This is a genomic window from Microbulbifer halophilus (genome assembly GCF_026183675.1).
In the GTDB taxonomy this organism is placed as follows: Bacteria; Pseudomonadota; Gammaproteobacteria; order Pseudomonadales; family Cellvibrionaceae; genus Microbulbifer; species Microbulbifer halophilus.
Map to the genome: position 1 here is coordinate 1 of NZ_JAPIVK010000018.1, position 57,671 is coordinate 57,671.

A 57,671-nucleotide genomic window follows, 5' to 3' on the forward strand; every position below is an offset into this window, starting at 1 on the left:
CGAGTCCCGAGTCCCGAGTCCCGAGTCCCGAGTCCCGAGTCCCCAGTCCCCAGTCCCCAGTCCCCAGTCCCCAGTCCCTAGTCCCCAGTCCCCAGTCCCCAGTCCCCAGTCCCCAGTCCCCAAATCTATGGTAGAATCGCCCGCTTATCCGGGCCGGGTACTAAAGGCCTGCGTTATAAAAAGGAACGCCGTACAGCTATGGGCGAAATAGCCAAAGAAATCTCTCCGATCAACATCGAGGAAGAGCTCAAGCAGTCCTATCTCGACTATGCGATGAGTGTGATTGTGGGCCGGGCGCTGCCGGATGTGCGCGATGGCCTGAAGCCGGTACACCGGCGCGTGCTCTTCGCAATGTATGAACTGAAAAACGACTGGAACAAGCCGTACAAGAAATCGGCTCGTGTCGTCGGTGATGTAATCGGTAAGTATCACCCGCACGGTGATTCGGCGGTGTACGACACCATCGTGCGCATGGCGCAGCCGTTTTCCATGCGCTATACGCTGGTGGACGGCCAGGGCAACTTCGGTTCCATCGACGGTGACAACCCGGCGGCCATGCGTTACACCGAGATCCGCATGGACAAGCTGGCCCACGAGCTGCTGTCGGATATCGACAAGGAAACCGTCAACTACGTCGACAACTACGATGGTTCCGAGCAGATGCCGGAAGTGCTGCCGTCGCGGGTGCCCAACCTGCTGGTCAACGGCTCCTCCGGTATCGCCGTGGGCATGGCCACCAATATCCCGCCGCACAATATGAGCGAGGTGGTGAAGGCCTGCCTGGCGCTGATCGAGAACCCGGACCTGTCCATCGACGAGCTGATGGAGTATGTGCCGGGGCCGGATTTCCCCACCGGGGCCACCATCAACGGCCGCGCCGGTATCCTGATGGCCTACCGCACCGGCCGCGGCCGCATCTATGTGCGCGCCAAGGCGGACGTGGTGCGCGATGACAAGGCCAACAAAGAAACCATCATCGTCACCGAGATTCCCTATCAGCTGAACAAGGCGCGCCTGATCGAGCGCATCGCCGAGCTGGTCAAGGAAAAGAAGATCGAGGGCATCTCCGAGCTGCGCGACGAATCCGACAAGGAAGGCCTGCGCGTGGTGATCGAGCTCAAGCGCGGCGAGCTGGGCGAAGTGGTGCTGAACAACCTCTACTCGCAGACGCAGCTGGAGAGCGTCTTCGGTATCAATATGGTGGCGCTGGTGGACGGCCAGCCCAAGTTGCTGAACCTGAAGCAGCTGCTCGAGTATTTTGTCCGCCACCGCCAGGAAGTGGTCACCCGGCGCACGGTTTACCTGCTGCGCAAGGCGCGCGAGCGCGGCCATATCCTGGAAGGGCTGGCGATTGCCATTTCCAATATCGACCCGGTGATCGAGCTGATCAAGTCCTCACCGTCGCCGGCGGAGGCCCGCGAGGCCCTGCTGGCCAAGGGCTGGCCGGTGGGCGAGGTGCAGCAGTTCCTGGATCGCGCCGGCGCCGACGCCTGTCGCCCGGACGACCTGCCGGAGGAGTACGGCCTGCGCGACGACGGCGCCTACTACCTGTCGCCGGCCCAGGCCCAGGCGATCCTGGAGCTGCGTCTGCACCGCCTGACCGGCATGGAGCACGACAAGCTGCTGGCGGAGTACAGCGAGCGCCTGGAGCAGATCGCCGAGTACCTGCATATCCTCGGCAGCTTCGATCGCCTGATGGAGGTGATCCGCGAAGAGCTGGAGACACTCGACAAGGAGTTCGGTGACAAGCGCCGCTCCGATATCGTCGCCTCCCGCCAGGACCTGACAGTCGAGGACCTGATTGCCCCGGAAGACAAGGTGGTGACCATCTCCCACGGTGGCTACGCCAAGAGCCAGCCGCTGGCGGACTACCAGGCCCAGCGCCGCGGCGGAATGGGCAAGTCGGCCACCCAGGTGAAGGACGAGGACTTCGTCGAGCACCTGCTGATCGCCAACTCCCACGACACCATCCTTTGCTTTTCCAACAAGGGCAAGGTGTACTGGCTCAAGGTCTACGAAGTGCCCACCGCCGGGCGCGCCTCCCGCGGCCGGCCGATGGTCAACATGCTGCCGCTGGAGGAGGACGAGCGCATCAGCAGCATGATGCCGGTGTCCGAGTACGACGAGAACTACTTCATTTTCTTCGCTACCGCCAATGGCACCGTGAAGAAGACCCCGCTGACGGCGTTTTCACGCCCCCGCAGCGTCGGCCTGCGCGCCATCGCGCTGGAGGATGGCGACCGCCTGGTGGCCACCGCCATAACAGACGGCGAGCGGGATGTGATGCTGTTTACCAGCGCCGGCAAGGCCGTGCGCTTCTCCGAGGGCAATGTGCGCTCCATGGGCCGCGTGTCCCGCGGTGTGCGCGGTATCCGCATGGCCGAGGGCAAGCAGGTCATCGCCATGGTGATCCCGCAGGAGGGCGGTGCCGTATTGACTGCCACCGAGCACGGGTACGGCAAGCGCACCGCCATCGAGGAGTTCCCCACCAAGGGCCGCGGCACCCAGGGCGTGATCGCCATGGCCGAGAGCGAGCGCAACGGCGAGCTGGTGGGGGCCTGCCAGGTATTGCCGGGCGAGGAGATCATGCTGATCTCCGACCAGGGCACCCTGGTGCGCACCCGCGTCGACGAGGTCTCCCTGCTGAGCCGCAATACCCAGGGCGTGCGGGTGATCCGCCTGAAGGAGGGCGAGCACCTGGTTGGCCTGGCGCGCATCGAGGAGACGGAAGACGAAGAGCCGGAAGAGGGCGGGGAAGAGTGATTCCCGTCACCGCTCACAGAAAAGGCTGCGATTTTCGCGGCCTTTTTTGTGTACTGCGGGCCTAAAAACGCGCAAAGGGATGATGGTCCTTTTCCATTTCCGGGCTTTTTAGTCGATTTATCTACTCAGGTTTCGGGGTTCGAAATGCTTTTCGATGCCACAAGCCGGGACGGGGAGCGCCTTTCTGGGACTGTCTGCGAGAGGGACCTCGCGGACAAGCCTACAGGGATGTATACGGGGGGGCGCCTAGCCCGTGTCCCAGAAAGGCGCTCCCCGTCCCGGCTGCCGAAACTAAACCCCCGAAACTTGAGTTACCTAGAACCAGTTTTCGCAGGATGGGCAGAGCGCAGCGGGCCCATCGACCGACACTGATGGGCACGCTGCGCTTTGCCCATCCTACAGGCGACTATTTTCGATGAGGAAGTACAATTTCTGCTCGGGCCCGGCGGCGCTGCCGGAAGCGGTTTTGCGCAGGGCCCAGGAAGAACTGCTGGACTGGGGCGGCCGGGGCTGCTCGGTCATGGAAGTGAGTCACCGCTCGGCAGATTTTGTGGCGGTGGCCGAGCGGGCCGAACAGGACCTGCGCGATCTCCTCTCCATTCCCGACAACTACAAGGTGCTTTTTCTGCAGGGCGGCGCCACCGGCCAGTTCAGTGCCGTGCCCTGGAACCTGTTGGGAGCCGGCTCCAGGAAGATCGACATTATCCACTCCGGCCAGTGGGCCAGGAAAGCGATTGCCGAGGCCGGCCGCTACGGCGAGGTCAACCTGGTCGCCTCCGCCGAGGACCGCAACTTCAGCTATGCGCCGGGGCCGGATGCCTGGCAACAGAGTGCCGATGCGGCCTATTTTCACTATGTGCCCAACGAGACCATCGGCGGGGTGGAGTTCAACTATGTTCCGGAGGTGAGCTGCCCGCTGGTGGCGGACATGTCCTCGAGCATCCTGTCGCGACCGGTGGACGTGGAAAAGTTCGGCGTGATCTTCGCCGGTGCCCAGAAGAATATCGGCCCCTCCGGAATCGCCGTGGCCATAGTGCGTGAGGATCTGCTGGAGCGTGCCCTGCCGGATATTCCCCGCAGCCTGCACTGGAAGATCGCCGCCGACGCCGGCTCCATGGACAATACGCCCCCGACCTTCGCCTGGTATCTCTCCGGTCTGGTGTTCCAGTGGCTGAAAGAGCAGGGCGGTGTCGAGGCGATGGCAGAGCTGAGCCGGCGCAAATCGCAGCTGCTGTACGACTTTATCGACCGCAGCGATTTTTACTCCAATCCGGTGGCCCGGGACAGCCGTTCGCGTATGAATATCCCGTTTGTGCTGGCGGACGCGCGCCTGGACAAGCAGTTCCTGCGCGAGAGCGAGGCAGCCGGGCTGCTGAACCTGCCGGGCCACCGCTCCGTGGGTGGTATGCGCGCATCGCTCTACAATGCCGTGCCCGTGGAGGCCGTAGAGGCGCTGGTGGACTTTATGGCCGACTTTGAAGCACGCAACGGCTGAACATCAACACGGGATCTGATCCTGTGACTGTAGGAGCCTGCGAGCAGGTTCCTACAACGTATACCGGACCGAATGGAAAAACGGATGAGTAAAGAAACCAAAGGCAGCGATCCACAACTGCTGTCGCTGCGCGACCGCATCGACGAGATCGATGGGACCATTGCCCGCCTGATCAGCGAGCGCGCCGAGTGCGCCCTGAAGGTGGCGGAAGTGAAAAAAGCCACCGGCGAGGACGCCCTCTACTACCGCCCGGAGCGCGAGGCGCAGGTATTGCGCCGCGCCATGGACCGCAACCGGGGCCCGCTGACCGACGAGGAAATGGCGCGGCTGTTCCGCGAGATCATGTCCGCCTGCCTGGCCCTGGAAGAGCCGGTGAAAGTCGCCTACCTGGGCCCGGAGGGCACCTTCACCCAGCAGGCGGCGCTGAAGCATTTCGGCAACTCGGCGCAGAGCCGCCCGCTGGCCGCCATCGACGAGGTGTTTCGCGAAGTGGAGGCCGGTGCGGCCAACTACGGTGTGGTGCCGGTGGAGAATTCCACCGAGGGCGTGATCAATCACACCCTGGACAATTTCATACACTCCAACCTGCAGATCTGCGGCGAAGTGGAGCTGCGGATTCACCACCACCTGATGATCTCGGATATCACCCGCGCCGATTCCATCACGCGTATCTATTCCCACGCCCAGAGCCTGGCCCAGTGCCGCAAGTGGCTGGACTCCCACTACCCGAATGTGGAGCGGGTGGCGGTGGCCAGCAACGCCGAGGCGGCCAAGCGGGTCAAGGGCGAGTGGAATGCGGCGGCCATCGCCGGCGATATGGCCGCGGACCTCTACGGCCTGAAAATGCTGGCGGAGAAGATCGAGGATCGCCCGGACAACTCCACCCGCTTCCTGATTATCGGCGACCGGGCCGTGCCCGCCAGCGGCGACGACAAGACCTCGCTGATGGTGTCCATGCGCAACGAGCCGGGCGCCCTGCACGACCTGTTGGAGCCCTTCCGCCGCCACGGTGTGGACCTGACCCGCGTGGAAACGCGCCCGTCCCAGTCGGGCAACTGGACCTATGTGTTCTTTATCGACTTCCGGGGCCACCGGGACACGCCGGAAGTCGCCGAGGCACTGAACGAAGTGGGTGCCGGTGCTGCGGACATGAAAGTGCTGGGCTCCTACCCGCGCGGGGTGCTCTGATGGTCGAAACGACGGAGGCGCAACCTTCCATCGGCCGCCTGGTGGTGATCGGCATTGGCCTGATCGGCGGCAGCCTGGCGCTGGCGCTCAGGGCCGCCGGCGCCTGCCGCGAAGTGATCGGCGTCGCGCGCCGACAGAAGACCTGTGAGCAGGCGGTGGCGCTGGGCATTGTCGATCGCGCTGTTACCGGGCTGGGCGAAGTGTTGCCGGAGCTGGAAAGTGGCGATGTGATCTTTGTCGCCGTGCCCACGCTGGCGGTGGAGCAGGTGTTTGCCGATCTTCGCGATAAGCTGCCCGCCGGCGTGACCGTTACCGATGGCGCCAGCGTCAAGGGCAGCGTGATCGCCGCGGCGGAAAAGGTCTGGGGCAGGGTGCCGGAGTTCCTGGTGCCGGGCCACCCGATTGCCGGCTCGGAAAAAAGCGGCGTGACCGCGGCGCGGGACGATCTCTATATCGCCCACCGGATTATCGTAACCCCGGTGGAGGATACCGATGCAGGGCACCTGCAGCGTGTGGTACAGATGTGGCAGGCCACTGGCGCGGAAGTGCTGAACATGCCGGTGCGCGAGCACGACGAAGTGCTGGCCGCCACCAGCCACCTGCCCCATGTGATCGCCTTCGGACTGGTGGACACCCTGGCACACGATGCCGAGAACGAAAATATATTCCGCTACGCCGCCGGCGGCTTCCGCGACTTCACCCGTATCGCTTCCAGCGACCCGGTGATGTGGCGGGATATCATGCTGGCGAACCGCGATGCCATCCTCAAGTCGATCGATCTCTACAGCGCCAACCTGGATTCGCTGCGCGCGGCCATTGCCACCGGTGACAGCGACCGGCTGATGGGGGTCTTTACCCGGGCCAAGGCGGCGCGGGATCACTTTACAAAAATGTTGGCCAAGAAAGCGTATACAGAGCCTATGCAAGCACAGGAAGTTACTTTTATCGCGCAACCGGGGGAAAGCGTCAGCGGCGAGCTGCGGGTGCCCGGCGACAAATCCATGTCCCACCGCTCCATCATGCTGGGCTCGCTGGCCGAGGGCGTGACCGAGATCGAGGGCTTTCTCCAGGGAGAGGATGCCCTGGCGACGCTGCAGGCGTTCCGCGATATGGGAGTTGTGATCGAGGGGCCGGTGGACGGCCGCGTGACCGTGCACGGCGTCGGCCTGCACGGTCTGCAGGCGCCGCCGGGACCGCTGTACGTCGGCAATTCCGGCACCGCCATGCGCCTGTTTGCAGGCCTGCTCGCCGGCCAGGCGTTCGATGTGACCCTGACCGGGGACGAGTCCCTGTCCAAGCGACCCATGAACCGTGTCGCCGATCCGCTGCGGGAAATGGGTGCGGAAATCGAGACCGGGCCGGAAGGGCGTCCGCCACTGATGATCAAGGGCGGTGCCAGGCTGCACGGCATCGATTACAAACTGCCGATGGCCAGTGCCCAAGTGAAATCCTGTGTGCTGCTGGCTGGCCTCTACGCTGACGGCGAGACCAGTAGCACCGAACCGGCGCCGACCCGCGACCACACCGAGCGTATGCTCACCGGCTTCGGCTACGAAGTGCAGCGCGATGGCGCCCGCGCGACCCTGTGCGGTGGTGGCAGGTTGGCCGGCGGCAGGATCGACGTGCCCGCGGATATCTCTTCCGCTACCTTCTTTATGGTGGCCGCGGCCATCGCCCCGGGCTCCGACCTGTTGCTGGAGCATGTGGGTGTCAACCCGACCCGGGACGGTGCAATCAATATCCTGCGCCTGATGGGCGCCGATATCGAGCTGCTGAATCGCCGCGAGGTCGGCGGCGAACCGGTGGCGGATATCCGCGTGCGCCACGCGCCACTGAAAGGTATCCGTATCCCCGAGGAGCAGGTGCCGCTGGCCATCGACGAGTTCCCGGCGCTGTTTGTCGCCGCCGCCTGTGCGGAGGGCGAGACGGTGCTGACCGGCGCCGAAGAGCTGCGGGTCAAGGAGAGCGACCGCATCCGGGCCATGGCCGATGGCCTGGAAGTGCTGGGCGTCGACGCGGAGCCCACCCCGGACGGTATCGTGATCCGCGGCGCCGGCGAGGGCCCGGCCTTTGGTGGCGGCACCGTCGACAGCCTCGGCGACCACCGCATCGCCATGGCCTTCGCCGTGGCATCCCTGCGCGCCCGGGATACAATCCGTATACTGCACTGCGCCAATGTGGCCACGTCCTTCCCGAACTTCGCCGAGCTGGCGAACCGGGCGGGCCTGAAGCTGCAAGAGGTCTGAGCGAAGTGCTCCCCTCTCCCGGAGGGAGAAGGGACGGTTCAGTGGCTGAAGCGGGCTCCGGGGGCGGGTTAATCCCCGTTGCCGCTACAAAGCTCCCCTCTCCCACCGGGAGAGGGGCCGGGGGAGAGGGCATCGAACGGCACCCCCCTCTCCCTGACCCTCTCCCCGGGGAGAGGGAACTGATACGTGCCGGGACAGAACCCAATACTCCCAATATGACTGATACACAACATCGAGCTCCCGTCATCGCCATCGACGGCCCCAGCGGCTCCGGCAAGGGCACCATCGCCAAACTGCTGGCGGAACAACTGGGCTACTCCCTGCTGGACTCCGGCGCCCTCTACCGCCTGACGGCGCTGGCGGCGCTGGACCGAGATGCGGACCTGACCGACGAAGCGACCCTGACCGAGATCGCCGGCAACCTGGATATCCGCTTCGAGCTGCGCGACGGCGAAGTGGCGGCGCTGTTGGAAGGGCGGGATGTGACGCGGGATATCCGCATGGAACGGGTGAGCATGGCCGCCTCGAAAGTGGCCGCCATGCCCGGTGTGCGCGCGGCACTGCTGGAGTGCCAGCGGGACTTCCGGCGGGCCCCGGGCCTGGTCGCCGACGGGCGCGATATGGGCACCACGGTATTCCCCGACGCGCCGGTCAAAATCTTCCTGACCGCCAGCGCCGAAGAGCGCGCCCGGCGGCGTTTTGAGCAGTTGCGGGGCAAGGGGGTTTCTGTTAGCCTCCGCGACCTGCTGGAGGACATCCGCGCCCGGGACGCGCGGGATATGAACCGCGAAACCTCCCCCCTGGCTCCCGCCGAAGACGCAGTCGAGCTCGACAGCACCGGGGTGGATATCGACGGTGTCCTGCAGCGGGTACTGCGGCTGGTGCGCGACCGGATCGAGATTCGGGGCGCCTGAAGGCGGTACAGACACTACAATCAGTTTCTAACGACAGCGGCCGGGATCAGCCAGAATCGCCCGGCCGTTGTTGTAATCCGACCCGCGTGCTGGCAGCGCGGAGGGACTGCGACTGGCGGTTGACTGAATTCATTAGTCATCATCGGTCGGGTCCGACTATATAGGTAATGTAATGAGCGAGAGCTTTGCTGAACTATTTGAAGAGAGCCTGAAAAGCGTAGAAATGGCCCCCGGATCCATCGTGACCGGTGTGGTAATCGACGTGGACAAAGACTGGGTGACCGTACACGCGGGCCTCAAGTCCGAAGGCGTTATCCCCGCTTCCCAGTTCGCCGACGAAAACGGCGAAGTGACCCTGCAGCCGGGCGACGAAGTACAGGTTGCACTGGAAGCTGTAGAAGACGGTTTCGGTGAAACCCGTCTGTCCCGCGAGAAGGCCAAGCGCGCAGAAGCCTGGAAGATCCTCGACGCGGCCCACGCTGCCGACGAAGTGGTCAAGGGGGTTATCAGCGGCAAGGTCAAAGGTGGCTTTACTGTCGACGTTGCCAATATCCGCGCATTCCTGCCGGGCTCCCTGGTAGACGTACGCCCGGTGCGCGACACCGCACACCTGGAAGGCAAAGAACTCGAATTCAAGGTCATCAAGCTGGACGCCAAGCGCAACAACGTGGTGGTTTCCCGCCGCGCGGTGATGGAAGCGGCGACTTCCGAAGAGCGCGAAGCACTGCTGGCCAGCCTGCAGGAAGGCATGACCATCAAGGGTATCGTCAAGAACCTGACCGACTACGGTGCCTTCGTGGACCTGGGCGGTATCGACGGCCTGCTGCACATCACCGACATGGCCTGGAAGCGCATCAAGCACCCGAGCGAGATCGTCAACGTCGGCGACGAGATCGATGTCAAGGTGCTGAAGTTCGACCGCGAGCGCCAGCGCGTCTCCCTGGGCCTGAAGCAGCTGGGCGAAGATCCGTGGGTGTCCATCAAGTCCCGCTACCCGGAAAACAGCCGCGTGAAGGCGACTGTCACCAACCTCACCGACTACGGCTGCTTCGCCGAGCTGGAAGAGGGCGTCGAGGGTCTGGTGCACGTTTCCGAAATGGACTGGACCAACAAGAACATCCACCCGTCCAAGGTTGTCCAGGTGGGCGACGAGATCGAGGTGATGATCCTGGACATCGACGAAGAGCGCCGCCGTATCTCCCTGGGCATCAAGCAGTGCCAGGAGAATCCGTGGGATGCCTTCGCGCGCAAATACGCCAAGGGCGACAGGATCTCCGGCAAGATCAAGTCCATCACCGACTTCGGTATCTTCATTGGCCTGGACGGCAGCATCGACGGCCTGGTACACCTGTCCGATATCTCCTGGAACGAGTCCGGCGAAGAAGCCGTGCGCAAGTTCAAGAAGGGCGACGAGATCGAGACCGTTATCCTGGGCATCGACTCCGAGCGCGAGCGTATCTCCCTGGGTATCAAGCAGCTGGAGTCCGATCCGTTCAATGACTACGTGACTGCCAACGATCGCGGCACCATCGTCAAGGGCACCATCAAGGAAGTCGACGCCAAGCAGGCGGTCATCACCCTGGCGGATGAAGTCGAAGGCGTACTGCGCGCCTCCGAAATCAGCCGCGACAAGGTGGAAGACGCCCGCAACGTGCTGAAAGAAGGTGAGGAAATCGAAACCAAGATCACCAGCGTGGATCGCAAGAACCGCGTGATCAGCCTGTCCATCAAGGCCAAGGACCAGGACGACGAGAAGCAGGCGGTCAAGGAGCACGGCAAGAAGCAGGCCGAACAGGTTCAGCCGGCGACTATCGGCGACCTGATCAAGGCACAGATGAACAACAAGGAGTGATAACTTCTGGTTGTTGATCGTCCTGAACTGATTGTTCAGGGCAATACGAGAGCCGGACTGGGGTTGCCCAGTCCGGCTTTCTATTAGATGATTGCAAATCAATAACTTACAGAAGAATGCGGGGACGCATGACCAAGTCCGAACTGATCGAAAGGATTGCGTTGAGGTTGGACCAGCTGCCAGTCAAAGATGTGGAGCTGGCGGTGAAGGTAATGTTGGATTCCATGTCGGATGTGCTGTCCCGGGGGGAGCGCATCGAAATCCGCGGATTCGGCAGTTTTTCCCTCCACTACCGCGCACCGCGCACCGGGCGAAACCCCAAGACCGGGGATGCAGTAGAGCTGGCGGGCAAATACGTGCCCCATTTCAAGCCGGGCAAGGAGCTGCGCGACAGAGTCAACCGCCGCATGCACAAAGACACAGCGACCGAAGTATGATTATTCGGTCGGCGTCCCGACGGTCGGCGCTCCGACAGTCGGCGCCCCGCTTTGTGGCTCCGTTCGAGTTGCCGATTTAATTTCCTTCCGGAACGCGGAGGTTCCCTTGTCATTCTTGCGCTGGTTATTGCGTCTCTTCTACGGGCTGCTGGCATTGCTCTGTATTGCTGTCGGCGTTTATTTTGCCGTCGACAACCCCGATACCATCGCGCCCAACTTCGCCGGCCATGCAATGCCTCCCGGCAGTGTCGGTTTCTGGCTGATCGGGGCCCTGTTGGTGGGGTTACTGATCGGCTTTATCGTCAGCCTGCTGCCGTTCTACGCGGAGCGCCGGCGAGCGCGCGGGCTGGAGCGACAATTGCAGCGGCTTGAACGGGAACTGTACACAGTGCGTCGACAGGTGTCCGCGGACTAGCAATGGCCGATCTAACCTTTTTCTTTTTTCTGCTCGCGGCCATCGCCATCGGCTGGTTGCTGGGGCGCAGGAGCGTCCGGAAAAAAGCAAATCGTAACGACCACCAGCAGCAGACGCTGGCGCAGTCCTATGCCCAGGGGCTCAACTACCTGTTGAACGAGCGTCACGACGACGCCATCGACAAATTCATCGATGCGCTGGAGGTCAGCAGCGCCACCTTCGATACGCACCTGGCGCTCGGCAACCAGCTGCGCAAGCGCGGTGAACACGACCAGGCAATCCGCGTGCACCAGAATCTGCTCGCGCGCCCCAGTCTGGCCCGCGCCAGCCAACAGCGGGCCCAGTTGGAGCTGGCGCGGGACTATATTGCCGCGGGCTGGCTGGACCGGGCCGAGCGGCTACTGCAGGAACTGGTGGAGACATCGTCCGACTTGCGCAACACCAGTCTCGAGCACCTGGTGGAGGTCTACCGCGACGAGCGCGAGTGGGCCAAGGCGATTCACGCCGTCAACCTGCTGCACGGCCGCCGCTTCAAGCGCCTCTCCGTGGAGTGGGCGCCGGTGCAGGCGCACTTCTGCTGCGAGCTGGCGGAAGAGGCGATCAACTCCAAAGACTACCTGAGTGCGCGCAAACATATCGATGCCGCGCTGGGCTACGACCGCAACTCGGTGCGCGCCAACCTGCTCTGGGGGCGGCTCGAGCACCTGCTCAACCGGCCACGGGAAGCCATCAAGGTACTGCAGCGTATTCCCAAGCAGAGCCCGGACTATATCCCCGAGACCCTGGAGCTGCTGATCACCTGCCACGAAGCGATCGGCGACGAAAAGGGGCTGGACCGGTATCTGGAGTTACTGCTGCGGGAACACCCGTCCAACAGCGTGCTGATCGCGCTTACAGAACGCATCCACCAGCAGCAGAGCGAGGCGGCCGCGGCCGCCTTCATGGGCAAGCAGCTGGCGTTGCGCCCGTCGCTGCGCGGCCTGGGGCACTTCATCGACCTGCACATCGATAGCACCCAGGGGCGCGCGCGGGAAAACCTGTCGCTGCTGAAGACCCTGATCGACCAGTTGATCGCCAGCCGCCCCCACTACCGCTGCGGCAACTGCGGTTTCTCCGGCAACCAGCTCCACTGGCTCTGCCCCAGCTGCAAGCACTGGGACTCCGTTCGCTCGGTCAAGGGCGTGGAGGGAGAGTGAGAAGCGCGGCTGGCCAGTGATCAATAAATAATCGACCAAAATGCGGGGGGAGCGCTGCGGCGGGCAACCGCTTCGTGCGCTCCCTCCATGGCCGCCATCCGTGGCGGCCCCGCACCAGTAGAGAGGTATCCTTTTGCAAACCGAGATTTCTTCCCCGATTATCGTCGCCCTGGACTACGACAACACCGACGCCGCGCTGGCGATGGCCGACCAGTTGGATCCCGCTCTGTGCCGGGTCAAGGTGGGCAAGGAACTGTTTACCGCCGCGGGACCGGAGCTGGTCCGGGCGCTGGTGGCGCGGGGATTCGAGGTGTTTCTCGATCTCAAATTCCACGATATCCCCAATACCGTGGCCAGGGCCGTCGCGGCGGCCGCCGGGCTGGGTGTGTGGATGGTCAACGTACACGCCAGTGGCGGCGCGCGGATGATGGAGGCGGCGGCGCGGGCCCTGCAGCCCTACGGCGACGACAGGCCGCTGCTGATCGGCGTGACGGTACTCACCAGTACCGCGCCGGAAGAACTGGCGGCCACCGGCGTGAGTCGCTCCCTGGAAGAGCAGGTCGCTTTCCTGGCCGGCCAGGTAAAGGACTGCGGCCTGGACGGGGTGGTCTGCTCCGCGCGCGAGGCACCGATACTGCGTCGCCAGTGTGGTGCGGGTTTTTCCCTGGTAACCCCGGGTATCCGGCCCGCAGGGGCCGCGACCGATGACCAGCGCCGCATAGTGACGCCGGCCCAGGCGCTGGAGTGGGGAGCCGACTACCTGGTGATCGGGCGCCCGATCACCGCCGCCGGGGAGCCGATGAAGGCCCTGAATGATATTCTCGCTGAAATCCGGACCGGACGTAATAACACGTAATCAGATCGCGGCCAAAGTGGCCGGGTTGGTTGGTAAGGTAGTATGGGATGTAAAAGTGACCCCGAAGCGAAAATTACAATAATCGAACTGACTGAATTTTGAGCAAAACAAAGAAGATGGCGCGTTGGGTTGTAATAGGCGGCACTGGATTTATTGGCGAGGCCCTGTGCCGTCGCCTGCAACGGGATGGCCACCGGGTGCTGTCGGTATCGCGTTCGCCCTGTGGTCCGGAAAACTGTGACCACTTCCCCCTGACGCTGTGTGCCAATAGTGATTTTTCCCGCCTTTTCCGGCCCGGCGACCGGGTTGTCTACGCCGCGGGTCTCGCCGACCGCATCGACTGCGAGCGCCAGCCGGAACTGGCGCACTGGCTCAACAGCGACTGCCCGCTGGCACTGCTGCGAAACGCCGATGCCGCCGGTGCCGAATCTTTCGTCTACTTGTCCAGCGTCAAGGCGCTGTGTCCGCCGCGCGGGGTCGTTGCCGACGAGGTGACCGGCGCCCCGGCCGAGGATTGTTACGGTCGCAGCAAATGGCTGGGAGAGCGGCAGCTGCTGGCGGAGGAATCGCGCTGCCGGGTCAATGTCATTCGCCCGGCATCGGTCTACGGTCGCAGTGACAGCGCTGTTCCCCCCGCCGGCCGTGTACAGCGCTGGCGTCGACTGTTGTGCGCAGTGGGGCGAGCGGTTCCGCTGATGCCCGCCAGTGGTCGCCGCAGCTTTGTAGCGCTGGACGATCTGCTGCGGGCGATTCTGCTGGTGTCCGAAGCACCCTGCGAGCACCAGGTGTTCATCGCGGCGGAACCCCATTACTACGACCTGGCCAGTATCGTGTCGGCGCTGAGCGGCGCGAGGACGCGCCCCAGCAGTCTGTTGACCAGTCTGTTGTTGGCGCCTCTGAGACCGCTGCACCGGTTTGGGCCGGCGCGCGCACTGCTTGAGTTGGAGCAGAGCGAGCTCTATAGTGCCGCCCGCCTGCGCAATGCCCTGGCCTGGCGTCCGCAGGAGCGATTGGGTCAGTTTTTGCGGGAGGCGCCGTGACAGGTCTGGTGGGAGAGTGGTCGCTTCCGATACTGCTGGCCGCGGCGGTGAGCTACGGGACCATGGCGATGTTGCTGTCGCGCATGGGAGCTTTTGCGCTGGATCTGCCCAATCATCGTTCCATGCACGATACACCGGTGCCGCGTACCGGTGGCTGGGCCCTGGTGGCCGGCTGTACCGTGGCCCTGATCTTCAGTCCGGTAGCCCCGCCGGCCTCGCTGTTGCTGGGGTTTGCCCTGCTGCTGGGTGTCTCCGCCATCGACGATCTGCGCCATGTACCGGCCCGGATCCGTTTCCCGGTGCATATGCTGGCGGTGGCGCTGGTGCTGGGGGCGCTGCCACAACCCCTGGCCTGGTGGTGGTATCCGCTACTGCTGCTCGGCGGTGTGTGGATGATCAATCTGTACAACTTCATGGACGGTATGGATGGCCTGGCCGGCAGCATGAGTGCGGTCGGCTTTGCCACGCTGGGGCTGATCGGGGCCTGGCGGGGCGATGAAAACCTGGCCGGTCTCTGTGCCCTGCTGGTGGTGGGGGCGCTGGTGTTCCTGCGCTACAACTGGCCGTCGGCGAATCTCTTTCTCGGCGATGCCGGGTCCACCTCACTGGGGCTGGCCGCTGTGGCCATCGGTCTCCACGGCTGGCAGCGGGGGGCCTTCGGGCTGCTGGTGCCGATTGTCGTCTTCGCACCTTTCTGGCTGGATGCGTCGCTGACCCTGTCGCGCCGTATGCTGGGTGGCAAGCGCTGGTGGGAGGCGCATCGCGAGCACTTTTATCAGCGCAGCGCCATGCGCATCGGCGTAAAAAAAACACTCTATTGGGAACTTTCGGCCATACTGGCAACGTCGTTATTGGCATGGGTAATGGTAATATCCGGATTGGCCTGAACGGCTGTGATGCTCACGGTTGAAATGATGGGCATCCTGAGGGATTTGGGGGATATGTGAATCGCATCTCGCGGACAATACAGAAAAACTACAAACCGGCATTGATGTTGCTGTACGACCTCTTGATGCTGGCCGCCGCTTTTATGGTGGCCATGACGATCCGGATCAGTGAGCTGTCGCCGGCGCTGGAGCCGGCGATGCTGATCTGCCTGGGGCTCACCCTGGGATCCAGCAGTTTTATCTTCATGAGACTGGGGCTCTACAGGACGGTCATCCGCTATATGGGCCAGCAGGCCCTGGTGGCCGTATTGCAGGGGGTGACGGCCTCGGCGGTGGTGCTTGCGGTTGCCTCCTACCTGACTTACGCCGGCGTGCCGCGTTCGGTGCCGGTGATCTACTGGTGTTTTGCCCTGATCGCCGTGGGCGGCTCGCGCTGGCTGGTGCGCGTTTACTACCAGATGGCGATGGAAATCCACAAATCCCGCGTCGCCATCTATGGCGCCGGCACTGCCGGCCTGCAGATGTACAAGGCGCTGGTGCACGGCGAACTCTACAAACCGGTGGCTTTTTTCGACGACAACGCCTCCAAGCAGAACACCCTGATCGATGGCGTGCTGGTCTATAACCCGGCCAATATTCTCGATGTGGTGGCCGAGCGGGATATCTCCGAAATCCTGCTGGCGATGCCCGGCGTGCCGAAGCGCCGGCGCCGAGAAATTACCCGCGGTTTGCGGGACAGCGGCCTGGTAGTCAAGGTTATTCCCGGCGTGGAAGAACTGGTCGACGGGGCGGGGCGCGTCTCCGACGTGGCGCAGATCTATGAAAATATTCTCGGCCGCGCCCCGGTGGAGCCCGACAAAACCCTGATCGCCGAATCCATCAGCGGCAAGGTGGTGCTGGTAACCGGCGCCGGCGGCTCCATCGGTTCGGAACTCTGTCGCCAGATCGCCCAATGGGGCCCTGCGCACCTGGTGATGGTGGAGACTTCCGAATACGCCCTCTACCAGATCGAGCGCGAACTCTGCCAGCAGAGACAGGACGATGGCCTGGAGCTGCAGGTAACCCCGCTGCTGGGGGACGTGCGCGACCGCGCGCGCATGGCGGAGATCATCGAGAGTTTCGCCGTGCACACCATCTACCACGCGGCGGCCTACAAGCATGTACCGCTGGTGGAGCAGAATGTGGTACTCGGCGCCGACAACAATATCCTCGGTACCCTGTCTGTACTGGAGGCGGCCGAGGCCTTTGGTGTGGAGCAGTTCGTGTTGATTTCCACCGACAAGGCGGTGCGGCCGACCAATGTCATGGGGGCCACCAAGCGCTTCGCGGAGCTGGTCTGCCAGGATTTCGGGCGCCGCTTTGCGCGCACCCGGATCTGTATGGTGCGGTTCGGCAATGTGCTCGGTTCGTCCGGGTCGGTGATCCCGCTGTTTTCCGACCAGATCAACGCCGGCGGCCCGGTTACCGTGACGCACCCCAAGGTTACCCGTTACTTCATGACCATTCCGGAAGCCGCGCAGTTGGTCCTGCAGGCCGGCAGCATGGGGCGCAACGGCGAGGTGTTCGTGCTGGATATGGGCGAGCCGGTACGCATCTACGACCTGGCCCGCCGCCTGATCCAGATCATGGGGCACACGGTGCGGGACGAGGGCAATCCGGACGGGGATATCGAGATCCAGATTACCGGCCTGCGCCCCGGCGAGAAACTCTATGAAGAGCTGTTGCTCGGCGATAGCGTCGCCGGCACCGACCACCCGATGATCATGCGGGCGGAAGAGGAGAGGCTTGCCAGCGAGCAGTTGCAACTGCTTGTCGGCAGTCTGCGCGATGCCTGCGGCAGCCTCGATTGCGAGCGGGTACACGAAATCCTGCTGGAGGCGGTCAAGGATTACGCCCCCAGGCAGAGCCTGGTGGATGTGGTCTGGTCCCACCGCCGCGACCAGCGCCCGGCGCGCCCCACCGGCCAGGTGGAGCGGTTGCGCCTGCCCACTGACTCGGGGGCGGAGCGTTAGGAGGTTTGTAGCTCGGGGCCCGAGGGACACGGGGGCGACCCTGCTGCCGGGTGCGCCTGGCAGCAGGGCCTTTGCATCGGCATCACGACTTGAGCCGAACAGTATTATCGCTCGCACGACAGCTTCTGAATCTCACTGAAAATGTATGACCCAGAACGAAAAAGCCCCCAAGCTTGCGCTTGGGGGCTTTTCGTATTTGGCTCCGCCTGCTGGGCTCGAACCAGCGACCCATTGATTAACAGTCAATTGCTCTACCAACTGAGCTAAGGCGGAATATCTGTGTTCCGGCCGACCCGGTGTGTGCCGTGTCGTTCAGATGGCGCGTATAGTATAGAGCGCCCCCCGGCGGGTCAACCCCTTTTTTGCACTTTAACTGATTGATTTGTCAGGCATTTATTTTTCTGGTTGGTTTGTGCAAAAAGTCGGCAGGAAATGTGACTGGCGCGGCATTCTTTAGGAGCCAGTCGATGTTTGTGGCTTTGGCGGCGAGGTCCTACAATCGCTGATTGCTTTTTAACGACAGCGGTGGCGGTAAGGTTCTATGGAGTCGCGTCCTTTTCAGGTGGTGAGCAAATACGAGCCGGCGGGCGATCAGCCCAAGGCGATAGAGGCGCTGGTCGAGGGGGTGGGGGACGGCCTCAGCCACCAGACGCTGCTGGGGGTCACCGGCTCGGGCAAGACCTTCACCATGGCCAATATCGTCGAGCAGGTACAGCGCCCGGCGATCGTGATGGCCCACAACAAGACCCTGGCGGCGCAGTTGTACGGGGAGTTCAAGGAGTTCTTCCCCAGGAACGCGGTCGAGTATTTCGTCTCCTACTACGACTACTACCAGCCGGAAGCCTACGTGCCGTCCTCCGACACCTTTATCGAGAAGGATGCCTCGGTCAACGAGCATATCGAGCAGATGCGGCTGTCGGCCACCAAGGCGTTGATCGAGCGCCGCGATGTGATCGTGGTGGCAACCGTCTCCGCCATCTACGGCCTGGGCGACCCGGACAAGTACCTGAAGATGGTGCTGCACCTGGATCGCGGCGACCTGGTGGATCAGCGCACCATACTGCGCCGCCTGGCCGAACTGCAGTACACCCGCAACGACACCGATTTCCGCCGCGCCACCTACCGGGTGCGCGGCGATATCATCGATATCTACCCGGCGGACTCGGATATGGAGGCGGTGCGCCTGTCCCTGTTCGACGAGGAAATCGAGGAGATCACCCTGTTCGATCCGCTCACCGGTGAGCAGATCCAGAAGGTGCCGCGGGTCACCATCTTCCCCAAGTCCCACTATGTGACGCCGCGGGACACCATCGTCAGCGCCATCGACCAGATCAAGGAGGAACTGCGCGAGCGCCTGGAGCAGATGCGCGAGAACGGCAAGCTGCTGGAAGCCCAGCGACTGGAGCAGCGCACCCGCTACGACCTGGAAATGCTGCAGGAGCTGGGTTACTGCAACGGCGTGGAGAACTATTCCCGCTACCTGTCCGGCCGCGGCGTCGGCCAGCCGCCGCCCACGCTGTTCGACTATCTGCCCGACGATGCCATGCTGTTCATCGACGAGAGCCATGTGACCGTGCCGCAGGTCGGCGGCATGTACCGCGGCGACCGCTCCCGCAAGGAGACGCTGGTGGAGTATGGTTTCCGCCTGCCGTCGGCACTGGACAACCGCCCGCTCAAATTCGAGGAGTGGGAGCAGTTGGCGCCGCAGACCATTTTCGTCTCTGCAACACCGGGCCCCTACGAGAAAGAGCACGCCGGCCAGGTGGTGGAGCAGGTGGTGCGTCCCACCGGGCTGGTGGATCCGGAGGTGGAAGTGCGCCCGGCGTCGACCCAGGTGGACGATGCCCTGTCGGAAATCCATCGCTGCGTGAAGGAGGATCAGCGCGTACTGATCACCGTGCTGACCAAGCGTATGGCGGAAGACCTGACCGAATACCTGAGCGAGAGCGGCGTGCGTGTACGCTACCTGCACTCGGATATCGACACGGTGGAGCGGGTGGAAATCATCCGCGACCTGCGCATCGGCGAGTTCGATGTGCTGGTGGGGATCAACCTGCTGCGGGAGGGGCTGGATATGCCGGAGGTCTCCCTGGTGGCCATCTTCGACGCCGACAAGGAGGGCTTCCTGCGCTCCGATCGCTCCCTGATCCAGACCATCGGCCGCGCCGCGCGCAATCTGCAGGGCAGGGCGATTCTCTACGCGGACAAGATCACCGACTCCATGCGCCGCGCCCTGGACGAAACCCAGCGCCGGCGCGAAAAACAGCTGGAGTTCAATACCGAGCACAAGATCACGCCGAAGGGGATTCGCAAGAGCGTCGCCGATATCATGGAGGGCGCCATCGCCCCCGGTGTGCCCGGCAAGGGTCGGCGCAAGGTGGCCGAGGGCAAGGGCGCCTACAGGGTCGACGAGAAACCCCTGTCGGACAAACAGCGCTGGGCGCGCGTCGAGGAGCTGGAAGAGCAGATGTACAAGCACGCCAAGAACCTTGAGTTTGAGGCCGCCGCGAAAATCCGCGACGAGCTCGTCAGGCTCAAGGAGGGGCAGTAGTTTCTGTCTTTGTTTTCGGCGTGGGGGGCTCGGCCCGGCGCCCCTCTCCCTAACCCTCTCCCGGTGGGAGAGGGGACTGGTATCGGGCCTGAGAAGGCTCGGAGGCTGGTTTGCTCCCCGGTGTTTCCGGCTTGGCTCCCCTCTCCCATCGGGAGAGGGGTCGGGGGAGAGGGGCGGATTTCCCCCGCAAGCAATTCTGTCGTCCGCACCGTCAACCCCCGCTGGACGCGGCACTCCGACCTTGGGGCACTTTACCGAGCTGCCCGTCGCCAACTTTCTTCAACAACATCAGGCTGCCGATAATCACCGCCATTCCCACCAGGTGATAAACCGTAAACGGCTCCCCCAATACCCATGCCGCCGCGATGAGCGTAATCACCGGCCCGCTGGTGCCCACCGCCCCGGTCGCCGCCGCCCCGATGCGCTCGATCGCCGCGCTCATCATCAGCGACGGCACTACGGTGCAGGCAAAGGCGACAATCAGCGCGTAGCCGTATACCGGCAGCGGTTGCTCCAGCCGCGATATATTTCCCTGCAGCGTAAAGTGCACGGCAATCGCCACGCTGGCCGCCATCATCGCCAGCGCCGTGAACTGGCGGCTCCCCAGGCGCCGGATTGCACCCTCGCTGAAAGTCACGTAAACGGCAAAGCTCAGCGCGGCGCCGGCGGTCAGCAGAGCGCCCCAGGTGATGGCCTGGAAGGGCACCCAGCCCGGTGCCGCCGTATCGGTGCCAAAGGCACTGTCCTGCCAGTAGATCAGCAGAATGCCGCAGTAGGCGCCGAGAATGCACAGCAACTGTTTCGGTGCCACCGGTTTGCGCAGGAACCACCAGCCCAGCAGCAACACCATGGTCGGGTAGAGGTAGAGGATCAGTCGCTCGAAGTTGGCGCTGATATAACGCAGCCCCTGCAGGTCGAGAAAACTCGCCAGGTAGTAACTGCAGAATCCCAGCGCCGCGGTTGTCGCCAGCAGGCGCGGCGAGACCGGCCGCCAGTCACCGCCGCGTTTCAGCAGCGCCAGGATGGCCAGGTAGAAGGGCAGTGCCAGCAGCATGCGCAGCAGGATGAAGGTTTCCACGTCCACGCCGTGGCGATAGGCGAGCTTGATGAAAATGGCCTTGATGGAGAAGAGTCCCGCGGCGGCGAAGGCGAGGAAATAGCCATTGCCGGGCAGGGTGGCGAAATGCTTGGTCTTCACGGTAGTCCCTTGTCGGTGCCGGGCCGAAAAGGGTGAGTGGACAACAGCCTTTCCAGCGCGGCCGTTGTCGTTGCAGGTGAAGTGAATCTCAGGCAGGCGACAGCGGGCCGGTGCAGCGAATCAGCCACACTAGCGATACGGAAATCTTTACTGCAGATACCGCGATCATGCCTGCCGGGTCCGTTTTACCTGATGAGATTCGCCACCATTAGGCCATATCGCCTTCGCCCCTGTCCACGGCCCCCGGATTCACGCTGTGCCCGCTGCAAGCTGCGGATACAGCGATGAGCAAATTTACCGCCGCTTGTGGTTACTAAGTTGTTGAAAACACTGAAAACCGGTGCTAAAGTTCGCGCTCTTCGCAGCTGGGGGATTCCCGCTGCAACCCAATACAGACCCGTAGCTCAGTTGGTCAGAGCGCTGCCTTGACATGGCAGAGGTCAGCGGTTCAAGTCCGCTCGGGTCTACCATCTTCAAGGTGCGCTCCGCACCCGGGCAGATGCCCGGATTCATCGAGTTGATTCATGCGGTCTTTGGTAGGGATCGCCACTGAAAGAAGGAAGTACAATGCCCGTTGTCACTCTCCCCGACGGTTCCCGTCGCGAATTTCCCGAACCCGTTTCTGTCTACGAGGTCGCCGCCGATATCGGCACCGGGCTGGCCAAGGCCGCGCTCGCCGGTGTGGTGGACGGCAAAGAGGTCGACACCAGCCATGTAATCGACCGCGACGCGGAGCTGGCGATCGTGACCGACCGCCAGCCGGAAGGCCTGGAAATCATCCGTCACTCTACCGCGCACCTGCTGGCCCAGGCGGTCAAGCAGCTGTACCCGTCCGCGCAGGTCACCATCGGCCCGGTGGTCGAGGACGGCTTCTATTACGACTTCGCCTACGAGCGCCAGTTTACGCCGGAAGACCTGGAGAAGATCGAGCAGCGCATGAACGAGCTGGCCAGGGAAGATATCCCGGTCAGCCGCCGCCTGATGCCGCGCGACGAAGCGGTGAAATACTTTCGCGACATGGGCGAGGAGTACAAGGCGCAGATCATCGCCGATATCCCCTCGGACGAGGATATCTCCCTGTACCGCCAGGGCGATTTCGAAGACCTCTGCCGCGGCCCGCACGTGCCGTCCACCGGCAAGCTGAAGGCATTCAAGCTGACCAAGGTGGCCGGCGCCTACTGGCGCGGCGACGCCAACAACGAGATGCTGACTCGTGTCTACGGTACCGCCTGGGGCAACAAGAAGGAGCTCAAGGCCTACCTGCACCGCATCGAAGAGGCGGAAAAGCGCGATCATCGCAAGCTGGCGAAGAAATTCGATCTCTTCCATATTCAGGAAGAGGCGCCCGGCATGGTGTTCTGGCATCCCAACGGCTGGACCATCTACAGCACCATCGAGCAGTACATGCGCCAGCGCCAGCGCGAGTACGGCTACCGGGAGATCAAGACGCCGCAACTGGTGGACTTCAGCCTGTGGGAGCGCTCCGGCCACGCGGACAAGTTCAGCGACGACATGTTCTCGCTCACCAGCGAGGAGCGCCAGTTCGCCATCAAGCCGATGAACTGCCCCTGCCATGTGCAGGTGTTCAACCAGGGTCTGCGCAGCTACCGCGACCTGCCGCTGCGCCTGGCGGAATTCGGCTCCTGCCACCGCAGCGAGCCGTCCGGTTCCCTGCACGGCCTGATGCGCGTGCGCGGCTTCGTGCAGGACGACGGCCATATCTTCTGTGGCGAGGGCCAGATCCAGTCGGAAGTGTCCGACTTCATGGAGCTGCTGCACTCGGTCTATAAGGATTTCGGCTTCGAAGAGGTCATCTACCGCCTCTCCACCCGCCCGGAAAAGCGCGTGGGATCCGACGAGAGCTGGGACAGGGCCGAGAAGGCCCTGGCCGACGCCCTGGATACCGCCGGCCTGCCCTGGCAGGAGCTGCCGGGCGAGGGCGCCTTCTACGGGCCCAAGATCGAGTTCTCCCTGAAGGACTGCCTGGGCCGCGTCTGGCAGTGCGGCACCATCCAGGTGGACTTCTCCATGCCGGGCCGCCTGGACGCCCAGTATGTGGCGGAAGATGGCTCGCGCCAGACCCCGGTGATGCTGCACCGGGCGGCACTGGGCTCCTTCGAGCGTTTTATCGGTATACTGATCGAGCACTACGAGGGCGCCTTCCCCACCTGGCTGGCGCCCCAGCAGGTGGCGATCATGAATATCACGGACCGCCAGAGCGAATACTGCCGAAATCTGGAGGCCCGGCTGGGCGAGTTGCAGTATCGCGCTGAAGCCGACTTGAGAAACGAGAAGATCGGCTTTAAAATCCGCGAGCACACGCTACAGCGTGTTCCTTATCTGCTGGTAATTGGCGATAAGGAAGTAGAGAACCAGACGGTCGCCGTGCGGACACGCAGCGGTGAGGATCTGGGAACCATGACTTTCGAGTCGTTCCTGGACATCCTCAAGCGGGACGTGGATCGCCGCGGCCGTTTGTCTATTGAGAATTCCTAGCACGACTTGGCAACCGGGAGACCATAGCTATTAAACGAGCCAACAAGGGACGGTCCAAAAAGGCCCGCATCAATGATCAGATCGAGGCGTCCGAAGTCCGCCTAATCGGCGCCGACGGTGAGCAGGTAGGGATCGTATCCCTGGATGAAGCACTGGAAGCCGCGCAGCAGGCCAATCTGGATCTCGTTGAAATTGCGCCGGACTCCGATCCGATAGTCTGTAAGATCATGGACTACGGCAAGCACATTTTTGAAGCCAAAAAGGCCAAAAATGCCGCCAAGAAGAAACAGAAGCAGCAGCAGATCAAGGAAATGAAGTTCCGCCCCGGTACCGATATCGGGGACTACCAGATCAAGCTGCGCAACCTGACCCGCTTCCTGGAGGCCGGGGACAAGGCCAAGATTTCCCTGCGCTTCCGCGGCCGGGAAATGGCGCACCAGGAACTGGGTATGGAAATGATGCAACGCATCGAGAAAGACCTGGAAGAGCTGGCCATTGTGGAGCAGCGGCCGAAGATGGAAGGTCGCCAGATGATCATGGTGATGGCTCCCAGCAAGAAGAAAAAGTGAGATTCGGGTAGCGATACCGGGATTTCCTTTAGAGAGAAGCGGTTGGGCGACGGCTGCCTCCCCGCTCTCATAACGCCGCCGTTTGCCGGTGGTTATTCAAAATGCCTGTCCGCAGGCCCATTTTTACTCTGGAGTACAAAATGCCGAAAGCAAAAGCACACAGTGGCGCCGCCAAGCGCTTCAAGAAGACGGCTGCAGGCTACAAGCACAAGCACGCCAACAAGAGCCACATCCTCACCAAGATGACCACCAAGCGCAAGCGTCAGCTGCGCGGCACCCAGACCATGAACAAGTCTGACGCCACCCTGGTCGATCGCATGCTGCGCGCCAAGTAATTGGCCCATTCGCAACAAGAGTTAAGAGGATAGAGTTATGGCCCGTGTAAAACGTGGTGTAGAGGCGCGTCGTCGTCACAAGAAAATTATGAAGCAGGCCAAGGGTTACTACGGTGCGCGTTCGCGTGTATTCCGTGTAGCCAAGCAGGCGGTGATCAAGGCCGGCCAGTACGCTTACCGCGACCGCCGTGTCAGAAAGCGCAACTTCCGCCAGCTGTGGATTACCCGCATCAACGCGCAGTCCCGCACTGAAGGCCTGTCCTACAGCCGCCTGATCGCCGGCCTGAAAAAGGCCGACATCTCCCTGGACCGCCGTGTCCTGGCGGACCTGGCGGTCTACGACAAAGCCGCTTTTGCTGCCGTGGTTGAGAAAGCCAAGGCAGCCCTGACAGCGTAAGTTGTCGCTTCAGTTGCCGCGGCACCTGTGATGATGGTAGGTGCCCCGGACTGGACACGAAAATAGGGAAGGGCTGTAGTGGCCCTTCCCTATTTTTTTATGCAGCCGGTCACCGCCGTGCCCGCTGCAGAGAGATAAAATCGCCTGCGCGTCCTGTTCCTGACGAACGCGGGGCCAGAGAAAAAACAAGTCATACGGGAAGGATTCAATGCAAGATCTGCAGTCCCTCACTGATCAGGCACTGGAGTTGGTGGAAAAGGCCGACGGCCTGGCCGCGCTGGACCAGGTGCGGGTGGATTACCTGGGCAAGAAAGGCCAGCTCACCGCGCTGCTGAAAGGTCTGGGGAAACTGTCTGCTGAAGAGCGCCCGGCAGCCGGTGCCAAAATCAACGAAGCCAAGCAGCGGGTGCAGGAAAAGATCAACGCCCGCCGCACCGAGCTGGAGCAGGCCGCCATCGACGCCAAGCTGGCCGAGGAGACCATCGACGTCACCCTGCCGGGCCGCGGCGAGGCAACGGGCAATGCGCACCCGGTCACCCGCACCCTGCGCCGCATCGAGGAATTGTTCGTACGCCTGGGTTTCACCGTGGAGGAGGGGCCCGAGGTCGAGGACGACTACCACAACTTCGAAGCGCTCAATATTCCCGCCCACCACCCGGCGCGGGCCATGCACGATACCTTCTATATCGACCCGTCCACGGTGTTGCGCACCCATACCTCCCCGGTGCAGATCCGCACCATGGAGAAGACCGCGCCGCCGATCCGCATCATCTGCCCCGGCCGCGTCTACCGCTGCGATTCCGACGTGACCCACTCGCCCATGTTCCACCAGGTGGAAGGCCTGGTGGTGGACAAGGGCGTCAGCTTCGCCCACCTCAAGGGCTGCGTGGACCAGTTCCTGAAAGCCTTCTTCGAAGCGGACGTACCGGTGCGCTTTCGCCCGTCCTATTTCCCCTTCACCGAGCCCTCCGCGGAAGTGGACATCCAGTGCACCTCCTGCGGCGGCGAGGGCTGCCGCGTCTGCTCCGGCAGCGGCTGGCTGGAAGTGATGGGCTGCGGCATGGTGCACCCCAACGTTTTCGCTTCCTGCGATATCGACAGCGAAACCTATTCCGGCTTCGCCTTCGGCATGGGCGTAGAACGCCTCGCTATGCTCCGCTACGGCGTCAACGACCTGCGCCTCTTCTTCGACAACGACCTGCGCTTCCTGAAGCAGTTCTAACAAAGCTCCCCTCTCCCTCCGGGAGAGGGGCCGGGGGAGAGGGCTCTTCGGGCTCCCGCGGAGTTATTTTTCGGCCCCCCCCCGGGACTGCGGAGCTCCAGCTCCGCCCTGGGAACGCCGAGCTCCAGCTCGGCCAGCGGGCCGCAAGCCCGCCCGCCGCAAGGCGGTGGTAGGGGCCTGCTTGCAGGCGAACAACAACGGAGCCCCGCTCCAATTCGCCTGCAAGCAGGCTCCTACAACGGCATATCCGTAGGATGGGCAAAGGAGCGAAGCGACGTGCCCATCGGAGCAAGAACACGAAAAGAGATCGACTATGAAATTCAGCAACGCCTGGCTGCGGGAATGGGTAAATCCGCAACTGACTGCACAGGAACTCGCCGACCAGATCACCATGGCCGGCCTGGAAGTAGACGGCGTGGAACCGGTCGCGGGTGAATTCACCGGTGTGGTGGTGGGCGAAATCCTCACCTGCGAACAACATCCGGACGCCGACAAGCTCCGCGTCTGCACCGTCGCCGGCCACCCGGACGGCGAAATGCAGGTGGTCTGCGGCGCCCCCAACGCCCGCACCGGCATCAAAATTCCGTTTGCCCTGGTGGGCGCCAAACTCCCCGGCGACTTCAAGATCAAGAAAGCCAAGCTGCGCGGCGTCGAGAGCTTCGGCATGCTCTGCGCCCAGACCGAACTGGAACTGGGCGAAGACAGCGCCGGTATCTGGGAGCTGCCCGAAGACGCCCCCACCGGTGTGGACCTGCGCGAATACCTGCAACTGGACGACGTCGCCATCGAAGTGGACCTGACTCCCAACCGCTCCGACTGCCTCGGCATCGCCGGCATCGCCCGCGAAGTCGGCGTACTCAACCGCTGCCCGGTGGAAGGCCCCGAAGTCGCCCCGGTGGCCACGCAGATCGACGACAGCCTGCCGGTCTCCCTGGCCGCCGGCGACGCCTGCCCGCGCTACGTGGGGCGCGTGATCCGCAATATCGACGCCAGTGCCACCACGCCCCTGTGGATGCAGGAGCGCCTGCGCCGCGCCGGCCTGCGCGCCATCGACCCGGTGGTGGACGTCACCAACTACGTCCTGCTGGAACTGGGCCAGCCGATGCACGCCTTCGACCTGAACAAGCTCAGTGGCGGCATCAAGGTGCGCATGGCAGAGCAGGGCGAGGCACTGACCCTGCTGGACGGCCAGGAAGTGAAACTGCAGGAAGGCACACTGCTGATCGCCGACGACGACAAGCCCCTGGCCATGGCCGGCATCATGGGCGGCCTGGATTCCTCGGTTACCGAAGGCACCCGCGATATCTTCCTCGAGAGCGCCTACTTCAACCCGCTGGCCATCGCCGGCAAGGCCCGCTCCTACGGCCTGCACACGGATTCCTCGCACCGCTTTGAGCGCGGCGTGGACTACCACCTGCAGGAGAAGGCCACCGAGCGCGCCACGCAACTGCTGCTGGAGATCGTCGGCGGCGAGCCGGGCCCGGTCCACCTGCGGGAACTCGCCGAGGCCATGCCCGCCGAGCGCCGCATCACCCTGCGCCGCGAACGCGTCAGCAGCGGCCTGGGCGTGACCATCGCCGACGACGAAATCGTCGATATCATCACCCGCCTGGGCCTGGAAAAGATCGACAGCGGCGCCGAAGGCTGGACCTTCCTGGTCCCCAGCTTCCGCTTCGATATCGCCATCGAGGCCGACCTGTTGGAAGAACTGGCGCGCGTCTACGGCTACAACCGCATCCCCAGCGAGAGCTTCAGCGCCGCGCTGGACATCCTGCCGCAGCGGGAGAGCCGGGTCGCCCGCGACGCCCTGGAACAGACCCTGCTGGCCCGCGGCTACAGCGAGGCGATCACCTACAGCTTCATCGACAGCGACGCCTTGGCCCTGTTCGACCCGCAAGCCGAGCCCGTGGCCCTGCAGAACCCCATCAGCGCCGACCTGGCGGTGATGCGCACCTCCCTGCTGCCGGGTCTGTGCAAGGCGCTGCAGTACAACCTCAATCGCCAGCAGCCCCGCGTGCGCCTGTTCGAGACCGGCCTGCGATTCGTTCCGACGGACGGCGACGGGCTGGAACAGGAACCCATGCTCGCCGGCCTCGTCTACGGCCCGCGCTTCGCCGAGAACTGGACCGGCGGCCGGGACCAGGTGGACTTCTACGACGTGAAGGCCGACGTAGAGGCGCTCCTGTCCCACTATGGCGCCGGTGAGGGCGTCGACGGCGAATTCCGCTTCGCCGCCGGTGAACATCCGGCGCTGCACCCGGGGCAGTGCGCCAGGATACTGCGCGGCGATACCGAGGTGGGTGTAGTGGGCGCCCTGCACCCGCAACTGCAGAAAAAGCTGGACCTGCCCAAACCTGCCTTCGTCTTCGAACTGAGCCTGGAGGCCCTGGGCGAGGCCCGCCTGCCGGCCTTCCAGCCGCTGTCGAAGTTCCCCGAAGTGCGCCGCGACCTGGCCCTGCTGATCGACGCGGATGTGCCCGCCGCGAGCCTGGTTGAAAGCGCCGTCGATGCCGCCGGCGAAACCTTGACGGACCTCAGGATTTTTGACGTCTATCAAGGCAAAGGTATTGATTTCAATAGAAAAAGTGTCGCTTTGGGGTTGACCTTTCAGCATCCCTCGCGCACCCTTACCGACGAAGAAATCAATGCCGCGGTAGATGCGGTGGTCGGAACCCTAGAACAAAAATACAACGCCAGCCTGCGTTGATCGGTAGCCAAGCCTTGGCTTCAGCTCCGGGATGCAGGTTGTATGGCATCCCGAGAGCGTCTGCTACCGGGTTGAAAGCCGCCGCGGTTTGGGCCGCTTCCGATCCGGAGTCGACGCCTCTGAATCAATTGGTAGGAACCAATGACAGAGGCACTGACCAAGGCCGGGCTCGCCGAAAAACTGTACGAAGAGCTGGGCTTTAACAAACGCGAAGCCAAGGAGATCGTCGAATACTTTTTCGAGGAGATCCGCAACGCGCTTGAAAATAACGAGCAGGTAAAGCTGTCCGGTTTCGGTAATTTCGACCTGCGGGACAAGAGCCCGCGCCCCGGCCGCAACCCCAAGACCGGCGAGGAAATCCCCATTTCCGCCCGCCGTGTGGTCACTTTCAAACCGGGACAGAAACTCAAGGCACGAGTAGAAGAAGATGCTGGAAGCCAGTCATAATAGCGAATTGCCCACCATTCCCGGCAAACGCTATTTCACCATCGGAGAGGTGAGCGAGCTCTGCGCGGTAAAGCCGCACGTGCTGCGCTATTGGGAACAGGAGTTCCCGCAACTGAGCCCCGTCAAACGCCGCGGCAACCGCCGCTACTACCAACACCAGGACGTCATCCTGATCCGCCAGATCCGCGCGCTGCTCTACAGCGAGGGCTACACTATCGGCGGCGCCCGCCTGCAGATGGAAACAGGCAGCCGCAAGGCCGAGAGCGTGCAGCTGCAACAGGTGCTGCCGCAGGTGATTGCCGAGCTGGAAGGGGTGCTGACCCTGCTGGAAACCTGAAGGGGCAGGGAGCCTGGAACAGGATTCCAAAAAGGCGCAATCCAGGCTTGCAATCCCGCCTCACTTCGGTATGATTTGCGCCTCATCGCAATGCGATGCCCTTACAAATCAAGCACTTAGAGACGTTCTAAAGCTTGATCTTACCGTCGGAGCGTAGCGCAGTCTGGTAGCGCACCACACTGGGGGTGTGGTGGTCGTGGGTTCAAATCCCGCCGCTCCGACCATTATTTTCGAAGAAGCCCGCCATGTGCGGGCTTTTTTGTGTCCGAAATTCGAGCCGCATTAAGTTCTTACGGACTACAATGTTGCTGACCGAGCTGCTCGTGTTTTCAATACGTCGTTCTGGGCATATAGAACAGGTGAATCTTGCGAGTGGGACTGGCGCCGGACGTCGTTAATAGCAGTGACGCATGTACTGGTGAAATACATTGCAGTCGAAAGGGGCTATAACTGCTGCGGCGTTTGATACTTCTTGTTCTGCTCTGCTGGGCTCAGAAGCTCGTTTTCTATTCTATGCTGCAGGAAAAAACAAACGGCGGACTTCCTTGTCGACAGTTTTCAAAGCCAGTAGTGACAAGACAATCCGCCGCCCTTGTTGCTTAAGTGGTGTAAGACTCAGGTTAACAGGTTGTCACATATTTTTTGTGTCAATATCAGTTTGACGGTGGCTGTACAAACTGCATAGTTACCGGACCACTGATAGAGTCTAGCCCTCCAAACAGGCAGTCGAGATAGGTGAGTGTTGGAATATCATTGTAAGTGATAGTGAGAATGCTTCCTGTAAACCGACCAGATTGAACTTCACCTTGTAGAACAAAAACTCGAGGTATCGACGGTAGGCCAAGTTCAACATTGAACAACTCAACCTGTATGGATTCCCAGTTTATACTGCTAACTACTTGATCATCCCAGATAAATGACGCTGTCCCACTCGCATCCGTGTTTACCAGGCATGACAGGTTTCCACTCCCCTGGATGTCGTCAATAACTGCAGAATGAGTTGATTGATCCGATAAAAAAATGCAGCCATCGACGTATCCGGAGCCATTCAAGCTCGTCGCTTGGCTGGTTAGGGTAAGGGGAGGGTTAAAATCAAGGCCGATATTGCCCAGTACACAGGAAGCATCGACAGTCTGAGCATTGGCTGGGGAGGCTAGGGAAAGTGATAGAACTAAAGAGAGTAATCCCAGGAATAGGGAGAGTGGACTGTTAGCTTTCATGATGGAAACCCCAGTATTGGTTGTTAAATCGCGTAAATTGCGGAGGCCGGATTTGGCTCTGGAAGATACATCGAGAAGTAGATAAAAGTATGATTGCTGAGTGTGAAATGATTTATTGGTTCAGCAAAGGGAGTGTAGTCGAGAACAGGTTTTGGTCGAGAGAAATTGGCGAAATAAGGTGCTTATCAGTTAGCATTTTCAAGATGAAAATGAAGCAATATCATCTGCAGGAATGGATATTCTGAAAAGGAGTTGCAAGCCGTGGAATACGATCACGGCAGGCGGATTACGCCACATTATCATGAATTGTTACTTTTAGAGCGGGTATAGCGTCCTTTGAGATGGATTAGTTCAACCAAATTAGGCATCCAGCAAGCCGTTGGCTACTTTTGAGTGGGCGCAGGAGAGATAGATTGGAAGCTAAAGCTCGGAGCCGGGCGATGCCGACAGGGCTTTCAGGTTTTCCAGTACTTTTTCAGCCCGAGCGATATTAGTCTCCAATTCCACATTATCGGGATCCAGGGCCTGCACTTCGCGCCAGACTCCCACGGCTTGCTGAATTTTCCCCTTGCTGTACAGCTCATTGCCTCGCTTAATCGCGATTTTGACCCGCGTGCTCAGCTGTGCCTGGAACCGCGATTGCAGGGGCTGCAGGTGCGGATCTTGCGGCGACTCCTGCCGTAGCCGGCTCAGGTGCTGCCGCGCACTCTGCAGGTCACCGGCCTTCAGTGCCTGTTGTAATTCCGCGATGTAGCGCTTGCTGTCCTTTTTCTTCGGGGCGCGCCTGACCGTCTGGCGTTTCGAATGGCGGAGCCGGTGGTTGGCCAGGGCCAGGTCGTGGTCGATGGCTTTGCGCTGTTCCTCGTCCTGCTGTGGATCGTGGTTGTACAGTTTGCGTGTCACTTTCAAGGCGCGCTGTGCCAGCGCATAGTTTTCTCGCTGCAAGGCCTGTTGCGCATGATGCTGCAGCGCCTTTACTGAATTACTGCATTTGCGCTGAAAGTTCTTCTGCTCCAGCCAGCTCAGCACGTCTGGGCCTTTGAGTTGTCGCAGGCGCTGGTAGGCCTCGGCGTTGTGCAGTAGCTGCTCGCCGCGGTGGATTGCCAGTTCCATTCGCACCCGTTCTTCGCGCAACTGGCGTCGCTGCAAAAATTGTTGCTGTGCCTTGTTCAGTGTCCGGCTGTCTGGCAGTACGCCTGTGGCCGCCTGGAAAACCTGTGCGGCATCATACCAGTCGCCCTGTTTCTCCAGGCGGCTCGCGGTGCGGATTGCGTTTTGTTCAAACTGCTGCAGACTGCTATCCAGCTGTTTGATTTGTTGTTGCTGGGCCGGTGTCGCAGTATCGAGTTTCCGCAGTCGGCCGAGTTCGGCGGACTGCTGGCGCGCCTGTTGCAGTGTGTCGGCTGGAAAAACCTCCGGTGCCTGTTGCTGCGTGGGGAGCAGGCTGCACGCCGGCAGTAACGGTAGCAGCAGGAACCACAAAAGCGCTAAGCAACGATTAGGCATGCTCGACTGCCTGCCGGGTCTGTTGACGAGCGCGGCTGTTGAGCAGCTTCTGCAGGTTGGCCTGTAGCAGCTCCTGGCCCTGGTGGTGGATGTCCTGCACTGAATAGATTCCCACCGGCGTTGATTTGCCGCGGATCGGCATTGTCCGTTCGGCCTGTGCGATGATGCGGGTCTCCAGTGTGGTGAACAATTGTTCGCGAATGATGGTTTGATCCGCCCGGGCCTCGCTGCACAGTCGGGATGCCAGGTTGACGGCATCGCCGACCACGGTGTATTCCATCCGCTCGTCGGAGCCCAGGTTGCCGGCCAGCATCGCGCCGCTGTTGATGCCGATGCGGAAATGTACTTCCGGCCGGCCGTCGGCGCGGCGGCGCTCGTTTAGCTGCGCCGCCAGTTGTTGAATCAGTACCGCGCAGCTGACTGCGTTGAACGCGTGGTCGGAATCGTCCTCGAGTGCACCGAATACCAGCATCGCGCAGTCGCCGATAAACTTGTCGACCACGCCACCATACAGTGCGCAGGCGCGTGAAATATAGGAGAAATATTCGTTCAGCAGTTCGGAGACCTGGCTCGGCTGCAGCTTTTCCGACATGGCGGTAAAGCCGGTGATATCGGCGAACACCACCGTTGCCTCGATGGGGCGGTCGACCAGCCGGATCTCCTCCAGGTTGGCCAGTACCTCGTCGGCCACGTTTTTCGACACGTAGCGGGAAAAGACCCGCTCGACCTGCGATTTCCTCAGCAGCCCGGCCGCCATATTGTTGAACCCCTCGAACAGGTAGCCGAGTTCGTCGTTGCGCCGCTGGTCGATCCGGGTGGCCAGGTCGCCGCGGCCGATGGCTTCGGTCGCCTCCATCAGGTGGTGGATCGGGAGCGACAGGCGCCGGCTCAGCCAATAGGCCAGCAGGGAAGCCAGTACGGTCATGCCCAGGGTGGCGTAGACAATGGCGTTGCGGGCGCTGATTGCGGCCTGGTCCATCTGCGACGCCGACAGGGTCACCACCGCCGAGCCGACCCGGACGCCCTGGTAAGCCGCCGGGGCGGTAAAACTGATCAGTCGCTCGGGGGATCCGTCTGCCGTGTGTTGGAACCAGGGCCGGGATAGAACCCCGGTGGAATCGAATGGAGTATCGGTCAGCTCGGGCTGGACACCGGTCGCCGATAGCAGCTCGCCGTCGAGCGTGTATATCGCTGAGCCGAGGATTTTCTCGTCCTGGCCCAGGTTGGCGGTCAGCATACGCAGGTTCAGGTTGTCCTCCGACAGAATCGGCTCACTGGCCAGTTTGGCCAGCTGTACTGCCATGGTGCTGCCGAAATCATCCAGCTGTGTGCGAATCAGGCGACTCTGGTTGTCGCTGATAAACAGACCCAGACTCGCCATCCCCAGCACCAGCAGCAGTGTCATGACCACCGCCAGTTTGAACGCAATCGGGATGTGGCGGGGCAACAATCGGATAAGGCGCACCGGTAGACCATTGGCAGCGTACCGCAAAGCGCGTTTGGCCTCAGTGATCACCGGGGGCTCTCCTTCTGATAGTCACCTGTAGTCGGGGATGAGAGATGCGAACTATACCAGTTCTTGGACGTTTGTATGACTTGTGCCGGCGCATGGTTTGATCAAAAAATGATCGCTTGAGATATGCCGGAGGCCCATATTGGCTGATATCGAGCGTGAAGCCCTGAGTTGTGGCCTGGTTTGGCAAGCTGGTGTTTTCAGGCGCAGGAAAGCAGTACAGTGACCGTTGTCGGCGCGTTTTATAAGATGAAGGTAAGCAGTGAGCGGGAAAGGAAGTGCCCGCAATCGCAAGTACCCTGCGACCTATTAATGCTCGATCAACGCGAGAAACTCCGCAATCTCGCGGTTCACCCAATCCGGTTCCTCCTGCCCGATCCAGTGTCCCGCCTCCTTTACTTCATGGATACGTAAGTCGCTGCACTGACGGTGCATATCCAGGCCGATACTCTCCGCATAGCGGTGGGTCCAGTCCCTGCTGCCCGTCAGGTACATTGCCGGTACGGTGATGGTGTTGTCTTTCTGTGAGGCAGTGCGCTGCCAGGTGCGCTCGAAGTTGCGGTACCAGTTCAGCGGTGGTTCGAAGCCGTGGCGTTGGTAGCGGCTGACGATGTAGTCGAGAAAATCCCGCGGCATATATTCCGGGGGCTGTTCGGGCAGGGTGATGCGCTCCAGCAGATTCGCGTCGCCGGTCTCTTGTCCCAGCAGGTCGAAGTGACCGGTGAGTATGCCCTCCAGCGATCTGGTTTTGTCGCGGTTCAGGGCCTCGTGGGCGGCGGCTCTCTGGAAATCGATGATGTAGAAATAGCTATCGCCCATCTGCCGTTTCAGTGCGCTCAGGGTGTCCGTCTGTCCGCGCCCGAACCAGGGCACGCTCAGGCCGCCGACGCCCTTGATGCGCTCCGGGTGCAGCCAGGCGGTGTGCCAGGCGACGATGCAGCCCCAGTCGTGGCCGATAATGACGCCCTGTTGCTGGTTGTAGGCATCGAGCAGGCCGATTACGTCTGCGGCCAGCTCTACGGTGTCGTAGGCCATGACGTCTTCGGGAGCGTCGCTGTCGCCATAGCCGCGCATCTCCGGGGCCACGACCCTGTAACCCCTGTCCAACAGGAATCTGATCTGCGGTCCCCAACTGGCCCAGCACTCGGGAAAGCCGTGCAGCAGGAACACCGGCGGGCCTTCGCCGGCTTCGGCCACATTCAGGTGGATGCCGTTGGTGGGCAGGGTGCGGAACCGGATGTCGTACTGGTCCAGACCGTAGGGCAACGGATGGCGCACTGCTTTCCCCTTTCTTTGTTGTTGTCGTTCTCTGGTTCGGGCCAGAGTAACCGTTTTAGAGTATAGGGAAAAGCTGGTTGATGCGCCGGCATAGGGGCTGCGGTGTCGAATAGCGGGAAGGCTTTGGTGCCAGCGGCAAGGGCAGGATGGACTCAAAAAACGCCTGGGCGGGGTTTGACCCTGCGGGCTCGCTTTCGCGATTTCTTCTGACGAGTTTCTCGCTCGATCAAGCAAACCCTATAAAAGGGGCCGACCCTTGCGGGTCGGACCCTTATTCGTTTTTGCCAGTAGATGTCGGCCCGGGCGCTAAAGCTGTTCGTGGTATATGCCTTCCGGTTCTGTCTCAAGTTGTTCCAACAACGCATCCCATACACCCTGGCTTTTCAACTCGGACAGGTGCTGTTGGTGTGCGTCCTCGCTTGCCCATTGTTCGACGACCACAAAATGGGTTTTCTCCTGGAGGCTCTGAAAGATATCGACTCTCTCACAGCCTTCCACGCTGGGCAGGTCTTGTTTTACCTGTTCCATCGTCTTTTCGAAATCGCTGACTAGTTCGGGTTTGGTATTAAAATTTACGATGACTGTGGTGCTCATATCGCCTCCTCAGGGGTTTCAAAGATGGCGATACATTAGCGCGCTGAGGGGGCGGCAACTATCAAAATCAGGGCAAAAATATCGCTATTCGGTCAACTGTGCCTGACGGGGAGTATGGTTGAAGTATCGACGGTAGGCCTGGATGAAATGGGATACATTGCGGTAGCCCACCTGGAGAGCAACGTCGGTAACGGAATAGTCGTGTTCGCGAAGTAGGCGGTTTGCTTCGGTGAGGCGTTTTTCGATCAACCACTGATTGACCGGGGTTCCAAAGATTGCCTTGAATTGGCGCTGGAAGCTGGACTCGCTGCGGCCACAGAGCTCTGCAAAGTCCTTTGTGCGCAAGTCCAGAGTGTAATTGCGCTGCATGAACCCCATAATGTCTCTTTTGCCACCTGTTGTCAGGGCGGTATGAAGCGGTGTCAGAAACTCGGCAGTGGATTCTTCCAGCAGTAGAAGGTGAAGTAGCTCCTGTAGTTTGGCGTCCAGCAGGGCGGCAGAGTGCACGCCGTTTGCATAGACGGCGTTTATCGCTTCCATGTAAGTTCGTATCGTTTGGTTGGCGCTATGGGTGCAGGGCTGATTTGACCGCACGCCGGGCTTGGGTAGCGATTGCAGATTGCGTTCTATGATGCCGGCGTCAAAAAAGAAAAGTAGTGCGCTGAACTCGCCGTTATCTGTTTCCGGGGCTGACACATAATCTGATACCGCATACAGGTCCTTGGGCAGGCAGACCAGTTCGCCTGCATCGGCTTCGGCGTAGCTGCCATCATCGTTGCGACATGTTATGGCCCCGTTCTTTACATACAGTATGGCGGGTAGGGTTAAAAATATGGCTTTATCAATAAGGTTCTGGTCAAGCCGCTTGTAAAGCACGGCGGCATTCTCTCGCCGCAACAGAGTCTTTATATCGGCGCGGCGGAAGAGGGCGTTTGGTAATATATCCAACACTTTGTCCTTGGAATATTCGGAGCAGAGTAAGTAGGGGCAGGGTAATATATCTCGTAGAATTTGGCCAAAAAATATACATATGAAGACCTGCATCCCATTCAGGAAGTGTATATTGCCTCCGCGTGGTAATAGTGAAGATGTCGATTCCAAACTGGGTGTTCGGAACGAGTGAATGGACTGCCTTCGAGGATGGACTCAAAACACGCTTGGGCGTGTTTTGACCCTGCGGGGTCATCTGCGTTCGGTCTCAACTCGCTGGCGCGAGTTGATCGAACCTGGGGAGTTTCGTCCACCGCCCGAACGGACCATACAAAAAAGGCCCCATCCGTTTGGATGGGGCCTTTTTGTATGGCGCGCTCGGGAGGATTCGAACCTCCGACCGCCTGGTTCGTAGCCAGGTACTCTATCCAGCTGAGCTACGAGCGCGTCGAGGGTGCGCACAGTAGTGGCCTGCCTCATCGGAGTCAACTCCTTTCTGGGAAAATGCTTTTGGGAATCAATGACTTACCGAGTTCCTCGGTGGCGGAAAGCGCTTTTTGGTCCATTTATTGATCACTTTGGTTGCTGCTTGAACGCCTGTTGCCTGGGCCTGTGAGCCGTACCGAACCGTGCCGCCGGCGATATCCGCCGGAGAATCCCATTCGAACCATCCCCCGGCAAAGGTCCACCCTACCTAACATTCAGCAAGCCCGAATCGGCGGGCACGGAATATTCTTCACTCGCGAATGCTGGGTAGGCTTGTAGGTTAATACTATTCGGAATAGTGTGAGGGTTTCCTAATTTAAATCCGGAAAGGTCGCAGAATGTTAAACTCTATTTCGTCGCTGGATCGCACGGATATCGCCATCCTGCGGGTCCTGCAGGTCGAGGGGCGTATCAGCAATGTGGAGCTGTCCGATCGCGTGCACCTGTCGCCGCCGGCCACGCTGGCCCGGGTCAGGCGGCTGGAGGAGGAGGGTTATATCAGCGGCTACGCCGCGATGCTCGATCGGGAAAAGCTGGGTCACGACAACCTGGCGCTGATCGAGATTGCGCTGGAGCTGCACCAGCACGAGCGCATTGCCGAGGTGCTGGATAACCTGGTGGCCATGCCGGAGGTGCTCGAGTGCTATCACGTTACCGGTGAGTACGACTATATGGTGAAGGTCTCCACCGTGAACAACCGCGCACTCGACCGTTTTATCGCCGAGCGGCTGATCCCCCTGCGGGGCATTGCCCGGATACATACCAGCATCGTGTTGAAGGCACTCAAGCAGACGACACAACTGGAATTGCCGGAACCCTAGGCGGCTTGCCCATGTGTGAGCCGCCGAATTAATAATGATAAATGAGGCACATATGTGGGAATCCAAGAATATCGAAACCAATACCATTCATGGCGGCAAAAAATCCCAGGGAGAGTTCGGGACACTGTCGACGCCGATCTACCAGACCTCGACCTTTGTCTTCGACAATGTGCAGCAGGGCGCGCAGCGCTTTGCCGGTGAGGATGGGGGGCATATGTATTCCCGGCTGGGCAATCCCACCGTCGAGGAGCTGGAGGCGCGCATGGCGTTGCTCGAGGGAACCGAAGCCGCGGCCGCTTTCGGTTCCGGCATGGGGGCGGTGTCGTCGGCGGTGCTGGCACTGCTCAAGGCCGGCGATCACCTGGTGACCTCCCACCGCCTCTACGGCTGCACCTTTGCACTGTTCAACCACCAGCTGCCGGCGCTGGGTATCGAGGTCAGCTTCGTGGACCTGGCCGACGAGCAGGCGCTGCGCGCGGCGATCAGGCCGAATACGAAAGTGATCTACGGCGAGACGCCGATCAACCCCTGCATGACGGTGATCGACCTGGATACCGTCGCCGCGATCGCGCGGCAGCACGACCTGACCACGGTGATCGATAACACCTTTATGTCACCGATCCTGCAGCGCCCGGCCAGCCACGGCATCGACCTGGTGCTGCACTCCGCCACCAAATACCTGAATGGCCACGGCGATGTGGTGGCCGGTATCCTGTGCGGGCCGGGGGAGTTGATCGATCGCATCAAGATGACCACGCGCAAGGACATGGGCGCGGTGATGAGCCCTCACGATGCCTGGCTGGTAATCCGCGGCCTGAAGACCCTGCACCTGAGGATGCAGCGCCACGGTGAGAACGGACAGCTGGTGGCCGAATACCTGCAGGACCACGACGCCGTCGAGAAGGTCTACTATCCCGGGCTGCCGAACCACCCCGGTCATGCGCTGCTCGGCAGGCAGATGCGCGGTGCCGGCGGCGTGATGGCGTTTGAGCTCAAGGGCAGCTTCGAACAGGCGGTGGCGTTTATCAACAAGCTGCAGATGTGCAAGCGCGCGGTCAGTCTCGGCGACGCCGAGACCCTGATCCAGCACCCGGCTTCCATGACGCACTCCACCTACGAGCCGGAGGAGCTGGCGGAAGCGGGTATCTCCCGCACCCTGATCCGGCTCGCGGTCGGCCTGGAAAATGCCCAAGACATAGTGGCGGATCTCGGGCAGGCCCTGTCCGTTGCCCGCTGATCGCGGAATTCCACTCATAAAAATTGGCCGCGGCGCGATGCCGATAGGGCGGCGCTCAACAGGCGTTGGCGCTGCCCGGCATCGGGTGTCGCCGGGCTGTTTCCACGAGTACCGAGCAGGGAATAGTGCACCGTGAATATGCCAATCGATCCGCGGGATTTCGCGGGGGAACAGGACCTGGAGCTGCAGGAGTGGCTGGAGTCGCTGGACGACATACTGCGGCACCAGGGAGGTGATCGCGCGCGGGAGATATTGCGGGCGCTGCAGGAGCGACTGGTCCGGGGCGGTGTGCCGCTGGAAGACGCACCGCTGAATACCCCCTACCGAAATACCATTCCGCTGTCCGAACAGCCGGCCTATCCCGGCAACCTCAAGCTCGAGCAGCGTATCGAGAACATCATTCGCTGGAACGCCATCGCCATGGTATTGCAGGCGGCCGACAGCGGTTCCGGTGTGGGCGGGCATATTGCCACCTATGCCTCTGCCGCGACTGTGCTCGAGGTGGGCTTCCATCATTTCTTCCGCTGTCGAAATGCGGAGTACGGCGGCGACCTGGTCAATGTCCAGGCCCATGCGGCGCCCGGTATCTATGCCCGGGCCTTTCTGGAAGGGCGGCTCAGCGAGCGGCAGTTGCAGAATTTCCGCCGCCAGTTGCAGCCGGGCGGCGGCCTGTCCTCCTACCCGCACCCGCGCCAGATGCCGGAACTCTGGCAGGCGCCCACCGCCTCCATGGGGCTCTCCACCCCCTCCGCCATCTACCAGGCGCGCTTCGCCAAGTACCTGGAGGCCCGGGGACTGAAGCCGGACAACGGCGGCAAGGTCTGGAATTTTATCGGCGACGGCGAGGCAGACGAGCCGGAAGTGCTCGGCACCATCAATATCGCTGCGCGGGAAAAACTCGACAACCTGGTGCTGGTGATCAACTGCAACCTGCAGCGCCTCGACGGCCCGGTGCGCGGCAACGGCAAGATCATCCAGGAACTGGAGCGCAGTTTCCGCGGCGCCGACTGGCAGGTGATCAAGGTCGTCTGGGGCAGCGGCTGGGACACGCTGCTGCAGAACGACCGCAACGGCGCGCTGCAAAAACGTATGGACCAGGCGCTGGACGGGGACTACCAGATGTACTCCACCCGGCCCGGCGGCGCCCAGCGTGAGCACTGGGTGGAAAACTCCCCCGAGCTGCAGTCACTGATGAGCAGCCTGACCGACGAAGAGGTCGGCGAGATCAAGCGCGGCGGCCAGGACCCGAAGAAGATCCATGCCGCTTTCGCCCGGGCCGCGGAGAGCAGCGGCAAGCCGACGGTGATACTGGTCAAGACGGTCAAGGGGGATGGCCTGGGCGAATCCACCCAGGGTAAAAATACCGCCCACCAGAAGAAACAGTTTTCCGCTGGGGAACGCATCAGTATCGGCAGGAAGCTCGGCATTCCGCTCGCCGACGAGGAGCTGGCCCGGGCCGGCTTCTATCGCCCGGCGGAGGATTCCGAAGAGCTGCGCTACCTGCGGGAAAAGCGCCGCGCCCTCGGCGGCGGCATGCCGTCGCGCCGGGTGGATTGCCCACCGCTGGCGGCGCCGGGCAGGGAACTGTTTGAAGAGTTCTACCGCGGCAGCGGAGAGCGCGCCCTGTCCACCACCATGGCGGTGGTGCGCATGATGGCAAAACTGATCAAGGACAAAGATGTCGGCAAATACATAGTGCCGATCGTGCCGGACGAGGCGCGCACCTTCGGCATGGAGGCGCTGTTTCGCGAGGCCGGTATCTACGCCCCCGGTGGCCAGAAATACCTGCCGGTGGACGCCGACAGCCTGTTGCCGTATCGCGAGGCGGCGGACGGGCAGATACTGCAGGAGGGCATCTGCGAGGCCGGCGCCATGGCCTCCTTCCAGGCCGCCGGTACGGCCTATGCCAACCACGGCATACCGACGATTCCGCTGTATATCTTCTACAGCATGTTCGGCTTCCAGCGGGTGGGCGACATGATCTGGGGCTGTGCCGACAGCATGTGCCGCGGCTTCCTGCTCGGCGGCACCGCCGGCCGCACCACCCTGAACGGCGAGGGCCTGCAGCACCAGGACGGCCACTCCCATATCCTCGCATCCACCGTGCCCAATATGCGCAGCTACGATCCGGCCTTTGCCTACGAGCTGGCGATACTGCTGCGCGACGGTATCGAAACGATGTACGAGCGGGGCGAACAGGTTTTCTACTACTTGACCGTCTACAACGAGAACTATCCGATGCCGGCGATTCCCGACGGTGCGCAGGGGCGCATCGAGGAGGGGGTCAGAAAGGGTATCTACCTGTTCCGCCCGGCGGACAATGTTGGGAGCGGGCAGCCGTCCGTACAGCTGTTCGGCAGTGGCAGCATTATGCAGCAGGTGCTGGAAGCCCAGGCGCTGCTGGTGGATCGCGGTATTGCTGCGGATGTGTGGAGCGTTACCAGCTATACGGAACTGGCGCGCGACGCGGAGCGGGTGGAGCGGCAGAAGCGGATGGCGCCGGAGGAGAAGCGTGTATCCTACCTGGAGGAGTTGCTCGGCCCCGTAGACGGGCCGATTGTGGCGGCGACCGACTATATGCGCGCGCTGCCGGCGAGTATCGCGCGCTGGGTGCCGGGGCGCTATATCACCCTCGGCACCGACGGTTTCGGGCTGTGCGATTCGCGCCGGCAGTTGCGCAAATACTTCGAGGTGGACGTCGCCAGCATCGCCTATGCGGCTCTGGCGGCCCTGTGTGACGAGGGTGAGATCAGTCGCGACCGGCTTCGATCGCTGGGCGATGAACTGGGCGTACTCGACGAATTTCCCCGGGCCGCAGAAGCGGAGTTTTCCGGCGAGATATCGATGTAGGTATCGATGCGGCACGCCGCCATCCATGGTGGGATCCTGCCCATCAGCGCCGCAGAAGTCGGGCACGTCGCTGCGTTCCTTCGCCCACCCTCCGGGGCCGTCATCCCGGTACCGGATCGAGTCCGGCATGACAAAACGATCCGGGACCCAGCGAAGGTGCCCCGGCGGCCTGGATTCCGGATCAAGTCCGGAATGACGATCATATGGAGTGAATACAGGACTCGTCCGCTGTTGAAGGAATCCGGACAACGGTTAATATAATTGTGAGACTCTCAATAACCTGGCGTTCTTGAACGGGGAACGTCAGTACTCCATCAGGACCGGGTACTTCAAATAGGCTTGGTCGAAATACGGGCTTCGCTGGTAGAAGAAGTCCATCCGAGCCCGCGGATCTTCCGCAAACGCTTTGTCCTGCAGCCGCTCTTCGAACGCCTTCTTCAGTCCCGGGTCCTCCTCCATCATCTTCTCTGCCAGCGGCACCAGCGCGTAGGGTTCGTAGTATTCGGTGCGCTGGAAAACCTGGTTGAAAAAGCCCCATTGGAAGAGGGAGTCCGGCCCGCGCGGGTCGAGCAGCGCCACGGCCAGTTTGCCCAGCGGCTGGTCGGTGCTGACTTTGACATAACCGCCGAGTGGAACTTCGATCTGCTCTTCGCTGAATTCCCCCTCGACCCGGAAATGGCCCTCGAAAGGGTTGTCGGCGAACTCGTGCCGGTCGACCCTGAATTGGGTCAACTCGGCTGAGTCACCTTCTGCTTCCGCCATTTCGATACCGTGCACTTTCAGCCGCTCCAATACCCGCGCCTCGTGTTTTGGCAGGTAGAAGGCTTCCGGAACCCGTACTTCGACGCCTTTGACGTTGTCGACATAGACGGGCAGGGACGGATAGTCCCTGGCCTGGCCCAGCCAGACTACCTGCTCGTCGCCGGTGATGGGGTTCTGTTTCTTTTGGTAGGCGATGCCCTTGAACGGCTCGTCTGCGTAGACGGACAGGTCCGGCTTGTCGTTACTGTGCCATTCCAGCACCTGGGTTTCGGGGCGGCGTTGTTGATCGCTGGTGATGGCTTTATCGAGGGCCTTGCCATCCTCCGCCAGCGCTTCCAGGGCGGCCTCGATCAGCACATAGGTCCCCAGCACCCGCTGGCGATAGGGTTTCAGGGAGTGGTTTTCCACCAGTACCGTGGGCAGGTGGCGCAGGTCTCCCAGGCCGTTGGAGAAGCGCGGCGGAGCCGTCCAGTGGTTGATGCCGTCGGCAAACTCCTTTGAATTCACACCGAAAATCAGCGGGCCGGGAATATGGCCCGCATCTGCCAGTGCTGTGTCCAGGTCTTCCTGCAGCCGGGTTTCCAGCCAGTTTGTGATGGCCGGTGAATCGGTGGCGAAGGAGCCGTTGTAGCCGTAGGTGATGTCGTACTGGTAGTCCTCGCCGTCGGTAACGTGGATATCCAGGTAGAGGCTCGGCCGGTAGTCGTTGATCACATCCATCACCGCCCGCAGTTCGGGGGTGTCGAGCTTGGTGTAGTCGCGATTCAGGTTGAGGTTGTTGGCGTTGCTGCGCCAGCCGGCGTTTTCCGGGCCGCGCTGGTTCATGCGGGTATAGAGACTGGCGCGTTCGTGGCCGTCGACATTGAGGATGGGGATGAACAACAGGTTGGCGTGCCCGATCAACTGTCGCAATGCTTTGTCGCCATTGACGTAATCCCGCAGCAGCATCAGGCCGGCGTCCTTGCCGTCGATCTCGCCGGAGTGAATACCGGCCTGTACCAGTAGGCTGGGCTTGCCGTTTTTGCCGGGATCACTGCCGCCCTCGCTCAGGGTCACCAGTTGGACCTGCCGCCCGCCGGCAGAGGTGCCGATGTCGCTGGCTTTGATAGCCGCACTGGCGTCGACCAGGCGGCTGATAAACGCCCGGGTCTGTTGGTAATCCGGTGTGGTGCGAAAGCCGTTAGCCTCTGCCGGCGTTACCCATTCGCCCTCGCGCACGATGCGTTTTTCGGAGTCGCCCTTCCAGGGAATCAGCTCTGGCAGTGGCGCCTCCGACGGTGTATCGCTGTGGGCACCATGGGAGATCAGGACGGCGGTAGCCAGCAGGCAGTGGACAATCAGGGTTGAGCGTATGTGATTAGAGATCTTGAGCATGGAACTGTGCTTATTGTTGTAAAACGGATGGGAGCATTTTGCGGCGTAATCTGTTTCAGCGCGGTAGCTTTCATCCGGCGCCCGGTTTTTCTCCGCCATTTTTGGTGTCGCCTCTCTCCGACCCGGGAGGCCGGCCGAATACTACTTTGTCGATATCGGGAAACTGTTTCAGGTTCAATGTGATCAGCGGACGCACCGCAGCAATGGTGGCCGAGATGCCGGCCCAGGCATTTTCATCCATGGCGAGCACGACATAGGCGGTGTTGTCGACTCGGCGAAAGTAAACCAGCTTTGCTGCCTGCGGTCGATTTTCCAGAATGGTCCGGGCGACCCTTTGTGTCAGGGCTGCGGCCACAGGCTGTTTCCCGGCCCTCTGGAAGGGACGTTTTACCATTCTGACCGAAGGGAAGGGGTCCTTTCCGCCCACCTGGGCGTATTCCGCCATCACTTGCCGGTATTCGGCGATGTCTTCGGGCAGGATGATTTGTACCTGTGTGCTGGCGTCGCTTTTGCCACAGGCTGATACCACCAATAAAAGTAATAATGTTACAAGCGTGGCTGTGCGGAGGGAGTCAGTCGTCATAAATCATATCCAGTAAAGGCTTCGCGCAACTATAAACGGGTTTTCCTACTGGTCTTATCTACCAGTCAGTGGTCCGGTAAATGCCAGTCGAAATCCCGGATCAGCGACATAAAGGGGCCCTGCGGCACTGCCACGAGGTCCAGGCGCTCACCGGTTTCCGGGTGGTCCAGTTGTAGCTGCAGTGCGTGAAGCAGCAGCCTGCCACAGCCGTACCACTCTGCAAAGAAACGGTTGTGCACCGACTTGCCGTACTTGGGGCAGCCGATCAGCGGGTGGTGGATATGCTTGAAGTGTCGGCGGATCTGGTGCCGGCGGCCGGTTTTCAGCTCTATTTCCACCAGTGAGTAGCGGCTGGTGGGGTAGCGGTCCACCGGGTAGGGCAGTTCGATGGTGTCCAGTCGGCGAAAGAGGGTGACGGCGGGCTGGTGGGGCAATTCCGCTTTGGGGCGTTTGCGCTGGTGCTTGAAATCGGCGACCGGTGGCAGGGGGTGGTCGATCAAACCTTCTTCGGGACAATAGCCCCGGCAGACAGCGATATATTTCTTTACCGTTTCATCGCCCTCCATCCGGGCCTGTACCCGCGCGGCGATTTCCCCGCTCTTGCCGAAGACGATGACACCGGAGGTGGGCTTGTCCAGCCGGTGGATGGGGTAGAGACGGCAGCCGACCCGATCGCGCAGGTACTGTAGCAGTACCCGCTTCTCGTGGCGGTCGATGTCGGAGCGGTGCACCAGCCAGCCCTCGGGTTTGTAGGCGGCGACGAGATACTCGTCTTCGAAGAGAATGTCCGGGTGCATACTGGTGACCTGTCGGCAGAAAACTGGTGCGGGCATTATTATAGGTTTAGATCGCTGAAAGAGTCAGAGTCTATCTTGTGCGGTAGGGAAAGGACGGGAATGCACTGTAAGAGCCTGCTTACACCCTACACCCTTTGTATTGACATTCTATTTTGGCTGGTTAAAATCGCCCCACTTTCCGAACAACCTCCCATTCCCCGCGCTCCGCGCCACGGTGGAATACAGACAAAAGGAGTACATGAAATGCGGTATCAAAATCTGACAATGCGTTTTACCTGATACACCTTTCATGTGCTTGCGCTTGAGAGGTAGCAGTGCCTTTCAAGCCAGAATTTCCAAAAGCCCTGGCTGATGCCGGGGTTTTTTATTTTCGGTTCCTGAAAGGCAGATTCTATAAATACGTGGAGAAATCCAGGGGTTCGTTATGCCTGTAAAAATGGTACTGAATGGCAATGCACCACCCGGCACCGTGCCGGTAAAGATCTACACCGGCGAGGTGGAGCACGCGGTATTGCAACAACTGAAAAACATCGCCCGGTTGCCCATCGTGCACTCGCACGTGGCGGCCATGCCGGATGTGCATCTCGGCAAGGGTGCCACAGTGGGGTCGGTTCTTCCCACGGTGAGCGCGATTATTCCGGCGGCCGTGGGGGTGGATATCGGCTGCGGTATGAATGCGGTGCGCACTTCGCTGCATGCGCACCAGTTGCCGGACAACCTGAAATCGCTGCGCAGTGCGATCGAGGCAAAGGTGCCTGTGGGCTTTGGTCGCCACAAGCTGATTAGCGCCCGGGAGTCCGCCTGCAAACAGCTGTCGGCGGGTGCGGATCGCCTGTTTGAAAAACACCCGGCGTTATTGAAAAAACTGCGCCAGCCGCAGCAGACCTGGGTTACCCAGCTCGGCACCCTGGGCGGCGGCAATCACTTTATCGAGATTTGTCTCGACGAGGACAATGCGGTCTGGGTGATGCTGCACTCCGGCAGTCGCGGTATCGGCAACGCCATTGGCCAACACTTCATCCAGTTGGCGAAAAAGGATATGGCCGGTCATAGGCACAATCTGCCGGACAGGGAGCTGTCCTATTTCAGTGAGGGGAACGGCCATTTCGATGACTATATCGAGGCCGTCAACTGGGCCCAGGAGTACGCGCGGGTCAACCGGCAGGAGATGATGAAGCTGGTGCTCGGCTGCCTGCGCGAGCAGCTGCCGGCGTTCACGCTGACGTCCGAGGCGATCAACTGCCACCACAATTACGTGGTGCGGGAGGAGCACTTCGGTCGCGATGTTTTCGTCACCCGCAAGGGAGCCATCAGCGCCCGGCGGGACCAGCTCGGCATTATTCCGGGCTCCATGGGTGCCAGGTCGTACATAGTGCGGGGGCTCGGCAACGCGGAATCCTTCTGTTCCTGCGCCCACGGCGCGGGCCGCAGGATGAGCCGCAGTGCCGCCCGCAAGCGCTTCAGGCGCAGCGACCTGGAAGAGCAGACCCGGGGTATCCAGTGCCGCAAGGACAGGGGCGTGATCGACGAGATCCCGGCCGCCTATAAGGATATCGACAGGGTCATGGAAAACCAGGCCGACCTGGTGGAAACGGTACACACACTGCGCCAGGTGGTCTGTATCAAAGGCTGAGTGGGAGTCGGTTGCACCGATTCGGCGAAGCTGTGGGCCATCGGGCCGATACCGGTGGCCATTATTTTACTGGCCAACCAGAGGAAACGAGGGATGAAAAAATCAAAACCCCGCAACCACGTTGCGATGAATCCGCTGCTGCGCAAGGGCGGCGCCCATGTGCGAGCCAGGTCCGGCAAGCGGTTTGCCGACAAGCAGCAAATGTTGAAGGCGGCGCGGGAGTGGAAAAGCTCCCGCGACTCCCTGTCTCTCTGTTTCCAGTAGGCCCCGCCCTAAGGCCAGCCCGGCAGCGGTTCCACATACACCCAGCGCTTTTTGTACAGCTTGAACAGCGATATCTCGTGCATTGAATGTTCGATATCGTTCTGCAGATACCACGCCCTGAATTCCACCACCGATTTCTTCAGCCCCTGTTTGCTCCTGATGACTTCCAGGCGGGTCCACTGTGCCTCCAAATCAGACGGGGCCAGTTCCGGGCAGATGTCCGGGTGCCAGGTCTTGCGCAGGTAGGGGGCATCGCCACGGGCGAAAGCGCAGAAACGGCTGCGCATCAGCGCCTCGGCCGTATTGGGGTAGGCCCGGCCGGACAGGTAGAGGTCGCAGCATTCATCCAGCGGTTTGCCCGAACCGCAGGGGCAGGCGGATTGTGACATCTCGTCTCCGTTCAGTTGCTTGCCGGCGCATTTCACGGCTGGGGAGTGTAACCGCATTCGGTGGGGCAATGCGCATCGGTGTGAACAGCTGTCGCCGGCATTGACCTTTGATGGCATGCTGCTAACATACCGTCCAGTTGGTCGGTTTTGACCATTCAGAACCGGAGAGTCACATGTCCAAAGTCGACAAAGACAGCATCATTCGCGCCGCGGAGGACGTGGTGCGGGAGCGCGGCGCCCGCAAGCTCACCCTGGATGCGGTGGCCGAGAAGTGCGGCCTGAGCAAGGGCGGGCTGCTGCACCATTTCCGCACCAAGCAGTCCCTGTTGAAAGCCATGCTCGAAGCCGCAACGGCGCGGGAGTCGGAGTTGACGGCGGAGTTCGTGGCGGCCGGCTGCGGCGCGGCGGGTGGCACGCTTTACGCCCGTATCGAGTCCCTGTTCACCCTGATGGAGGATGACGAAAGCCTGCCGCGCTCACTGATTGCCGCCGTGGCGGAAGACCCGGCGCTACTGGAGCCGATCAAGACCAGGGAGGCCCTGATTCGCCGCGAGGTATGCGAATCCTCCAGCGATCCGGAGCTGGCCCAACTGCTGCTCTACGCCGCGCGGGGCCTGTTCCTGGGGCGCGTACTCAATGTCATGGAGCCGGACGACCCGGTGTACGAGCGCCTGCATGCGCGCCTGCTGGAACTCTGCGCCGATATCGACTGATCCGCTGTATCCCCTCAATCCCAATCAAGTTTTCCGGAACCTGAATATGAAACTGTTCGGCACTGTCCGTTTACCGATGATCCCGCTGTTGGCGGCTGTCGCACTGATTGCCGGCTGCTCCGAGCCCGGCGCGGATCAACAACAGCAGCAGGAACGCCAGTGGCCGGTCAAGGTTGCCCGGGTTTCCAGTGCCGACGGCATCAGCCAGCGCCGGTTCGCCGGCCGGGTAACGGCGGTGCAGACCGTGGATCTGTCTTTCCAGGTGGGGGGGAAACTGGACCAGCTCAAGTTTCGCGAGGGCGAGGTGATTCCCGAGGGCCGGCTGGTCGCCGCCCTGGACGATCGCGATTTCCGCCGCCGGGTCAAGGAGGCGCGGGTCAACCTGCAGTTGCTGGAGAAGACGCTCGAGCGGCAGCGCTCGCTCGCCGAGCGCAATGTGATTTCCCGGCAGCAGCTGGACGAGACCCAGACCAACTACGACCTGGCGCAGGTCACGCTGGAAAATGCCGAACAGGATCTCGCCTATACCCGCCTGAGTGTGCCCTTCGATGCGCTGGTCACGCGACAGCTGGTGGAGAACTACACCAATGTGCAGGCCGGGCAGGGTGTGGTACGGCTGCAGAATGTCTCGGAGGTACGGATCCAGATTTCGGTACCCGAAAAGCTGCTGGCCAAGGTCCACCGGGAGTGGGTGAAATCCATCACTGCCAGCTTCGAATTCCTGCCGGGCCGCGAGTTTCCGCTGGAATACCGCGAGCACCAGGCGGAAGCGGACAGTGTTACCCAGACCTATATCGTCGAACTGGGCATGCCGTGCCCGGAAGGGGTGCAGATACTGCCGGGCATGACGGCGCGGGTGAATCTGGAGCTCGACGACAGCCGCCGCGACACCTGGATTCCACTCGCCGCGGTGCAGACTAGCGCCGACGGCTCGCCGTTTGTCTGGCAGATCAACGAAGACCATTCCGTCTCCAGGTTGCCGGTCACCCTCGGCCGTACCGATGGTGAACAGGTGCTGGTGTCGGCAGGCGTGGAGCCAGCCATGAACCTGGTTGCCGCCGGCGGCCAGCACCTCTACGAGGGGGCCAGGGTGCGCAACTACACGCAGCAATCCACACCGTAAATTCCGACCCGGTAACAAGTGGAGCAATGTCTTGAAGATTTCTGATGTATTCATCCAGCGGCCAGTGTACAGCTGGCTACTGATGTTGATCTGCCTGGTCGGCGGCCTGTGGGGCGTGGCGGATATCGGCCGCCTCGAGGACCCGGCGTTCACGATCAAGGAAGCGCGGGTTTTTACCGCCTTTCCGGGCGCCGGTGCGCGACAGGTCGAAGAGGAGGTGACCGAAAAACTGGAGGTGGCTATCCAGCAGATGGGGCAGCTCAAGCGCCTGACCTCCACATCCCGTCCCGGCATGTCGGAAATCCGCGTGGAGATCAAGGACCAGTACGCCGCTGAAGAGCTGGCCCAGGTCTGGGACGAGCTGCGCCGCAAGGTGCGGGATGCCCAGGGGCAACTGCCGAGTGGCGCCGCGGTGCCGGTGGTCAACGACGATTTCGGCGAGGTGTTCGGGATTTACTACGCCGTGACCGGCGAGGGTTTTTCCCTGTCGGAAATGCGCGAGATCACCAAGGTGATCCGCCGCGAACTGCTCACAGTGGAGGGCGTCGCAAAGGTTTCCCGCTCCGGCGTGATCGACGAAGTGGCCTACCTGGATATCGACGAATCGCGCCTGGCCCAGATGGACTATTCCCTGGACGACCTGGCCCAGGTGCTGCAGTCCGAAAGTACCACCCAGCCAGTGGGTGAAGTTGACGGGCGCGACCTGCGCACGCGCATCGTAGTGGACGATCCGGCCAGCAGCGAAGAGGCGGTGGGCAATATCCTGATGGGTGTGCCGGGTTCCACGTCGATGCTGGCGGTGCGGGATATTGCCGATGTCTCCCTGGGCTACGATGAGAATCCGGATTTTATCGCCCGGTTCAATGGCGAGCCAGCCATCCTGATCGGTGTGGCGGGAGCGCAGAACACCAACATCGTGGATGTGGGCAAGGCCGTTGAAGTCAAGCTCGAGCAACTGGAGCAGGGCCTGCCGCTGGGTATCGAAGTGCACCCGGTGTACGAGCAGCACCGGGTCGTGGAGCACAGTGTCAACGGCTTTCTGTTCAACCTGATTTCCTCGGTGGTGATCGTCAGCCTGGTTCTCTGCCTGTTCATGGGCTGGCGCTCCGGTGTGGTGGTCGGCACGGTGCTCGCGCTGACCGTGCTGGGCACGGTGTTGATCATGAACCTGATGGGGCTGAGTCTGCAGCGGATTTCCCTCGGTGCGCTGATCATTGCCATGGGTATGCTGGTGGACAATGCGATCGTGGTGGCCGAGGGCATGTTGATGGGCGTGCAGAACCGGGAATCGCCCCGACACGCTGCCGGCCGGGTGGTGCGCCAGACTTTCTGGCCGCTGCTGGGCGCCACGGTTATCGGCATTATGGCCTTCTCCGGCATCGGCCTGTCCCGGGATGCCACCGGCGAATTCCTGTTTTCCCTGTTCGCGGTGATCGGCATTTCCCTGCTGCTGAGCTGGGTGCTGGCGATTACCGTGACGCCCTACCTCGGCTATCATCTGTTCAAACCGAATGCGGAGGGCGATTCGGGCGATCCCTACGGCGGGCGTTTTTATCGCATCTACTCCCGCGCACTGGCCGGTGCCCTGAAACACCGCGGCCGCACGGTGGTGGTGCTGCTGGCGGTTACACTGGTGAGCTATTTCGCCTTCGGGTTTGTAAAGCAGGGCTTCTTCCCGAACTCCAATGCGCCGCTGTTTTACGTGAATTACTTTTTGCCCCAGGGCAGTGATATCGACCGTACTGAGGCTGCACTGCAGGAGGCGACCGAATTCCTGCAGGGGCAGGATGCGGTGGTTTCGGTAACCTCGGTGGCCGGCCGCGGTGCCGACCGCTTCATGCTCACCTATGCGCCGGAACCGCCGGCCCCTTCCTACGGCCAGCTGATAGTACGCACGGAATCCCGCGAGCAGATCCCGGCACTGATCGAGAGGGCAAAGTCGTCGTTGCGCAATGCGCACCCGGAAGCGCTGATCACATTCAAGCGCCTGGTATTCGGGCCCGGGGGCGGTGCCGATGTGGAAGTGCGGGTCTCCGGCCCGGACTTTAACACCCTGCGGGCCAGGGCCGCTGAAATGGAACAGCTCTTCCGCGAGAAAGGATTGCAGGAGGTCCGCCACGACTGGCGCGGGCGCCAGCCGACCGTTCGTGTGCGGCTCGATGACGAGCGGGCGCGGGTCGCCGGTGTGACGGCCGCAGATGTCAGCCGCACCATCCAGTTTGCCACCGCCGGTTATCGCGTCGGCGATTTCGAGAGCGGCGACCGAATCATTCCGATCATCGCGCGCCTGCCCGAGGGGGATCGCAACCGCGTGGGATCGCTGGAGGACCGCCTGATATGGAGTCCCAACGAGCGGGGCTATATTCCCGCGGGGCAACTGGTGGACAAATTCGAGACAACCGCGGAAGAGGGACTGGTACAGCGGCGCAACCGCGTCCCCACGATTACCATCAGCGGCGACGCGCCGGAAGGTGTTACCGCCATGGCGGCTTTCGAGCGTATTCGCGCTGAAGCGGAGGCGTTGTCGCTGCCTCCCGGCTATCGGCTGGAATTCGGCGGTGAATACGAGCGCTCGTCGGATGCACAAAAATCTCTCGGCAAGGGGCTGCCGGTCGGCTTCCTGATCATGGTGCTGGTTTCGGTGCTGCTGTTTGGCACTGTGCGCGAGCCGGTGATCATCTGGCTGGTGGTGCCCATGTCCCTGGTGGGCGTGGTGGTGGGCCTGCTGGTTTCCGGCCTGCCGTTCGGCTTTATGTCGCTGCTGGGGGTGCTCAGCCTGTCGGGCATGTTGATCAAGAACGCGGTGGTGCTGGTGGATGAAATCGAGATACAGACACGCGCGGGCCTGCCGCGCCTGAGCGCCATCCAGCGCGCCAGTGTCAGCCGCCTGCGGCCGGTGTTCCTGGCCGCGATAACCACGATTCTCGGCATGTCGCCCCTGTTGTCCGACGCCTTCTTCGCGGATATGGCGGTGACCATCATGGGTGGCCTCGGCTTTGCCACGGTACTGACTTTGATCGCGGTGCCGGTGTTCTACGCGATTTTCCATCGAGTGGGGCAGGGTGAAGTGGAGGACAGTCGCGCGGACGGCAAGCGGGAAGGGACCCGCCGGGAGCAGCCGGAGCCGGCCTGAGTGCTGGGCGGCATCCGGTAGGTGCGGCTGTGGGGTGGTGGTGTGCCCCGTGCCGGCATGGCGCTTATGGCGGTGGGAGCCAGTTGTTGTATTGAGGAATTTGTCATTGCATTATTTTTGCCAATGATTGAATATTTTATTCCTCCACCTGCTCCGGCTGATACAACAACCATAACCTGATCAATCATGCACCAACGAAGAATCGCACTCAGTTCCTTTTTCCTACTCCTGCTGAGCGGCAACGCGCTCGCCATGGCCGATCCCCAGACTTATGCTGACTACCGGCAGCCGGGGCTGGACAAACCCTCCATCAGGCAGGCGGACATGCTGCCGCTGATCGACCGGTGGCAGTCCTCCCCGTTGCTCGATGTACGTGAAATCGCCCGCTCCTACGAGGGGCGGCCGATCTATCGCATCGGGATAGGCCGCGGCGATACCCGGGTCATGCTCTGGTCGCAGATGCACGGCGATGAACCCACGGCCACGGCGGCACTGTTCGATCTCTTGAATTACATCACTGCGCCGGAGCAGGCGGACTGGCGTGCCGGCTGGATGGACAAACTGTCGCTGGTGATCGTGCCGATGCTGAACCCGGACGGTGCCGAACGGGATATTCGCCACAACGCCCAGAGCTTCGACGTCAACCGCGATGCCAAGGCACTGCAGTCGCCGGAGGGGCGCGCGCTGATGGCGCAGGCGCGATCGTTCAAACCGCATTTCGGTTTTAACCTGCACGACCAGAATCGCCATTACGGTGTCGGCGACAGCGGAAGAATGGCAACCATCTCCGTGCTGGCGCCGCCGTTCAATGAAGCGCGAGAGGTCAATGACAGCCGGCGATATGCCATGCAGTTGATTGGTGCCCTGGCCGGGGTAGTGGAGCCCGTGATCGGCGGTCACCTCGCCAGGTACGACGACACCTACGCCTACCGGGCCTTTGGCGATACCTTTTCCGAAATGGGTATCAGCACCATCCTGATCGAATCCGGCGCCCACCCGGACGACCCCAACCGCCAGGTGGCGCGCCGCATGAACTTTGAAATGCTGGTGGCCGCCATCGACAATATCGCCAGCGGCAGTTATCGCGAAATACCGGAAGCGGCCTATCGGGAGATTCCACTCAACCGCGACGATGCGATCGTGGATGTCAAGATTCGCGGAATGAAGACACTCGATGGCGATGCCGGCTATATGACCGACCTGGCGATCAACCGGCGCGGCGATACGGCTTCGGTGATCGATGTGGGAGATCTGTCCAATCTGCACGGTGCTTTCAGCTTCGATGCCAGTGATTGGCAGTATGTCGCACCGGAAGGCTTTCAGTTGGAAGAGGGCGAAAAACTGGTGCTCGACGATGCGCGCTATCTCGAACTGCTGCGCCAGGGGTATGGCTATTTTGTCGGCGACAGTGACGATATCCGTATCGACACGGATTGGCCGGTGGTGATCAATCCCGCGCAGCCGCAATCGGAAATTCCGCAGCGCCGGCGCGGCGCCACCTTCCTGTTGCGGGACGGGGAGGGCATAGGCGCGGCGGTGCTCAATGGCCACCTCGTCGAACTGAGATCGCTGTTGGCTCCGAAGGGCTGAACTCTTTTGTTACAGAACTTTGCGCAGGGCCCACTGGTGCCCCTGCACAAGGCCGGGCAACAGAGTGAATTGGTCGATATTCCATTAAATTAATATTATGTACGATTGTGCCAATCATTGGTTGGTAGTAGTCGTATGTGTATTCGATCAATCCCCGCTCTGTTTGTTGGCTTTTTCCTTGCTTTTTCCCAGCTTCCGGCACTGGCCGCCGATTACGATCGCTCGGAATGGCTTCCGCGCTGGTCGGATTTCGATGGCGACTGCCAGGACACCCGCCACGAACTGCTGATTCGCTATTCCCTGGCGCCGGTGACCTACACCCGCGCCGATAACTGCCGGGTGGCGACGGGCCTGTGGCTCGATCCCTACACCGGAAAATTCTACAGCGATGCCTCGGACCTGGATGTGGAGCATATCGTGCCGCTGAAGTGGGCCCACGAACGCGGCGGCGCCCACTGGAGCCGCGAACGCAAGCGGCAGTTTGCCGAGGATTCGGAGAACCTGTGGCTGGTGGACGACGGCCGCAACCAGAGCAAGGGACACCGCGGCCCCGATGAGTGGATGCCGCCCTACGCACCGGCCTCCCGCGTCTATGTGCGGCGTTTTATGTCGATCGTGCAGAAGTACGGTCTGCAGCCGTCGCTGGTGGAGGCCGGTCGTTTCCGGGCGCTGGCGGCCGGTTCCTGACTGTTGCGGCCTACTGAATCCGTATAGACTGCGAGCGCAGTTTTCAATGGGTGCGCCAGCATGAAGCCAAGCACGTTGATCGAGTATTTTCGGCGCTGTTACCGGGCGGACAGTTACGATCTGTCGATCTCCAATATCGAGAAAATCCGCGGCGACCGCCGCCTGTTTATCGCGGACGAGGATGCGCTGGCCAGCGGCAGCCTGCCGCGAATCCCCCTGGTCGATGCCTCCGCCGCCGAGCTGCTGGAGCAGGCCGACAGCTACCGCCGGGAAAAACGCCTGGTATACGGCTGTTTTATCGTCACCGGCCGGGTGGCCGGCAGCGGTTTTGGCGGGCGGCGCAAACTCTGTGCGCCGTTGATCTATGCTCCCGCCACACTCTACCGCGACGAGGATATTTTCCTCGAGGTGGATGCCTCCGATGTGCGCGCGAACCTGCCGCTGCTGCGCCTGCTGTTGAAACCGGATGTGGATTCCTCGGTGGTGGACAGTTTCCCGACACCGCAGTGGCCGCTGGGCTCCAGCCAGATCACCGCCATGGGGCAATGGCTGCGGCAATATACGCAGTTGCAGGAGATCGAGGAACTGGGTCGCTGGCCGCGGCTGCAGGGTGCGGACGCCGTTGCAGAGCGGGCCCGGACACAGGGGTTGCGGCTCACCTCGGCGTGCAGCCTGGTCCTGGCGGACCGTTCGAAGAGCGTTCGCGGTGTGCTGCACGAGCTCACCCGGTTGGCGGAGGACGAAAATTACTCCGCTCCCCTCGGCCTGTTGCTGGGGCAGGGCACCGGTGGCACCGCGGCCGGCGCGAGTGCGCCGGAAATGCTGCCGGAGTCGCTGAGCGAGGCGCAGGTGCGGGCGCTGCACAACGCCGCCCGGCAGCCGCTCAGCCTGGTATCCGGCCCGCCCGGTACCGGCAAGAGTTTCACCATTGCCGCCATGGCCATCGATCGCATGTTGCACGGCGAGTCGGTACTGGTGGTGTCCAGGACCCCACAGGCAATCGATGTTGTCAGCGGCAAGCTCAAAACCGATTATGGCCTCGATGCCGGCTACGTACACGCCGGTGAGCGCGGCTTCCTGCACAGCCTGAAGGCACACCTGGATAGCCTGCTGAAAGAGGGCGTGGAGCCGCCGCGGGAAGCGGCGGACGATCTGCGCGCGGAACTCAAGCAGACCCGTCGCCAACTCCGCCGCGCGGAGCGGCGCTTTGCCCGCGCACTGCGCGCCGCGCGCCGATTGGGATCGGACCGGCTGCCCGCCTGGCTGGCGGACATTGTCGGTGCGCTCTACCGGCCGCTGCTGGATAACGACAGCCTGTGGGGGTTCCAGAATTCCATCGGCAACTCGCGCCGGCGCTTCGAGCGGCGGGCCGCAACTTATCTCAACGCCTGTCGGCTCGAGCGCCTGGCCGCGCTGCTGGATCGGGAAAGGGGCAACCTGTCGCTGTTCAACCAGGCCCTGCGGGCGCGGACCTCCCGGCGGCAGGCGGAGCGGTTTGGCAAGACGAACTTCGATGTAATCCTGCAGGCCTACCCGATCTGGCTGGTGGGGCTGGACGAGGTCAGCCGGGTATTTCCGTTCGACCGCCAGATGTTCGACCTGGTGATCTTCGACGAATCCACCCAGTGCGATATCGCCAGCGCGCTGCCGGCGCTACAGCGGGCGAAGCGCGCGGTGGTGGTGGGCGACGGCAAACAATTGCGGCATGTGTCCTTTCTCTCCGCGAAAAGACAGGAACGGCTGTGGCGCAACTGCGAGCTGCAAGGGGAGCTGCCGCCCCGCTACAGCTACCGCGACCAGTCGCTGCTGGACCTGGTGTCCGACGCCATCGGCAGCCAGCGCGCCGTGACACTGCTGGATGAACACTACCGCAGCCGGCCCGAGCTGATCGCCTTCAGCAACCGGCATTTCTACGGCGCCCGCCTGAAAGTGATGCAGGCGAGGCCCGGCGCTTCGGATACCGCGGCGCTGGAGTTCCGTCGCGTCGACGGGCGCAGAAGCGCTAGTGGCCGCAACGCGGTGGAGCGGGATGCGGTGCTGGAGGCCTTGCAGCGCCATATCGACCGCTACCGCGCTTCGCCGGTGAAGCCTTCGGTGGGGGTGCTGTCGCCCTATCGCGACCAGGCCGAATATCTCGACGGGGCGATACGCAAGGCGTTTTCGTCGCAGGAGCTGGCCGATTTCTGCGTGCGTGTGGCCACGCCCTACGGTTTCCAGGGCGAGGAGCGCGACCTGATGCTGCTGTCCCTGTCGATCGACCGGGACACGATTCGCGCCGCGGCCTACCTGAACCGGCCGGATATGTTCAATGTGGCGGTGACCCGGGCCAAGGAGCGCCAGTTGGTCATTCACTCCATCGATGGCGGTGACCTGCCGCCGGACAACCTGCTGGGTCGCTATCTGTCGTTCGAGCACGGTGGCGGCGATTCCGGCGACCAGCGGGATTTCCTGTGCCGTTTTGCCGCCGAGGTCAGCGAGGCCCTCGCCGAGGATGGCGTAAACACCTGGATCGGTTTTACCGTCGCCGGCTAGGAGATCGACGTGGTGTGCGAGCGGGGTGGCAGGTTGGTCGGTATCGACCTGATCGGTTACCCGGGGGAGTTTGCGGAACACTTCGGTGTGCAGACC

At 61.8% G+C, this 57,671-nt stretch carries 44 protein-coding genes and 4 tRNA genes (1 of these 48 running past the window's edge); 36 read left to right on the forward strand and 12 right to left on the reverse strand.

The window, feature by feature from the left end; translation table 11 throughout:
* Positions 1-198: 198 nt before the first annotated feature.
* The 13 genes from gyrA (at position 199) to OQE62_RS10925 (ending at position 17,301) form a co-directional block, all read left to right on the forward strand.
* Complete coding sequence (gene gyrA, locus OQE62_RS10865) at positions 199-2,763, forward strand: DNA gyrase subunit A (protein ID WP_265722061.1); 2,565 nt, start codon at positions 199-201, stop codon at positions 2,761-2,763.
* Between the two features lie 415 nt (positions 2,764-3,178).
* Positions 3,179-4,258 (forward strand): 3-phosphoserine/phosphohydroxythreonine transaminase, encoded by a 1,080-nt coding sequence (gene serC, locus OQE62_RS10870; RefSeq protein WP_265722062.1) that lies wholly within the window; start codon positions 3,179-3,181, stop codon positions 4,256-4,258.
* A gap of 72 nt (positions 4,259-4,330) precedes the next feature.
* Positions 4,331-5,446, forward strand: coding sequence for a prephenate dehydratase (gene pheA, locus OQE62_RS10875; protein ID WP_377535587.1), 1,116 nt, complete (start codon positions 4,331-4,333; stop codon positions 5,444-5,446).
* Complete coding sequence (locus tag OQE62_RS10880; protein ID WP_265722064.1) at positions 5,446-7,692, forward strand: bifunctional prephenate dehydrogenase/3-phosphoshikimate 1-carboxyvinyltransferase; 2,247 nt, start codon at positions 5,446-5,448, stop codon at positions 7,690-7,692. The genes pheA and OQE62_RS10880 overlap by 1 nt, the downstream gene beginning before the upstream one ends.
* Positions 7,693-7,907: 215 nt before the next feature.
* Positions 7,908-8,606 carry a (d)CMP kinase gene (cmk, locus tag OQE62_RS10885; RefSeq protein ID WP_265722065.1) on the forward strand — a complete coding sequence of 233 codons (699 nt, stop codon included), beginning with the start codon at positions 7,908-7,910 and terminating at the stop codon, positions 8,604-8,606.
* A 172-nt stretch (positions 8,607-8,778) separates the two neighbouring features.
* Positions 8,779-10,458, forward strand: a complete 1,680-nt coding sequence (gene rpsA, locus OQE62_RS10890; RefSeq protein ID WP_265722066.1) for a 30S ribosomal protein S1 — start codon at positions 8,779-8,781, stop codon at positions 10,456-10,458.
* A 128-nt stretch (positions 10,459-10,586) separates the two neighbouring features.
* Complete coding sequence (gene ihfB, locus OQE62_RS10895; RefSeq protein ID WP_265722067.1) at positions 10,587-10,895, forward strand: integration host factor subunit beta; 309 nt, start codon at positions 10,587-10,589, stop codon at positions 10,893-10,895.
* Between the two features lie 106 nt (positions 10,896-11,001).
* On the forward strand, positions 11,002-11,310 hold the full coding sequence (locus OQE62_RS10900; RefSeq protein ID WP_265722068.1) for a LapA family protein: 309 nt from the start codon (positions 11,002-11,004) through the stop codon (positions 11,308-11,310).
* Between the two features lie 2 nt (positions 11,311-11,312).
* The gene (gene lapB / locus OQE62_RS10905; protein ID WP_265722069.1) at positions 11,313-12,506 is read left to right on the forward strand and encodes a lipopolysaccharide assembly protein LapB; all 1,194 of its coding nucleotides are present in this window, start codon (positions 11,313-11,315) and stop codon (positions 12,504-12,506) included.
* 133 nt (positions 12,507-12,639) lie between these two features.
* On the forward strand, positions 12,640-13,362 hold the full coding sequence (gene pyrF, locus OQE62_RS10910) for an orotidine-5'-phosphate decarboxylase (protein WP_265722070.1): 723 nt from the start codon (positions 12,640-12,642) through the stop codon (positions 13,360-13,362).
* Positions 13,363-13,478: 116 nt separating this feature from the next.
* Positions 13,479-14,402, forward strand: a complete 924-nt coding sequence (locus tag OQE62_RS10915) for an NAD-dependent epimerase/dehydratase family protein (RefSeq protein ID WP_265722071.1) — start codon at positions 13,479-13,481, stop codon at positions 14,400-14,402.
* Positions 14,399-15,289 carry an MraY family glycosyltransferase gene (locus OQE62_RS10920; protein ID WP_265722072.1) on the forward strand — a complete coding sequence of 297 codons (891 nt, stop codon included), beginning with the start codon at positions 14,399-14,401 and terminating at the stop codon, positions 15,287-15,289. Before OQE62_RS10915 ends, OQE62_RS10920 begins: the two co-directional genes overlap by 4 nt.
* 56 nt (positions 15,290-15,345) lie before the next feature.
* Positions 15,346-17,301, forward strand: coding sequence for a polysaccharide biosynthesis protein (locus tag OQE62_RS10925; protein WP_265722073.1), 1,956 nt, complete (start codon positions 15,346-15,348; stop codon positions 17,299-17,301).
* 197 nt (positions 17,302-17,498) lie between these two features.
* On the opposite strand, the gene OQE62_RS10930 is transcribed toward OQE62_RS10925, so the two are convergent.
* A tRNA-Asn gene (locus OQE62_RS10930) sits at positions 17,499-17,574 on the reverse strand.
* Positions 17,575-17,842: 268 nt separating this feature from the next.
* On the opposite strand from OQE62_RS10930, the gene uvrB reads away from it, so the two are divergent.
* On the forward strand, positions 17,843-19,852 hold the full coding sequence (uvrB, locus tag OQE62_RS10935; RefSeq protein WP_265722074.1) for an excinuclease ABC subunit UvrB: 2,010 nt from the start codon (positions 17,843-17,845) through the stop codon (positions 19,850-19,852).
* A 211-nt stretch (positions 19,853-20,063) separates the two neighbouring features.
* Here the strand turns inward: uvrB and OQE62_RS10940 are convergent, their stop codons facing one another.
* Entirely contained in the window at positions 20,064-21,050 is a 987-nt protein-coding gene (locus OQE62_RS10940; RefSeq protein ID WP_265722075.1) for a DMT family transporter, read from the reverse strand.
* Positions 21,051-21,443: 393 nt separating this feature from the next.
* Between OQE62_RS10940 and OQE62_RS10945 the strand changes: the two genes are divergently transcribed.
* The 10 genes from OQE62_RS10945 to OQE62_RS10990 all read left to right on the forward strand — a co-directional run bounded on the left by OQE62_RS10945 (position 21,444) and on the right by OQE62_RS10990 (position 29,784).
* Positions 21,444-21,520 (forward strand) — tRNA-Val (locus tag OQE62_RS10945).
* A 97-nt stretch (positions 21,521-21,617) separates the two neighbouring features.
* On the forward strand, positions 21,618-23,546 hold the full coding sequence (gene thrS / locus OQE62_RS10950; RefSeq protein ID WP_265722076.1) for a threonine--tRNA ligase: 1,929 nt from the start codon (positions 21,618-21,620) through the stop codon (positions 23,544-23,546).
* A 29-nt stretch (positions 23,547-23,575) separates the two neighbouring features.
* Entirely contained in the window at positions 23,576-24,115 is a 540-nt protein-coding gene (gene infC / locus OQE62_RS10955) for a translation initiation factor IF-3 (protein ID WP_265722142.1), read from the forward strand.
* A gap of 140 nt (positions 24,116-24,255) precedes the next feature.
* Positions 24,256-24,450 (forward strand): 50S ribosomal protein L35, encoded by a 195-nt coding sequence (rpmI, locus tag OQE62_RS10960; RefSeq protein ID WP_265722077.1) that lies wholly within the window; start codon positions 24,256-24,258, stop codon positions 24,448-24,450.
* Positions 24,451-24,487: 37 nt separating this feature from the next.
* Complete coding sequence (gene rplT, locus OQE62_RS10965) at positions 24,488-24,847, forward strand: 50S ribosomal protein L20 (RefSeq protein ID WP_265722078.1); 360 nt, start codon at positions 24,488-24,490, stop codon at positions 24,845-24,847.
* A 208-nt stretch (positions 24,848-25,055) separates the two neighbouring features.
* Positions 25,056-26,069, forward strand: a complete 1,014-nt coding sequence (gene pheS / locus OQE62_RS10970) for a phenylalanine--tRNA ligase subunit alpha (protein ID WP_265722079.1) — start codon at positions 25,056-25,058, stop codon at positions 26,067-26,069.
* Between the two features lie 313 nt (positions 26,070-26,382).
* Positions 26,383-28,776 (forward strand): phenylalanine--tRNA ligase subunit beta, encoded by a 2,394-nt coding sequence (pheT, locus tag OQE62_RS10975; protein WP_265722080.1) that lies wholly within the window; start codon positions 26,383-26,385, stop codon positions 28,774-28,776.
* 141 nt (positions 28,777-28,917) lie between these two features.
* Positions 28,918-29,223: an integration host factor subunit alpha gene (gene ihfA / locus OQE62_RS10980; RefSeq protein ID WP_265722081.1), complete on the forward strand. Its 306-nt coding sequence runs from the start codon at positions 28,918-28,920 to the stop codon at positions 29,221-29,223.
* Positions 29,204-29,560 (forward strand): MerR family transcriptional regulator, encoded by a 357-nt coding sequence (locus tag OQE62_RS10985; RefSeq protein WP_265722082.1) that lies wholly within the window; start codon positions 29,204-29,206, stop codon positions 29,558-29,560. The genes ihfA and OQE62_RS10985 overlap by 20 nt, the downstream gene beginning before the upstream one ends.
* 147 nt (positions 29,561-29,707) lie before the next feature.
* Positions 29,708-29,784: transfer RNA gene (locus OQE62_RS10990), tRNA-Pro, on the forward strand.
* A 1,416-nt stretch (positions 29,785-31,200) separates the two neighbouring features.
* Here the strand turns inward: OQE62_RS10990 and OQE62_RS10995 are convergent.
* The 6 genes from OQE62_RS10995 to OQE62_RS11020 form a co-directional block, all read right to left on the reverse strand.
* Positions 31,201-32,286, reverse strand: a complete 1,086-nt coding sequence (locus OQE62_RS10995; RefSeq protein ID WP_265722083.1) for a tetratricopeptide repeat protein — start codon at positions 32,284-32,286, stop codon at positions 31,201-31,203.
* Positions 32,279-33,736 carry an adenylate/guanylate cyclase domain-containing protein gene (locus OQE62_RS11000; protein WP_265722084.1) on the reverse strand — a complete coding sequence of 486 codons (1,458 nt, stop codon included), beginning with the start codon at positions 33,734-33,736 and terminating at the stop codon, positions 32,279-32,281. Before OQE62_RS11000 ends, OQE62_RS10995 begins: the two co-directional genes overlap by 8 nt.
* Positions 33,737-34,108: 372 nt before the next feature.
* Positions 34,109-35,077 (reverse strand): alpha/beta fold hydrolase, encoded by a 969-nt coding sequence (locus OQE62_RS11005; protein WP_322746570.1) that lies wholly within the window; start codon positions 35,075-35,077, stop codon positions 34,109-34,111.
* Between the two features lie 306 nt (positions 35,078-35,383).
* Complete coding sequence (locus tag OQE62_RS11010) at positions 35,384-35,671, reverse strand: putative quinol monooxygenase (protein ID WP_265722086.1); 288 nt, start codon at positions 35,669-35,671, stop codon at positions 35,384-35,386.
* Between the two features lie 84 nt (positions 35,672-35,755).
* A complete protein-coding gene (locus OQE62_RS11015; RefSeq protein ID WP_265722087.1) occupies positions 35,756-36,619 on the reverse strand; it encodes a helix-turn-helix transcriptional regulator in 864 nt (287 codons plus the stop codon).
* A gap of 352 nt (positions 36,620-36,971) precedes the next feature.
* Positions 36,972-37,048: transfer RNA gene (locus OQE62_RS11020), tRNA-Arg, on the reverse strand.
* A gap of 377 nt (positions 37,049-37,425) precedes the next feature.
* Between OQE62_RS11020 and OQE62_RS11025 the strand changes: the two genes are divergently transcribed.
* From OQE62_RS11025 to aceE, 3 genes are all read left to right on the forward strand, one after another.
* The gene (locus tag OQE62_RS11025; RefSeq protein ID WP_265722088.1) at positions 37,426-37,908 is read left to right on the forward strand and encodes an Lrp/AsnC family transcriptional regulator; all 483 of its coding nucleotides are present in this window, start codon (positions 37,426-37,428) and stop codon (positions 37,906-37,908) included.
* A 52-nt stretch (positions 37,909-37,960) separates the two neighbouring features.
* Entirely contained in the window at positions 37,961-39,145 is a 1,185-nt protein-coding gene (megL, locus tag OQE62_RS11030) for a methionine gamma-lyase (protein WP_265722089.1), read from the forward strand.
* Positions 39,146-39,283: 138 nt separating this feature from the next.
* Entirely contained in the window at positions 39,284-41,995 is a 2,712-nt protein-coding gene (gene aceE, locus OQE62_RS11035) for a pyruvate dehydrogenase (acetyl-transferring), homodimeric type (protein WP_265722143.1), read from the forward strand.
* Positions 41,996-42,298: 303 nt separating this feature from the next.
* On the opposite strand, the gene OQE62_RS11040 is transcribed toward aceE, so the two are convergent.
* The 3 genes from OQE62_RS11040 to OQE62_RS11050 form a co-directional block, all read right to left on the reverse strand.
* Positions 42,299-44,131, reverse strand: a complete 1,833-nt coding sequence (locus OQE62_RS11040; RefSeq protein WP_265722090.1) for a M14 family metallopeptidase — start codon at positions 44,129-44,131, stop codon at positions 42,299-42,301.
* 70 nt (positions 44,132-44,201) lie between these two features.
* Positions 44,202-44,714 carry a hypothetical protein gene (locus tag OQE62_RS11045; RefSeq protein WP_265722091.1) on the reverse strand — a complete coding sequence of 171 codons (513 nt, stop codon included), beginning with the start codon at positions 44,712-44,714 and terminating at the stop codon, positions 44,202-44,204.
* Between the two features lie 65 nt (positions 44,715-44,779).
* Positions 44,780-45,511 carry a pseudouridine synthase gene (locus OQE62_RS11050; protein WP_265722092.1) on the reverse strand — a complete coding sequence of 244 codons (732 nt, stop codon included), beginning with the start codon at positions 45,509-45,511 and terminating at the stop codon, positions 44,780-44,782.
* Between the two features lie 424 nt (positions 45,512-45,935).
* Between OQE62_RS11050 and OQE62_RS11055 the strand changes: the two genes are divergently transcribed.
* The gene (locus OQE62_RS11055) at positions 45,936-47,144 is read left to right on the forward strand and encodes an RtcB family protein (RefSeq protein ID WP_265722093.1); all 1,209 of its coding nucleotides are present in this window, start codon (positions 45,936-45,938) and stop codon (positions 47,142-47,144) included.
* A gap of 93 nt (positions 47,145-47,237) precedes the next feature.
* Complete coding sequence (locus OQE62_RS11060; RefSeq protein ID WP_265722094.1) at positions 47,238-47,408, forward strand: hypothetical protein; 171 nt, start codon at positions 47,238-47,240, stop codon at positions 47,406-47,408.
* A gap of 8 nt (positions 47,409-47,416) precedes the next feature.
* Here the strand turns inward: OQE62_RS11060 and OQE62_RS11065 are convergent, their stop codons facing one another.
* Positions 47,417-47,797: a YchJ family protein gene (locus tag OQE62_RS11065; RefSeq protein ID WP_265722095.1), complete on the reverse strand. Its 381-nt coding sequence runs from the start codon at positions 47,795-47,797 to the stop codon at positions 47,417-47,419.
* Positions 47,798-47,970: 173 nt separating this feature from the next.
* On the opposite strand from OQE62_RS11065, the gene OQE62_RS11070 reads away from it, so the two are divergent.
* From OQE62_RS11070 to OQE62_RS11100, 7 genes are all read left to right on the forward strand, one after another.
* The gene (locus tag OQE62_RS11070) at positions 47,971-48,510 is read left to right on the forward strand and encodes a TetR/AcrR family transcriptional regulator (protein WP_265722096.1); all 540 of its coding nucleotides are present in this window, start codon (positions 47,971-47,973) and stop codon (positions 48,508-48,510) included.
* Between the two features lie 46 nt (positions 48,511-48,556).
* Positions 48,557-49,633: an efflux RND transporter periplasmic adaptor subunit gene (locus tag OQE62_RS11075; RefSeq protein ID WP_265722097.1), complete on the forward strand. Its 1,077-nt coding sequence runs from the start codon at positions 48,557-48,559 to the stop codon at positions 49,631-49,633.
* Between the two features lie 31 nt (positions 49,634-49,664).
* Positions 49,665-52,766, forward strand: a complete 3,102-nt coding sequence (locus OQE62_RS11080; protein WP_265722098.1) for an efflux RND transporter permease subunit — start codon at positions 49,665-49,667, stop codon at positions 52,764-52,766.
* Positions 52,767-52,952: 186 nt separating this feature from the next.
* On the forward strand, positions 52,953-54,356 hold the full coding sequence (locus OQE62_RS11085) for a M14 family metallopeptidase (protein ID WP_265722099.1): 1,404 nt from the start codon (positions 52,953-52,955) through the stop codon (positions 54,354-54,356).
* A 135-nt stretch (positions 54,357-54,491) separates the two neighbouring features.
* The gene (locus OQE62_RS11090; protein WP_265722100.1) at positions 54,492-55,043 is read left to right on the forward strand and encodes a GmrSD restriction endonuclease domain-containing protein; all 552 of its coding nucleotides are present in this window, start codon (positions 54,492-54,494) and stop codon (positions 55,041-55,043) included.
* A 60-nt stretch (positions 55,044-55,103) separates the two neighbouring features.
* The gene (locus tag OQE62_RS11095) at positions 55,104-57,575 is read left to right on the forward strand and encodes a DEAD/DEAH box helicase (RefSeq protein WP_265722101.1); all 2,472 of its coding nucleotides are present in this window, start codon (positions 55,104-55,106) and stop codon (positions 57,573-57,575) included.
* Between the two features lie 9 nt (positions 57,576-57,584).
* Positions 57,585-57,671: the start of a hypothetical protein gene (locus OQE62_RS11100; RefSeq protein WP_265722102.1), read on the forward strand. The gene runs 162 nt beyond the window's last position; only the first 87 of its 249 coding nucleotides appear in the window; it begins with the start codon at positions 57,585-57,587; the stop codon falls past the right edge of the window.

Coding starts and splice junctions, on each gene's coding strand:
- OQE62_RS10995 (WP_265722083.1), bottom strand. CDS start 32,286: ATGCCTAATCGTTGCTTAGCGCTTTTGTGGTTCCTGCTGCTACCGTTA.
- OQE62_RS11065 (WP_265722095.1), bottom strand. CDS start 47,797: ATGTCACAATCCGCCTGCCCCTGCGGTTCGGGCAAACCGCTGGATGAA.
- megL (WP_265722089.1), top strand. CDS start 37,961: ATGTGGGAATCCAAGAATATCGAAACCAATACCATTCATGGCGGCAAA.
- gyrA (WP_265722061.1), top strand. CDS start 199: ATGGGCGAAATAGCCAAAGAAATCTCTCCGATCAACATCGAGGAAGAG.
- pheA (WP_377535587.1), top strand. CDS start 4,331: ATGGAAAAACGGATGAGTAAAGAAACCAAAGGCAGCGATCCACAACTG.
- thrS (WP_265722076.1), top strand. CDS start 21,618: ATGCCCGTTGTCACTCTCCCCGACGGTTCCCGTCGCGAATTTCCCGAA.
- OQE62_RS11095 (WP_265722101.1), top strand. CDS start 55,104: ATGAAGCCAAGCACGTTGATCGAGTATTTTCGGCGCTGTTACCGGGCG.
- rpmI (WP_265722077.1), top strand. CDS start 24,256: ATGCCGAAAGCAAAAGCACACAGTGGCGCCGCCAAGCGCTTCAAGAAG.
- aceE (WP_265722143.1), top strand. CDS start 39,284: ATGCCAATCGATCCGCGGGATTTCGCGGGGGAACAGGACCTGGAGCTG.
- OQE62_RS11050 (WP_265722092.1), bottom strand. CDS start 45,511: ATGCACCCGGACATTCTCTTCGAAGACGAGTATCTCGTCGCCGCCTAC.
- ihfB (WP_265722067.1), top strand. CDS start 10,587: ATGACCAAGTCCGAACTGATCGAAAGGATTGCGTTGAGGTTGGACCAG.
- OQE62_RS10985 (WP_265722082.1), top strand. CDS start 29,204: ATGCTGGAAGCCAGTCATAATAGCGAATTGCCCACCATTCCCGGCAAA.
- OQE62_RS11025 (WP_265722088.1), top strand. CDS start 37,426: ATGTTAAACTCTATTTCGTCGCTGGATCGCACGGATATCGCCATCCTG.
- ihfA (WP_265722081.1), top strand. CDS start 28,918: ATGACAGAGGCACTGACCAAGGCCGGGCTCGCCGAAAAACTGTACGAA.
- cmk (WP_265722065.1), top strand. CDS start 7,908: ATGACTGATACACAACATCGAGCTCCCGTCATCGCCATCGACGGCCCC.
- OQE62_RS11045 (WP_265722091.1), bottom strand. CDS start 44,714: ATGACGACTGACTCCCTCCGCACAGCCACGCTTGTAACATTATTACTT.
- OQE62_RS11010 (WP_265722086.1), bottom strand. CDS start 35,671: ATGAGCACCACAGTCATCGTAAATTTTAATACCAAACCCGAACTAGTC.
- OQE62_RS11075 (WP_265722097.1), top strand. CDS start 48,557: ATGAAACTGTTCGGCACTGTCCGTTTACCGATGATCCCGCTGTTGGCG.
- OQE62_RS11055 (WP_265722093.1), top strand. CDS start 45,936: ATGCCTGTAAAAATGGTACTGAATGGCAATGCACCACCCGGCACCGTG.
- pheT (WP_265722080.1), top strand. CDS start 26,383: ATGAAATTCAGCAACGCCTGGCTGCGGGAATGGGTAAATCCGCAACTG.
- OQE62_RS11060 (WP_265722094.1), top strand. CDS start 47,238: ATGAAAAAATCAAAACCCCGCAACCACGTTGCGATGAATCCGCTGCTG.
- rplT (WP_265722078.1), top strand. CDS start 24,488: ATGGCCCGTGTAAAACGTGGTGTAGAGGCGCGTCGTCGTCACAAGAAA.
- OQE62_RS10880 (WP_265722064.1), top strand. CDS start 5,446: ATGGTCGAAACGACGGAGGCGCAACCTTCCATCGGCCGCCTGGTGGTG.
- OQE62_RS11070 (WP_265722096.1), top strand. CDS start 47,971: ATGTCCAAAGTCGACAAAGACAGCATCATTCGCGCCGCGGAGGACGTG.
- OQE62_RS10915 (WP_265722071.1), top strand. CDS start 13,479: ATGGCGCGTTGGGTTGTAATAGGCGGCACTGGATTTATTGGCGAGGCC.
- OQE62_RS11085 (WP_265722099.1), top strand. CDS start 52,953: ATGCACCAACGAAGAATCGCACTCAGTTCCTTTTTCCTACTCCTGCTG.
- uvrB (WP_265722074.1), top strand. CDS start 17,843: ATGGAGTCGCGTCCTTTTCAGGTGGTGAGCAAATACGAGCCGGCGGGC.
- serC (WP_265722062.1), top strand. CDS start 3,179: ATGAGGAAGTACAATTTCTGCTCGGGCCCGGCGGCGCTGCCGGAAGCG.
- OQE62_RS11040 (WP_265722090.1), bottom strand. CDS start 44,131: ATGCTCAAGATCTCTAATCACATACGCTCAACCCTGATTGTCCACTGC.
- OQE62_RS11090 (WP_265722100.1), top strand. CDS start 54,492: ATGTGTATTCGATCAATCCCCGCTCTGTTTGTTGGCTTTTTCCTTGCT.
- rpsA (WP_265722066.1), top strand. CDS start 8,779: ATGAGCGAGAGCTTTGCTGAACTATTTGAAGAGAGCCTGAAAAGCGTA.
- pheS (WP_265722079.1), top strand. CDS start 25,056: ATGCAAGATCTGCAGTCCCTCACTGATCAGGCACTGGAGTTGGTGGAA.
- lapB (WP_265722069.1), top strand. CDS start 11,313: ATGGCCGATCTAACCTTTTTCTTTTTTCTGCTCGCGGCCATCGCCATC.